Annotated in this window: 41 protein-coding genes (1 of these 41 running past the window's edge); 18 read left to right on the top strand and 23 right to left on the bottom strand. The window is 40.0% G+C overall.

Annotated features, from left to right (window positions below; translation table 11 throughout):
- Positions 1–758, top strand: partial view of a S9 family peptidase gene (locus I6F45_RS15825; RefSeq protein ID WP_165729343.1) — the 3' end only. It extends 1,417 nt beyond the left edge of the window; 758 of the gene's 2,175 nt are visible here — the last part of the coding sequence; its start codon lies beyond the left edge, outside the window; its stop codon occupies positions 756–758.
- Between the two features lie 43 nt (positions 759–801).
- Here the strand turns inward: I6F45_RS15825 and I6F45_RS15830 are convergent, their stop codons facing one another.
- The 4 genes from I6F45_RS15830 to I6F45_RS15845 form a co-directional block, all read right to left on the bottom strand.
- The gene (locus tag I6F45_RS15830) at positions 802–2,289 is read right to left on the bottom strand and encodes a sensor histidine kinase (protein WP_007580487.1); all 1,488 of its coding nucleotides are present in this window, start codon (positions 2,287–2,289) and stop codon (positions 802–804) included.
- Between the two features lie 10 nt (positions 2,290–2,299).
- A complete protein-coding gene (locus tag I6F45_RS15835; protein WP_007580488.1) occupies positions 2,300–3,025 on the bottom strand; it encodes a response regulator transcription factor in 726 nt (241 codons plus the stop codon).
- Positions 3,026–3,087: 62 nt separating this feature from the next.
- A complete protein-coding gene (locus I6F45_RS15840) occupies positions 3,088–3,822 on the bottom strand; it encodes a spondin domain-containing protein (protein WP_024607274.1) in 735 nt (244 codons plus the stop codon).
- A 10-nt stretch (positions 3,823–3,832) separates the two neighbouring features.
- Positions 3,833–4,534: a spondin domain-containing protein gene (locus tag I6F45_RS15845; RefSeq protein ID WP_165729342.1), complete on the bottom strand. Its 702-nt coding sequence runs from the start codon at positions 4,532–4,534 to the stop codon at positions 3,833–3,835.
- A 184-nt stretch (positions 4,535–4,718) separates the two neighbouring features.
- On the opposite strand from I6F45_RS15845, the gene I6F45_RS15850 reads away from it, so the two are divergent.
- Both I6F45_RS15850 and I6F45_RS15855 read left to right on the top strand, forming a co-directional pair.
- Complete coding sequence (locus tag I6F45_RS15850; RefSeq protein WP_165729341.1) at positions 4,719–5,084, top strand: DUF4870 domain-containing protein; 366 nt, start codon at positions 4,719–4,721, stop codon at positions 5,082–5,084.
- A 66-nt stretch (positions 5,085–5,150) separates the two neighbouring features.
- Positions 5,151–5,585: a YqaA family protein gene (locus I6F45_RS15855; protein WP_010554546.1), complete on the top strand. Its 435-nt coding sequence runs from the start codon at positions 5,151–5,153 to the stop codon at positions 5,583–5,585.
- A gap of 17 nt (positions 5,586–5,602) precedes the next feature.
- Here the strand turns inward: I6F45_RS15855 and folX are convergent, their stop codons facing one another.
- The 7 genes from folX to ycaO form a co-directional block, all read right to left on the bottom strand.
- Complete coding sequence (gene folX / locus I6F45_RS15860) at positions 5,603–5,959, bottom strand: dihydroneopterin triphosphate 2'-epimerase (RefSeq protein WP_007377309.1); 357 nt, start codon at positions 5,957–5,959, stop codon at positions 5,603–5,605.
- Positions 5,960–5,963: 4 nt separating this feature from the next.
- Complete coding sequence (gene folE, locus I6F45_RS15865) at positions 5,964–6,518, bottom strand: GTP cyclohydrolase I FolE (protein ID WP_002962341.1); 555 nt, start codon at positions 6,516–6,518, stop codon at positions 5,964–5,966.
- 22 nt (positions 6,519–6,540) lie between these two features.
- A complete protein-coding gene (gene folM / locus I6F45_RS15870) occupies positions 6,541–7,260 on the bottom strand; it encodes a dihydromonapterin reductase (protein ID WP_010554547.1) in 720 nt (239 codons plus the stop codon).
- 220 nt (positions 7,261–7,480) lie between these two features.
- Positions 7,481–8,311 (bottom strand): ammonia-dependent NAD(+) synthetase, encoded by an 831-nt coding sequence (gene nadE / locus I6F45_RS15875; RefSeq protein WP_165729340.1) that lies wholly within the window; start codon positions 8,309–8,311, stop codon positions 7,481–7,483.
- A gap of 68 nt (positions 8,312–8,379) precedes the next feature.
- The gene (locus I6F45_RS15880; protein ID WP_197119559.1) at positions 8,380–9,009 is read right to left on the bottom strand and encodes a YceH family protein; all 630 of its coding nucleotides are present in this window, start codon (positions 9,007–9,009) and stop codon (positions 8,380–8,382) included.
- A 43-nt stretch (positions 9,010–9,052) separates the two neighbouring features.
- Entirely contained in the window at positions 9,053–12,415 is a 3,363-nt protein-coding gene (locus I6F45_RS15885; RefSeq protein ID WP_197119560.1) for an ATP-binding protein, read from the bottom strand.
- Positions 12,416–12,530: 115 nt separating this feature from the next.
- Entirely contained in the window at positions 12,531–14,291 is a 1,761-nt protein-coding gene (gene ycaO / locus I6F45_RS15890) for a 30S ribosomal protein S12 methylthiotransferase accessory factor YcaO (RefSeq protein WP_024589636.1), read from the bottom strand.
- A gap of 156 nt (positions 14,292–14,447) precedes the next feature.
- Here ycaO and I6F45_RS15895 point away from each other — a divergent pair, with 156 nt between their 5' ends.
- The 4 genes from I6F45_RS15895 to I6F45_RS15910 all read left to right on the top strand — a co-directional run bounded on the left by I6F45_RS15895 (position 14,448) and on the right by I6F45_RS15910 (position 19,610).
- On the top strand, positions 14,448–16,733 hold the full coding sequence (locus tag I6F45_RS15895; protein ID WP_197119561.1) for a penicillin acylase family protein: 2,286 nt from the start codon (positions 14,448–14,450) through the stop codon (positions 16,731–16,733).
- Positions 16,734–16,812: 79 nt separating this feature from the next.
- Positions 16,813–17,661, top strand: coding sequence for an MBL fold metallo-hydrolase (locus tag I6F45_RS15900; protein WP_197119562.1), 849 nt, complete (start codon positions 16,813–16,815; stop codon positions 17,659–17,661).
- A 99-nt stretch (positions 17,662–17,760) separates the two neighbouring features.
- Positions 17,761–19,293 carry a bifunctional GNAT family N-acetyltransferase/carbon-nitrogen hydrolase family protein gene (locus I6F45_RS15905; protein ID WP_010554553.1) on the top strand — a complete coding sequence of 511 codons (1,533 nt, stop codon included), beginning with the start codon at positions 17,761–17,763 and terminating at the stop codon, positions 19,291–19,293.
- A complete protein-coding gene (locus I6F45_RS15910) occupies positions 19,293–19,610 on the top strand; it encodes a DMT family transporter (protein WP_007580521.1) in 318 nt (105 codons plus the stop codon). Before I6F45_RS15905 ends, I6F45_RS15910 begins: the two co-directional genes overlap by 1 nt.
- Before the next feature lie 70 nt (positions 19,611–19,680).
- Here the strand turns inward: I6F45_RS15910 and I6F45_RS15915 are convergent, their stop codons facing one another.
- Positions 19,681–20,559 carry a DMT family transporter gene (locus I6F45_RS15915; RefSeq protein WP_197161097.1) on the bottom strand — a complete coding sequence of 293 codons (879 nt, stop codon included), beginning with the start codon at positions 20,557–20,559 and terminating at the stop codon, positions 19,681–19,683.
- A 239-nt stretch (positions 20,560–20,798) separates the two neighbouring features.
- On the opposite strand from I6F45_RS15915, the gene I6F45_RS15920 reads away from it, so the two are divergent.
- A complete protein-coding gene (locus I6F45_RS15920; RefSeq protein ID WP_010554555.1) occupies positions 20,799–21,182 on the top strand; it encodes an MAPEG family protein in 384 nt (127 codons plus the stop codon).
- A gap of 74 nt (positions 21,183–21,256) precedes the next feature.
- On the opposite strand, the gene I6F45_RS15925 is transcribed toward I6F45_RS15920, so the two are convergent.
- The 3 genes from I6F45_RS15925 to I6F45_RS15935 all read right to left on the bottom strand — a co-directional run bounded on the left by I6F45_RS15925 (position 21,257) and on the right by I6F45_RS15935 (position 23,643).
- Positions 21,257–22,465 (bottom strand): M56 family metallopeptidase, encoded by a 1,209-nt coding sequence (locus I6F45_RS15925; protein WP_165740961.1) that lies wholly within the window; start codon positions 22,463–22,465, stop codon positions 21,257–21,259.
- Positions 22,466–22,474: 9 nt separating this feature from the next.
- Entirely contained in the window at positions 22,475–22,849 is a 375-nt protein-coding gene (locus tag I6F45_RS15930; RefSeq protein ID WP_007580531.1) for a BlaI/MecI/CopY family transcriptional regulator, read from the bottom strand.
- Positions 22,850–22,950: 101 nt separating this feature from the next.
- Positions 22,951–23,643 carry a pseudouridine synthase gene (locus I6F45_RS15935; protein WP_197161100.1) on the bottom strand — a complete coding sequence of 231 codons (693 nt, stop codon included), beginning with the start codon at positions 23,641–23,643 and terminating at the stop codon, positions 22,951–22,953.
- A 109-nt stretch (positions 23,644–23,752) separates the two neighbouring features.
- Between I6F45_RS15935 and I6F45_RS15940 the strand changes: the two genes are divergently transcribed.
- A complete protein-coding gene (locus tag I6F45_RS15940) occupies positions 23,753–24,058 on the top strand; it encodes a DUF6482 family protein (protein WP_024589642.1) in 306 nt (101 codons plus the stop codon).
- 40 nt (positions 24,059–24,098) lie between these two features.
- Positions 24,099–24,506, top strand: a complete 408-nt coding sequence (locus I6F45_RS15945; RefSeq protein WP_197103195.1) for a GNAT family N-acetyltransferase — start codon at positions 24,099–24,101, stop codon at positions 24,504–24,506.
- Between the two features lie 10 nt (positions 24,507–24,516).
- On the opposite strand, the gene I6F45_RS15950 is transcribed toward I6F45_RS15945, so the two are convergent.
- From I6F45_RS15950 to lptM, 8 genes are all read right to left on the bottom strand, one after another.
- A complete protein-coding gene (locus I6F45_RS15950) occupies positions 24,517–24,873 on the bottom strand; it encodes a HopJ type III effector protein (RefSeq protein WP_197141719.1) in 357 nt (118 codons plus the stop codon).
- Between the two features lie 21 nt (positions 24,874–24,894).
- Positions 24,895–25,998, bottom strand: a complete 1,104-nt coding sequence (locus I6F45_RS15955) for a retroviral-like aspartic protease family protein (protein WP_165729331.1) — start codon at positions 25,996–25,998, stop codon at positions 24,895–24,897.
- A 187-nt stretch (positions 25,999–26,185) separates the two neighbouring features.
- A complete protein-coding gene (locus tag I6F45_RS15960) occupies positions 26,186–26,893 on the bottom strand; it encodes an HAD-IA family hydrolase (RefSeq protein ID WP_197161102.1) in 708 nt (235 codons plus the stop codon).
- Between the two features lie 10 nt (positions 26,894–26,903).
- Positions 26,904–27,848, bottom strand: a complete 945-nt coding sequence (locus I6F45_RS15965) for a tyrosine recombinase XerC (RefSeq protein ID WP_197161105.1) — start codon at positions 27,846–27,848, stop codon at positions 26,904–26,906.
- On the bottom strand, positions 27,845–28,456 hold the full coding sequence (locus tag I6F45_RS15970; RefSeq protein WP_166419562.1) for a DUF484 family protein: 612 nt from the start codon (positions 28,454–28,456) through the stop codon (positions 27,845–27,847). The genes I6F45_RS15965 and I6F45_RS15970 overlap by 4 nt, the downstream gene beginning before the upstream one ends.
- The gene (gene dapF / locus I6F45_RS15975; RefSeq protein ID WP_024589649.1) at positions 28,453–29,283 is read right to left on the bottom strand and encodes a diaminopimelate epimerase; all 831 of its coding nucleotides are present in this window, start codon (positions 29,281–29,283) and stop codon (positions 28,453–28,455) included. Before dapF ends, I6F45_RS15970 begins: the two co-directional genes overlap by 4 nt.
- 64 nt (positions 29,284–29,347) lie before the next feature.
- Positions 29,348–30,601 carry a diaminopimelate decarboxylase gene (lysA, locus tag I6F45_RS15980; protein WP_197161107.1) on the bottom strand — a complete coding sequence of 418 codons (1,254 nt, stop codon included), beginning with the start codon at positions 30,599–30,601 and terminating at the stop codon, positions 29,348–29,350.
- Complete coding sequence (gene lptM, locus I6F45_RS15985; RefSeq protein ID WP_166419563.1) at positions 30,602–30,796, bottom strand: LPS translocon maturation chaperone LptM; 195 nt, start codon at positions 30,794–30,796, stop codon at positions 30,602–30,604.
- 157 nt (positions 30,797–30,953) lie between these two features.
- Here lptM and cyaY point away from each other — a divergent pair, with 157 nt between their 5' ends.
- From cyaY to add, 8 genes are all read left to right on the top strand, one after another.
- Positions 30,954–31,277, top strand: a complete 324-nt coding sequence (gene cyaY / locus I6F45_RS15990) for an iron donor protein CyaY (RefSeq protein ID WP_007377335.1) — start codon at positions 30,954–30,956, stop codon at positions 31,275–31,277.
- Complete coding sequence (locus tag I6F45_RS15995; RefSeq protein ID WP_197161117.1) at positions 31,274–31,930, top strand: alpha/beta hydrolase; 657 nt, start codon at positions 31,274–31,276, stop codon at positions 31,928–31,930. Before cyaY ends, I6F45_RS15995 begins: the two co-directional genes overlap by 4 nt.
- A gap of 22 nt (positions 31,931–31,952) precedes the next feature.
- Complete coding sequence (locus I6F45_RS16000) at positions 31,953–32,930, top strand: DUF2914 domain-containing protein (RefSeq protein ID WP_165729327.1); 978 nt, start codon at positions 31,953–31,955, stop codon at positions 32,928–32,930.
- 35 nt (positions 32,931–32,965) lie between these two features.
- Entirely contained in the window at positions 32,966–33,904 is a 939-nt protein-coding gene (hemC, locus tag I6F45_RS16005; RefSeq protein ID WP_165729326.1) for a hydroxymethylbilane synthase, read from the top strand.
- Positions 33,905–35,752 (top strand): uroporphyrinogen-III synthase, encoded by a 1,848-nt coding sequence (locus I6F45_RS16010; RefSeq protein ID WP_197161109.1) that lies wholly within the window; start codon positions 33,905–33,907, stop codon positions 35,750–35,752. It begins immediately after the preceding gene.
- Positions 35,749–36,858 carry a heme biosynthesis HemY N-terminal domain-containing protein gene (locus tag I6F45_RS16015; protein WP_165729324.1) on the top strand — a complete coding sequence of 370 codons (1,110 nt, stop codon included), beginning with the start codon at positions 35,749–35,751 and terminating at the stop codon, positions 36,856–36,858. Before I6F45_RS16010 ends, I6F45_RS16015 begins: the two co-directional genes overlap by 4 nt.
- A gap of 51 nt (positions 36,859–36,909) precedes the next feature.
- Positions 36,910–39,597, top strand: coding sequence for a CHASE domain-containing protein (locus I6F45_RS16020; RefSeq protein WP_197161111.1), 2,688 nt, complete (start codon positions 36,910–36,912; stop codon positions 39,595–39,597).
- 126 nt (positions 39,598–39,723) lie between these two features.
- Positions 39,724–40,725, top strand: coding sequence for an adenosine deaminase (add, locus tag I6F45_RS16025; protein WP_024592609.1), 1,002 nt, complete (start codon positions 39,724–39,726; stop codon positions 40,723–40,725).
- Positions 40,726–40,879 lie beyond the last annotated feature (154 nt).

Here is a 40,879-nt window from a genome sequence, read left to right on the forward strand (position 1 = left end):
CGGTAAGTTTAGTTTACCGTAAAGATACGTTTAAAAAAGATGGCACTAACCCGCTACTGCAATATGGTTATGGGTCGTATGGTGCAACCATGGATCCAACGTTCTCAAGCTCACGTTTGAGCTTGTTAGACCGTGGTTTTGTATTTGCAATTGCCCATGTACGTGGCTCGCAAATGCTAGGTCGCCCTTGGTACGAAGACGGCAAGCTACTAACTAAAAAGAATACATTTAACGACTTTGTTGACGTAACTAAAGCATTGGTTTCTCAAAAGTATGGCGCAAAAGATGAAATATTTGCGTTAGGCGGCAGTGCTGGTGGCTTATTAATGGGCGCAGTAGCAAATCAAGCGCCTGAGCTTTATAAAGGCATGGTTGCTGCGGTACCGTTTGTGGATGTAGTCACAACGATGCTTGATGCGAGCATTCCGCTTACAACAAATGAATACGGCGAATGGGGTAATCCGAACGAAAAAGCGTATTACGATTACATGCTGTCTTACTCGCCATACGACCAAGTATCTAAGCAAGCGTATCCTAATATGTTGGTAACGACTGGTTTGCACGATTCACAAGTTCAATACTTTGAACCTGCAAAATGGGTTGCTAAGCTGCGTGACTATAAAACTGATGACAATAAGTTACTGTTTAAAATAGATATGGAAGCAGGGCACGGCGGCGCATCGGGTCGCTTTAAACGTTTAGAAGATACCGCGTTAAACTATGCATTTATGCTTGATTTAGCGGGTATTAAAAAGTAATTAATTTATATATTTAAAATAAACAAAAAATGTAAGGTGCTTTTTAAGAAAGCACCTTTTTTTGTGGCAAATTAAAGCTAAACATCGTGCCTTTACCAATTTCACTTTGTACGTAAATTTCACTATCCATCAGTTTTAATAATCCCCTACAAATAGCCAGTCCTAACCCACCTTGCTGACGACCTTCTTTATTGGAGTTACTTGCCTGATAATGTGGATCAAAAATAGCATTCAGCTCATCTTCTTTTATGCCTACGCCCGTGTCTGATACATGCACAAATAGTTGATTATCGTCACTGCGTTTTACATGTACTGCAATGCTGCCGCCGCGAGGGGTATGCCTAATTGCATTATCAATTAAGTTACTTAACACGCGCTCTAATTTAGCTATATCGGCAACCACAGGAAAATCACAAATCGCAGGTTCTACCGACAAACTAATGCCTTTTTTGTCAACGGCTAAACTAAATTTTGCCATGCAATCGTAAATGAGTTCACCTAAATTAAAGGTTTCTTTATTTATACTTATTTCGCCATTTTCTAAGTGAGCAAGCTCAAATATTTGCTCTATGAGTAGCTTTAATTGCCCGCAATTATTAAGCGATACCTGCAAGTATTCTTGCTGCTCTTTTTTACTTAGCTGCTCGCCTGACTGATTTAATACTTCTAAAAATCCCTGCAGTGAAGCAAGTGGTGTACGTAGGTCGTGCGATAAGTGAGTTAGTAACTCTTTGCGTTGTTTATCGCCTTGTTCAAGCGCTTTAAACTGCTCATTAATACGCGTTAACATGGCTTGAATACTTCGCCCTAAACTATGCACTTCGTTACTTTTTTGCGTTGAATAGTTACTTAGCTTGGTGTCGGTAAGGCTGTAGTTAGCGGCTTCAATATTACTAACATCGCGTGCTAAGCGCTGAATTGGGTTGGTAAAAAAACGTAGTAAAATTAGCATCGCAATAAATAAAAATGCGAGTGCAGAGCCAAGCCATAAAGCAGCTAGCCATAACTTATCATTATTTTTTACAGTGCTTAGTGAGGTATCGTAAGCCTCACCACCAATAATTACATATAAATAACCTTGTAGCTTATCTTGATTAAATACTGGCGCGGCTGAAAATATTTTTTGTTGCTCTTTATTACGAGGATTATCACCATAAATAGGTGCAGCGCTTGGGTCGTTAATCAGCCTTTTTAAAGGCGTTAAACTAATATGCGTGCGTTTAACTTTACCCGGCTTTGCTGAGTAAGTAAGAATTTTTCCGGTTTCGTCTACAAAATAAAATTCAAACGCAGGGCCTAATAACATTAAGGTATGGAAGAGGTTTTCAAGCGCTTTATAGTCGTAAACCCCTTCTTTTATTAATGGGTTATCTTGTACTAAATGTTCCGCTAACGCTAAGTGCAGATTTTGTTCGGCGTGGTGTTTTGAAGTCAGTTCTAATTGCTTGCTCCAGCCGTAAACTAGGGCGCAAATAAAACAAAAAATCACGACTAGCGATATAGCTAATTTTTGATACAAAGATAATTTCATAATAGGTGTCTTAATTGAGTTGGCTAGGGTTTAGTTTGTAACCAACACCCCAAACTGTTTCGATGATAGGCGCTTGTTGGTGTTCTTCTAGCTTGGCACGTAAGCGGTTTATATGTGAATTAACCGTGTGCTCGTAACCACTGTGTTGGTAACCCCATACTTTATCGAGTAACTGCTGGCGGCTAAAAACATGATTAGGATGGCGTGCAAAGTAAACGAGTAAATCAAATTCGGTGGCGGTAAGGTTAAGGGCTTGCTTGCCTAAATACACTTGGTGCGAACTAAATTCTATATTGAGTGAGCCTACATTTAGTGTTTGTTCGCTATCAACGGGGGAGTTGTCGTTATTTTGGCTAGCGAGTAGTTGTGCTCTGTGGCGTAATTGGGTTTTTACTCTGGCTTGTAATTCGCGTGCAAAAAAGGGTTTACAAATATAATCATCGGCGCCCATTTCAAGGCCAATAACTCTGTCCATATCGCTACTAAGCGCGGTGAGTAAAATTACGGAGGTAGTTGGGTAATGCTCTTTTATTTTTCGGCATAAGCTTAAACCATCCATTTGGGGTAAGTTTATATCGAGTAAAATAAGTCCGTAGGGATGCTTAGCTATTTTTTTTAAGGCAAGTTCTGCGCTCACAACATGATCAACATGTAAGTTAAGCGACGTTAGCTGCGTGGTAATTAACTTACCTATTTCTCTGTCATCTTCTACTACTAATATTTTTTCGTGACGCATGTATTACCTCGTAAAAAGGGGGGCATCCGTGCTCCCTTACTTCCCCATTACAAGCTGGAACGTTACTGCGTGCGCGTAATTACTATTTTCGATACTGGGTTATCAAACTTATGTTCAACACCAAGTGCTGATGTAGATAATCCATCTTGATTTGAAACAATGCCTGGATGCATCGTTATTATATCGGCTGTATCGTCACGTATTTCGTTAAACCCTTCACCGCTAGCGGCAGGACCTGGCACAGTTTCAGCTGTTTCTGTATTTGCTTCCGTACCCGCATCATAAGCTGTCGTAGTGCGTGATAACGAGCCGCCAACTTCTAATGTTGATACATCTAAAGAACTAAGACCGGTAAAAGCATCATTTGTATTCCCAAGCATGGCAGCAAATGACAAATTAAGCGTTTCTTGCTCTTCAACAGTAATGATTACTGTGGTGGTTTCACCAGGGCCAATAGCGCCTTCAGCTGAAACTGCAGCAAGTGCACTTTCGTAGCTGAGGTATTCTTCATTTGCACCGCTTTCTGCAAGCATTTCTAAACCAACAGAAGCTGTTGTACCGAATGTCCAAGGTGCTTCATCTTCAAAAGCAATGACAGAGAGTGGTGACAAAGGCTGTCCTGCAGTTAAGTTACTAAAAGTAATAGTAAACTCACTGATCACAGGTTCTACAACAATTGGCTCAACAACGACCGGCTCTTCAACAACTGGGTCGTTATCATTATCGCTACACGCTGCAAGTGTGGTTGCAAGTGCAAGCACTAGTAGACTTTTTTTAAGGTTGTTAGCAGATGACATAATCATGCTCCTACTTAACTGTAACGGTTAATTGCGCTACTGGGTTTAACCATCTGTGTACTGTATTACTTAAATCGCTATTACCCGCTTCTAAATCGTCATCGCCTAAGCTACCTGGGTGAATATGGATGCTTGTATTTGTATCACCACTTAATATACCTGTACCGCCAGTGCCAGCGTCGCCACCTGGAGCCGCAGGAATCCCCGGAGTACCTGGAGCGCCAGAGCCTTCAACTACAAGCTCATTGTTTTGTTCTGTGCCTGCATCGTAAGCATTTAAATTAATTGTGTAAGTACCCGCTTCTGTTGGGATTTTCCAGCTGTTTAAGCCTACAAAGCCATCATTAGTTGGTAGCATCATTGCAGTTAAAGATAGGTACTCGTTACCGTCAGTAGTTGTTAGTGTTGCCGTTGTAGATGCGGCTGGTGCAAGTAAACCTTCAGCTGGATTTGCAGCCATATCACTGCCCGCTGCAGTTGCTTGTGCAACTAGCTCTGCAATATTGCCGCCTTCAGCCATTGTTTGTAATGCTGTAGATGCCTCTGTTGCTACTTCAAATAGTGTGTCTTCGCTGTTGTGTGCTGTAATTAACAGTGGAGTGAAGTGAATACCCTTGGTTAGGTTAGTAACTTTTAGGTCTAATTCTGCGGCCATAGTCGATTGGCTAGCTGCCGCTAAAAGAATTGCAATTGTTAATGTAGAAGTTTTCATTATTATTCCTGTAAGTGATGATTCGAGTTAAGTATTGAATAATCGTCTCCAGAAACTCTCACAAACTTATCACTTTTTTATCACAAGATTTCACGCTGTGATTTTTAAATACAAATACGTTGGTTGATTTGTAGACATTTGTTTAGTTAAGAGGCAACATACATAAAACAAAAAGGAGAGTGTTATGGAAGAAAATCAACAGGTTGAACCAGTTAACAAAGATGACCGTATGTGGGCTATGTTATGCCATTTGAGTGCGCTTGCCGGATTTATTGTGCCGTTTGGCTCAATAATTGGGCCATTAATTGTGTGGTTAATTAAAAAAGATGAGATGCCAGTTGTTGACGTGCACGGTAAAAAGGCGCTTAACTTTCAAATAACGATGGCAATTGCATATGTAGTTTGTTTTTTACTGATGTTTGTAGCAGTAGGCTTAATATTACTACCTATAGTGGCAATTTTTGGGTTTGTAATGGTTGTAATGGCGAGTATTAAAGCTAACGAAGGTAAAGAGTTTAATTACCCGTTTAGTTTAAATTTGATAAAATAAAACCTCAGTCATTATATTGTAAACCCAGCTATAGGCTGGGTTTTTACGTTTAGCCATAAGGGCATTATGCTTTATCTCACGTTATTTATTAGCGCATTTATATCTGCCACATTACTGCCTAGCTCTTCTGAGGTGATAATGGTGGGGATGATTGCCCAAGGTAAAGTTAATTTATGGCTTATGTGGTGCGTAGCAACACTTGGAAATGTATTGGGAAGCTGCGTTAATTACTGGTTAGGCACGCAGGTACTGCGTTTTAAAGATAAAAAATGGTTTCCTGTATCGCAAAAAGGGCTTGATAGCGCACAAAAGCAATTTAATAAATACGGTGTGTATAGTTTGTTGTTTGCTTGGCTGCCAGTAGTAGGCGATCCGCTAACTGTAATTGGGGGGATATTTAAAGTACGCTTTAGTATGTTTTTATTACTAGTAACACTAGGCAAAGGCGCGCGCTATTTAGCGGTTATCGCCCTTGCCGTAGGATTCGAAAAGCTTTTTTAAATAAATTTTTTAAGGCCTTATTTAGCCCAATCAAGCGTTAACGACACCGAGTCGGCAAAACGCAGTGCATGCGGTTTATCAACACGTGCTTTAGCGTAATGAACACTTGGGTGTGAGTGACAAACCGCAAGAATTTCAGCCACTAATTTTTCGAGCAGTAAAAAGTGGCCTTGCTCTACTAAGCTAATTACTTCTTTGGTGATCACTTTATAATTAAGTGCTTGGTCAACTTCATCCGTTTTACACGCGTCATCAGCAGGGTAGTGAATCTCTAGGTTGATCACTACATCTTGCTTTTTTTCACGCTCATCGGGGTTAAAGCCAATAAACGTACGCAGGCGCAAATTAGTAACGTTAATAATTGCATTAGCCATAGGGTTAACCTTTTATAAGCTGCAAAAATTCGTTGCGTGTTTTAGGGTCGCTTCTAAAGTTACCTAACATTACTGATGTACGCATGCTTGAATTTTGCTTTTCTACACCACGCATCATCATACACATGTGTTTTGCTTCAACAATAACGCCCACACCTTTAGCGCCAGTAACTTCTTCAACTGCTTTAGCGATTTGATGCGTTAGCTGTTCTTGAATTTGAAAGCGGCGTGAAAACATATCAACAATACGTGCAAATTTAGACAAGCCCAATACTTTACCGTTTGGAATATAAGCAATATGGCAACGGCCAATAAAAGGTAGTAAATGATGCTCACACATAGAGTAAAGCTCTATGTCTTGCACTAACACCATGTCGTCAGCGTCAGATGTAAATACCGCTTTATTAGTTATTTCATCAAGCGTTTGACGATACCCTTGCGTTAAATATTCCATTGCTTTTGCAGCACGTTTTGGCGTATCAAGTAAGCCTTCGCGGTTAGCATCTTCGCCTACTGCGGTGATGATTTTTTCGTAACTTTCTTTTAATTCATTGTGCATAAATATCTCAGTTTATTTATATTTACTTTAAATGACGGCCGCCATCAACAGGCAAAGAGCGCCCTGTGATGTAGTGGCTTTGTAATAGTAAATCAATGCTATTGATAATTTCTTGGCATCCGGGTTCAATGCCCATTAATGATTTTTTAAGGGTTTTAGCTCGATATTGCTCATCGTCATGTTCATTAAAAATAATGAGTGATGGAGCAACCGAGTTCACTTTTATGTTTGGCGCATATTTAGCGCTAAACGATTTAGTTAAGTTATCGAGAGCTGCTTTACTTGCTGCATAAGCTAAGTGTTTAGGGCTGCCTGTTTCAACTACATAATCAGTAAGGTGAATTATATCAGCAGGTACTTTTTCACTTTGCTGATAGTTTATAAGCAGCTCAGCGCACATTAAATTAATTAAATACGGTGTTTTGGCGTGTATACGCATCATATTATCGAACAGTACTGCAAAGTCAGGATTGTTAGCTTCGCAGTCCCAGCTTGATGCATTGTGAACAACAGCGCGCAGCGATGTTGTATGCTCTTTAAGCGTATTTATAAATGCACTTATACCGTCATCGGTACTAAAATCGGCATAAATACATACAGCGCCTAGTTGCTCTAATTTATCAACAGCGTTGTGGCGAGTACGATACGTAATAATAACAGCCTGCCCTTGGGCTATATAATGCTGAGCGAGCGCTAAACCAATACGTTGGCCTGCGCCGGTAATTAAGATGGGCGATGTCATATAAGGCAGTGTTCTCTTTGGCGGGTAACTTATACCAATATTGTTAAAACATGATCGATCTATCGCTATTTTCTTAGGGCTATAATAGATCACTAATTTAACGCAATTGGTTTATAAAATTTAAAGCGTTAATTTACTAAAATATACGCAGTTTCTTAATTTGTCGATCAAAAAAGCAATTAATCCTCAAAGGCGTTAATTGCTTTATTTTACTAAAACATTAATCGTAAATTGTCGGAATTGGTTGGCGCTTATGTTGTGTACGCATGTAAATACTTACAAGCTTTTGTTCAACGTCTTTAGAAACAGATTTACCTTCTAAAAAGTCATCAATTTGCTCATAGCTCAAACCAAGTGCTTCTTCATCGGTTAAGCCTGGGCGATCGCTTTCTAAATCAGCTGTAGGTGCTTTTTCTACTAATAAAGCTGGGGCACCGAGCGCAGTAGCAAGTGCACGCACTTGGCGTTTTGATAAACCAAATAGCGGAGCTAAATCGCACGCGCCGTCACCAAATTTAGTATAAAAACCAGTAATATTTTCAGCACTATGGTCGGTACCCACTACTAAGCCTTGGCAAAAGCCTGCAATTTCGTACTGAGCAACCATACGTTGGCGTGCTTTAACATTACCTTTAACAAAATCTATCTGAGCTTGCTCAGGCAGTGCTTCACCACAGCCAACTACAGCAGCTATCGCTTGCTCATGCAATGCATCAGCCGCAGGTTGTACGTTTACGGTCATACGTTTACTTGGCTGGATAAAATCAACCGCCATTTGCGCTTCGTCTTCATCGGCTTGTACGCCATAAGGTAAGCGCACAGCAATAAATTGGTATTTGTCAGTATCGTGTTCTTTATTTAGCTCGTTTACGGCAAGTTGACATAAGCGGCCGCAAGTTGATGAGTCAACACCACCACTAATACCCAATATTAGTGATCGTGAGTGAGCTGCTACTAAACGTGCTTTAATAAAAGCAACCCGGCGAGTTATCTCAGCATTTACATCAATAGTTGGCTTAACCTTCATTTCAGCCATAATTTCGGCGCGCATTGCCAGCTCCTTATAAAATTTAATATGTGATACGCAATAAACTTATTATGTGATTTAGTCTTAATTAATTAAAGTTTTAAATGAGCTTTTATTTTGCGAAGCTCTACTTTTAATTCTTCCACTTCTGCCAGTAAATCACTTAATTCTTTATCTTTAATTACTTCGCTTGGTAGAGCAACAAAGGCATCGGCGGGATTATTTTGTTGTTCGCCAAATAAATGAATGTATCGGCTGTCGCGTTTACCTGCTTCTCGTTCTAATTTACGGGCGTAATCGCTTTCAATCAGTTTATTGAGCGCTGTTTCTACTTCATTTACGTTATTAAAATCAGCAAGCCTAGCACTGCGAGTTCTTAATTCACCTGGAGTTTGGGCACCACGTAAAAGTAATAAACAAACAATGGCACGTTGCTGAGCAGAAAATTGCAGATTACTAAACTCAGTGTTGCAAAAGCGGTGGTCGTATTTATTTACGCGACCAGTAAGCCCTTCATCTATAGTTACCAAACGCATGTCTATTAGTTCATCAAGTGCGTTTTGCACGTCACTATCTGTAAGATTTAACACAGGATCGCGATTAGACTTTTGATTACATGCGTTCACTAGAGCGTTTAACGATAGCGGATAATGTTCTGGCGTTGTGCTTTGTTTTTCTAGTAAGCAACCAAGAATACGTTGTTGATTTGCTGATAACTGCATAAATAATCTCAAATTAGTAAGCGTATTTTATTAGCTTACACCTTTATTGGATACCAAGCCATTGCTGGAGTTTAGGTTTTAGGGCGGCTAAATCGAGCGGCTTACTTAAATAATCGTTCATGCCTGCTGCTAGGCATTTTTCTTTATCGCCCTGCATGGCATTGGCTGTAAGTGCAATAATAGTAATATTTTCATTACCCTTACCTGCATCGCCTTCTCTAATGGCTTTAGTAGCTTGGTAGCCATCCATTTCAGGCATTTGGCAATCCATTAAAACTAGCTTATATGGCTTACCTTGTTTTGCATTGAGTTTTACAATTGCCTCAAGCCCATTTTCAGCAATATCAAAAGTCACACCTGCTTGCTTTAATAGCGCCGAGGCAACTACTTGGTTTATTTTATTGTCTTCAACGAGCAGTAGTTGTGGTTCTGATGAATCGAGTACTGGTGCTTTAGTTAGTTTATTTTGTAGTTGTGCTTGTTGCTGCTGTTGTTCAATGTATTTATCGTTAGTGAGTGAGTCAAACAAATCAGAAGGTGTGAGTGGTTTGAAAATCATACAGTCGACTTCCATACCTACTTTAGACTCCTCAGGTGAATAACTCATTGGCGCCATAAGAACTAACTTGCAACTATGCATATTTATAAAGTTTTTAAGCCCAGTTATATGCGTTTGCGGCGCTTTTTCAAAAAAGTAGTAATCAACTAAAATAGCTTCAGGGTGGGTGGTTACATTATTTAAATAATCATCAACCTCAAGATAGTCATGTATGCAATTAACCTTTGCACCCCATACCGTGAGTTGTTTGCTGGCTGTATTTGCATTTAACGAGCACTCATCAATAATTAAAATATGTTTGTTTTTAATTAAATGACTCGGTAAATCTTGTTCTTTACTTAAGCGAGGCTGTATTTGTATTGTGAAAGAAAATGTACTTCCTTCACCTTGCATGCTGTTTACACTTACTTCACCGTTCATCAGCTCACACAGTTGTTTTACTATGGCAAGGCCAAGCCCTGTGCCCCCAAACTGGCGTGTAGTTGAGGTATCTGCTTGTGTAAACGAATCAAATAACGACGCTTGTTTTTTAGGGTCAATACCAATGCCAGTATCAATAATCGAACATTGTAGGAACGAGCCATCCGTTGTTTCATCCACTTTGGCGGTAATAACTACTTCACCATCAATAGTAAATTTAACGGCGTTGCCAATTAAGTTATTCAAAATTTGGCGTAAGCGGTTCGGATCACTAATTATTTCGCTAACTGTAATTTGAGTGGCATCTAAAATAAGTTTTGTATTGTTTTGCTCTACTTTTAAAGCAAACGATTCAACCACTTCTCCTAATAACCGAGGTAGGTTAAATTGCACGTTTTCAATATCGAGCTTACCTGCTTCAATTTTAGAAAAGTCTAATATGTCGTTAATTATATTAAGTAAAGATTGAGCTGATGACTGAGCAAGTTCGATATGATGCTTTTGCTGCAGGTCTAGTTGCGTTTGCTTAATTATATTAAGCATGCCTAAAACACCATTCATTGGGGTGCGAATTTCGTGGCTCATACTCGCTAAAAATTCACTTTTAGCTTCAACAGCTTGTTCTGCAGTTTCTTTGGCGGCAACCAGCTTTTGTTCAGTTTCAATACGTTTTTGGCTTGAGTACAAACTGCCAATAAGTGCTGCGACGGCAATTAAAAAGCTCTCTTCGTTACGAGACCAATTTCTAGGTGACTGACATTGCTCTGCGCATACAACACCCAAAGCTCCACTACCGGCTGGGATAACCACGCATAACATGGCTTGAATTTCTAAAGGGTTTAAATAGTGTGCTTTTAGAGGCGTTAAAACCGGGTGATTTAGTGCATCTGGAGCATTAAATACAGCTTGATGATCAATGGTATTAAAAAAGTCTTTAGCATTTCTTCTTAGCCAAATAGGGTCTACGGTGTCGCTTGATAATTGATTGCTGTGAACTGCAAACGGATTTAGTTGACTCTTATCTTCATTAAAAAACCAAATGCTGGCACGTTTAACGTCAAATGCTTGGCAAATCGATTGTGTGATTACGTCTTTAGATTGGCTTAGTTGTCCGTTTAATATGAGTTTATTAACGGTTAGCGATGCGAGTATTTCATTGTGCAGTGCAACTTTATTGCTTTCTAATTCAATTTTTTTACGGGTATCAATATTCTGTAGTGAGCCAAAAATGCGTGTGCATCGTCCATTCTTTCGTTCTGCTTCACCATGTACGAGTACCCAAACAGATTCACCTTCTGCATCCATTACTTCTAATTCAACTTCGTAGCTTTCACCATATTTTATGGCTCGTTCAATTAAAGGTTTAATTGTTTCTCGGCTAGTGCCTTTTTTAAAGTAGTTTAAATCTTTAGGCCATTCTGGTTGGTTATTTAATGGGTATTTAAATAGTTTTTTGGTCATGTCAGACCAATACACTTGTTTAGTTTCTAAGTTAAATGACCATGCGCCTATTTGAGCTAGATCACTCATTGCTTCAAGCATTTTTTCGTTTTGTTGCTGACGATTAAGCATTTTCAAAAAGAATAAAAAGGCCCAAATTAATAATCCGCAAATAATAATAATCGATAACCGAAGTGGCCATATTGATGAAATAGGAGGGCTCCAACCGATTTTTGGCGCTACATATAACTGCCAGCTGCCGCCTTGAAAATTTAGAGTGAACTCAAGAGGATCTTGCTGAATAATATTTTGATTGCCGAAAAAAAACTCGCCTTTTTTACCTAAGCCATTACGCCCTTGAATGGCAACGTTGTACTGTTTTTCTAATTCATAAACGCCAGAATTGATATAAACTTTGTCAATATCGAGTACAACCGACAACAACCCCCAAAACTCATTATTAGGAGGGGTATACACCGGAACCCTGGCGATTAATGCTTCCCCCCCCTGAACTAATGTTAGCGGTCCTGCCATAATAATTGTGTTGGTATCGCGGGCTCTAAGTGCATCAGTACGCTGATTTTTATTATCTAAAAAATTAAGGCCAATTGCTTTTTCGTTCCCTTTTAAAGGATAGGTCATTTGAATGACCATATTGGGAGCGCCACCAATATTACGAAGTTCATTTGATGTATCAAAAAGAGGGGCTGCGATTTGTTCAAAGCGTTCTTGTTCTAAACCCGGTTCTGCGGCAACGGCAACACCTAAACCCCGTACTAGTTGAATATTAGAAACTAAGGTTGATTCGAGTTGAGCTCTATAAGTACTTACTTCTGAAAGAATTTGTAGGCGGTGAGCATCTTTTACACGATTATAGTTAATACGATCAAGAACAACACCAACTAGTACAGTTAGCGTAAGCGATAACCAAAAGGTCAGCTTAAAGTTATGAACATTCGTTTTTTTGTTATTACTAGACGGTGGCATTAGCTACATCGTGGCGTTAATTTAGGCAAATTAACTATAGCTAATTTATGACATAAATGAAAACGGCGCATTAACAAATGCGCCGTTTATTTTTTATAATTAGTAGTTTAGCGAGTTACGAATCGCTAACTTCACGTGCCCAATGATTTTGCTTTGCTACGTGTAGCTTGCGGTAACCATCAAGTAATGCTGCATGCTTTTTAAAGCCTTCAAGCGATAAACCTGGAAAAGTTAAACCGTTAAACTGCTTTTTACCTTCGGCAATTTCAATAGCCAGCGCTACATTATTAGCACCAAACATTAAGCCTAATGCATCTTGGTAATCAGCGTATTCGCGCTCGTCATCGTATTTAATTTCAAGAATCGCTTTTAAACAGCGGAAGTGGCGCATTGCATCTTCGTTTACTTGGCCTGTATGAAGTATCCAGTCAACCCAATCAATGGCTTCTTCGCTGCCTGCGGCTAAACATAGGTGCGCTTTAAGTTCACCTATACGCAGTGTGTGCCATGGTGTGTCGGCATCGGTTGCTAAACCAATAAATTCTGCGGCGCGGATAATATCGCTATGACCTGCTTCTTCTAGGCTGTCGTAAATTTCCATCCATTGCTCTGCATCGTACTGATCAAGCGATAGGAATGCTTCGCGAAATTTTGCGCCTTCGTTGTTGTTGCGCCAAATAAGCTCATCAACTGGATAAATATCTGACATGCCCGGTACTAAAATACGACATGCGTATACGTTTAGGTGCGTATAATCCATGATGTATATATCGTGATCCATGCTGTGAATCAGGTCAGTACAGAAGTTATATTCTTGCTCTGTTGTGCCGCTAAAGTCCCAGTGTACAAATTCAAAGTCAGGTTTTGCACGGAAGAAATCATGCGAAATCAAACCGCTTGAATCAATAAAGTGCAGTTCAATGTTCTCTGGTGTTGCTACTTCATCGTTATCAAATGTTGCAGGTTGGAATACATCTAGTTGATCTAAACGACGACCTTGTAGTAACTCTGTAACTGTACGCTCAAGTGCAACTTCAAATGATGGGTGAGCACCAAAAGAAGCAAATACAGAGCCATCAGTTGGGTTAATAAGCGTTACGCTCATTACTGGGTAAATTCCCCCAAGTGATGCATCGGCAATACGTAAATGAAAGCCATGGCTGCGAAGCTCTTCACACGCTTCGTGAATTTTAGGATATTGCTTAACAACGTCTTCAGGCACGATTGGTAAACAAATGCCTTCGGCGATGATGCGGTTTTTAATCGCGCGCTCAAATACTTCTGATAAACCTTGTACGCGCGCTTCAAACTTCGTGTTACCTGCGCTCATACCGTTAGATACAAAAATATTACCGATAACGTTTACCGGAATGTATACGTCTTGGTTATCGCGTTGGCGAGTGTAGGGCAGGGTACAAATGCCACGATCAATATTGCCTGAGTTAAAATCAAAGAGATGTGATGCGTTAAGTTCGCGCTCTGGGTCAAAGTAATCCCATAAGCTTTCATCCATAATACCTTGTGGTACTTCGTCGCCTTCAACTTTAAACCATTTTTCGGTTGGGTAATGAGTAAACTCGCCATTGGCAAATTCTTCACCTAGATAAAAGTCTGCAAAAAAGTAGTTACAGCTTAAACGCTCAAAGTATTCACCGAGTGCTGAGGCAATAGATGCTTTGTCGGTTGCGCCTTTACCATTGGTAAACATAACACCGCAGTCACTGTCTTTTATATGAACCGAATAACAGTTAGCTACAGGGTTAAGCCAAAGCGCTTCTTCAACATTAATGTGTAGGGCTTCAAGCTTGTTTTGCATGGTAGAGATTGACGATTCTAGGTCGCGGTCTTTACCTTTGATAAATGTTTTTTCAGTCATATTGATCTCAACTAGTTCTGCACGATGTGTGGAGCTGACATTATCGTGGATTTTGATGTTTATTTCACCCTTTGCGAGCAAGAACATTATTATTTAATAAAACTGTGGTTATTATATGTCCTTAACGCTTGGTCAAAACGTGCAAAGGAAAGGTTGATGTTTAAAGTAATCAAACGCTTGTTATTATTAATTGTGATTTTAGGGCTGGCAAGTACCGCCGTTGTTTATGGTGTACTTAGTTTAAGTTTACCTGCCCTTGATGGAAACGGACGTAGTAACGCGGTAGTAGAGCCCGTAAAAATTTCGCGCGATGCACTAGGGCAAGCAGTGATAAATGCAAATAGCCGAAACGACGTTGCCTATGGTTTAGGTTATGCGCATGGGCAAGACCGATTTTTTCAAATGGATTTACTAAGACGTAATGCCGCAGGCGAGCTAAGTGAGTTATTTGGCGAAGCCGCGTTGGGGCTCGATAAAAAGATGCGTTTTCATCAATTGCGCAAACGCAGCCAAATTATTTTACAAACGCTGCCTGAGACCGATAAGCAATTACTTAAAAGTTACGCTCAAGGTGTAAATGAAGGTTTAGCGCAAGTAGGGTATTCAAGCTTTGAATACTTACTAACAGGCGCAGCACAAAAGCCATGGCAAAGTGAAGACAGCTTACTTGTGATATTTAGCATGTACCTTGATTTACAAAGCGCGACATTTGAACGTGACCAAGCACTCATTCAAATTGAGCAAGCGTACACAAAGCAAATGGTTGATTTTTTAACGCAACCAAGTAAGTACCAAGCCGCGCTTGATGGCAGCAAATTAGCGCCTTATAGCGGCGGCATACCTACTTTTCCCACTCAAACAGAGCATACAGTTAAAAGTATTGAAGCCAACCAAGAGCGCGGCAGTAATAACTGGGCAGTTACAGGAACGTTGACTAAAACAGGCGCTGGAATGGTGTCTGATGATATGCATTTATCGATGGCAGTGCCTGTAATTTGGTACAGGGCTCAGCTAAATTATATACAAAATGGAAAACCCGCTCAGGTAACCGGTGTATCGCTGCCCGGAGCGCCGGCAATTGTTGTTGGCACTAACAACAATGTTGCATGGGGATTTACTAATGGTTATTTAGATACAGCCGATTGGATTGCATTAAACGATGATAGTAAAACATGGCAAGTAGATGAACCTATTGTATTACCCGATGGGGAGGTTGAAAACTATTCATTAATACTTAGCGAATATGGCCCTGTAAAATATATTAACGAAAAACCTTATGCATTGAGCTGGGCTGCACATCAGCCTTACGCCGTTAATATGCAACTATTAAAGTTAGAACAAGCCAAAACAGTAGATGATGCACTTGCTGTCGCAAGCGATGTAGGAATACCTGTGCAAAACCTAATGGTGGTAGATAGCCAAGGTAACGCAGCGTGGAAAAATATGGGCGGTATACCGGCTCGTAAAACGCCAAGTGAGCTCGGTGTAAATGCCGGTGACTACTCAGCGCTTTGGCAGCAAACCGAATTAGAACGCCCCTTTATTAAAAACCCACAAAACGGTCGATTATGGACTGGTAATTCTCGCGTGGTATCGGCTGAAGATAACGCCCGCTTTGGCAATGGTGGCTATGCACTCGGTGCACGTTCGAGCCAAATCCGCGATAGATTATTTGAAAAACAAACATTTGCAGAGAGCGACTTTTACGCACTACAGCTCGATAACCAAGCTCGCTTTTTAATGCCTTGGCATGCTTTGCTATTAAAGCAATTAAAAACAGATCAAACCAAAAATCAGCAATATATAACAGCGCTCGAAAATTGGCAGCAATGTGCGTGTTCAACCTCCATAGGGTATACCTTAGTTAAGCGCTACCGCGATGAAGTGATTAATATTCTATTTAGTAGTATTGAAGACGAATTAAATAAACAGCAAGGCACACTTAAATACGTAAAACGAGATTTAGAGCCCGCAGTTTGGCAGCTTATTAATAACAAACCCGATACGTGGATAAACCCGCAATTTAAAAGCTGGGATGCACAATTACACGGTGCATTTAACCAAACTATCACTAAGCTTAATGAGCAATTTGGTAATAATGTACAAAGCTGGCAGTGGGGCAAGGTCAATGAGTTAGTGATAGAGCATCCGTTTGCAAAGCAAATGCCGTTACTTGCTAAGTTATTAAATATGCCTACAGCAGCGGGTTTTGGTGGTAGCTACATGCCCGCCGTACAAGGGCGTAGTTTTGGCGCATCGCAGCGCTTTATTGCTCAACCTGGGCATTTAGAACATGCAATTTTAGCTATTCCCGGTGGGCAATCGGGGCATCCTCTTTCTGAATTTTATAGAGCGGGGTTTAGTGATTACGTAGAGGGTAAACATACACCTTTATTGCCGCAAACACTTATGCATCAAATAGTCATAAGTCCTATTAAATAACGTTTAAGTGATAAGTGAGTGAGCTTAAATAGTGATAAAAACGTTCTATATTAATTACTTCATACAACAGAGAACTAAAATGAAAAAAATACTACCCGCATTAATAACAGGTTTATTACTAAGTACAGCAGCGCAAGCAGATGAAGGTCCAGTAACAGCACAAAAGCTAAGTGAGCATATATACGTACTATTTGGGCAAGGCGGTAATATTGCAGCAAGTGTAGGCGATGATGGCATTTATATTATTGATGATCAGTTTGCCAAACTCTCAGACGATATTAAAAAAACGATTAGCGATCTAAAACCAGGCAGTGCAGAGTTTGTTATTAATACGCATCATCATGGCGATCATACCGGTGGCAACGAGAACTTTGCTAAAGCGGGTGCGCACGTTATAGCACACGACAATGTACACAAACGTTTAGAAGAGCAGCATGGAGAAGGGTCAGACTTTTTACCGCGCATTAGTTTTGGTCACGATTTAAAACTGCATTTTAATAATGAACACGCCCATGTAGTGCATTACGAACATGCACATACCGATGGTGACTCGGTTGTTTTTTTTAGTAACGACAACATAGTGCACATGGGCGATATTTACTTTAATTTTGGCAGCTTACCGTTTGTTGATGTAGATAGCGGCGGCAGCGTTGATGGTATTTTAGCGGCAGTAGACGATGTAGTTAAACAAATTGACGACAACACTAAAGTAATACCAGGACACGGTAAGGTAAGTGACCGTTCAGGACTGATAGCGTATGGTAAGCTAGTTCAAAACGCGAAAGACGTAATGCTAAAAGCAATGCAAAATAATGCAAGCTTAGAGCAAGTACTTAAAGCCGATCCATTGGCAGGACTTGGTCTTGAATACGCAGGCTGGTTACCAAAAGAGAAAGTAACCACACTCTTTTATCGCAGTTTAAAGTAGTACATCTAAAGTAAAAAACATGATACAAAGCTGAGTGTATTCTTGATTTAATCGAGCGTACATTCGGCTTTTATTTTCTTATGCCTAAAGGAGTTGTGTATGTCGGCAGAAAAAACCCATCTTGAAATTTGTAACTTAACCAGAGAGCAATATCCGCAAATTAAAACCTTGATGGATCAAGCGTATCCCGACTTAGGTGGTGCGTGGCCAAGTCATACCATTTTTAGATTAATAGACCAATTTCCTGAAGGGCAAATCGGTATTGTAGATGACGGCGTGCTGGTGGGCTTAGCGCTGAGCGTACAAGTTGATTACACACGTTTTTCAAACCCGCATACCTACGAAGACATTGCAGATGGTCATGACCGTGTATTTAGCGATACCGACGGCGATGCGCTATACGGCTTAGATGTAGCAATAAGCGAAACTCACAGAGGCATGCGTTTAGGTCGTCGCCTTTATGATGCCCGTAAAGAACTGTGCCGCCAATATAACCTACGTGCTATTTTAGCGGGTGGGCGTATTCCGCGTTATTACAATCACAGCAGTGAAATGACGCCAATGGAATACATTGCAAAAGTAGATCAGAGGGAGCTGTACGATCCGATTTTGAGCTTTCAGCTATCTAACGATTTTCAGGTAAAGCGTTTACTTAAAAAGTATTTACCAGAGGATCAAGAGTCAGTTGGTTACGCCACTTTACTTGAGTGGAATAACATCATGTACGAGCCAACCGACACGGTACTCGAGTCAACTAAATCAATCGTGCGCGTGGGTGCTGTGCAATGGCAAATGCGTTGTGTTGAATCGGTTGAAGAAATGCTAAAGCAGGTTGAATACTTTGTAGATACCGTATCTGACTACAAAAGTGACTTTATACTATTCCCTGAGTTTTTTAACGCGCCATTAATGGGTTTAGGAAATCAAAGCAACCAAACGGAAGCGATTCGTTATTTAGCCGAATATACCGAAACGTTTAAAAACGCGATGTCGCGTATGGCAATAGAATACAACGCCAATATTATTACCGGCTCTATGCCGCTTGCCGAAGATGATAAAATTTATAACGTGAGTTATTTATGTCACCGCAGCGGTAAAATAGATGAGCAGCGTAAAATACACATTACCCCGCATGAGCAAAACGATTGGGTTATTCAAGGCGGCGACAAAATTGCTGTATTTGAAACCGATGCCGGGCGTGTAGGTATTCAAATTTGTTACGACGTAGAGTTTCCTGAGCTTTCACGCATATTAGCTAAGCAAGGGTTAGATATTTTGTTTGTCCCATTTTGGACCGACACTAAAAACAGCTACTTACGTGTGCGCCATTGTGCACAAGCGCGTGCAATAGAAAACGAATGTTATGTGGTTATTGCAGGCTCGGTAGGTAACTTACCACAAGTAGAAAGCCTTGATGTGCAGTACTCACAATCGGCTGTGTTAACGCCATCGGACTTTTCGTTCCCGCACGATGCAACACTTAACGAAGCCACACCTAATACAGAAATGCTGTTATTTAGTGACCTTGATATGGATAAGTTAAAAATTCTTCACAGCGAAGGCACAGTGCGTAACTTAAAAGATCGCCGCGAAGATTTATATGAAGTTATATTGAAAAAGAGAGATGTTTAATGGCGTGGATTTATTTGGTTATTGCCGGTTTACTTGAAATTGGCTGGCCGATAGGTTTAAAAATTTCGCAAAACTCAGATACTCGCTGGCAGGGCATCGCAATAGCGGTGGCATTTTTAGTCGCTAGTGGTTTTATGTTGTGGCTTGCTCAAAGGCAAATATCAATGGGCACCTCATACGCGGTGTGGACAGGTATTGGCGCTGCGGGTACGTTTTTAGTAGGTATATTGTTTTATAACGATGCAGCTACATTTGGTCGTATTGCGGGAGTATTAATGATTATTAGCGGTGTGATAACACTTAAAATAAGCTCTTAATTGGTAATTTGAATAAACGCTTAATTATGAATAGCGCAGGTATAAAAGCCTGCGCTTTTTTATGTTGCCATTAATTCGGCAACATAACCAAAACAGCGGCAATGGCTATGAGTATTAAGCCTGCAGTATCTTGTTTTTTAAGTGGCTGTTTTAACCAAAGTACAGCAATTAGCATGGTAAAAAATACTTCAACCTGTCCAAGTGTTTTAACGTAAGCAACATGTTGTAAGCTCATTGCACTAAACCAGCCAATAGAGCCGATACAACTAAAAACACTAATTGCGGCTGTAGTGCCTTTGTATTGCCACAGTTTACTGAGTGTTTGCGGCTCTTTTAATAATAAATAGCTCAGTAGTATTAGTGTTTGTAAGCTAATTACAAACAGCAAAACCCAAGCGGCTGAGTGTGGAAATAATAATCCTGAGTTTAAGCTCGCTTCACGTACCCACAGTGATGTAAGTGCAAAGCAAGTACCACAAGAAAGTCCTAGTAATGCCGTTTTAGCATTAAAGTGTTTAACGCTTGTTATGCCGCTGAGTAGCAATACGGCAATAGCGCCAAAAAACACACCAAGCCAACCGAGTAAAGAAAGTGCCGAGCCAAAAAATAATACACCTAAAATAGCAGCCACTAACGCCTCACTTTTGGCAAGCCCAGCACCTACGGCGTAATTATTCATTTTAAATAACTTAACCATTAAACCAGTGGCAAGTATTTGCATCACACTTGCGCCTATAATAAATCCCCAAAAGGCATTATTAAACGTAGGCATGGCGGTATCTTGGTATTGATACAAACCATATAAATACACGGCAGCAATAGGGCCTGCAATAATAAAGCGGGAGAGAGTTACGCCAGCAACACTCACATCGTTACTTAATTTACTTTGCAGGGCATTACGCCATGCTTGCATGAAGGCGGCTAAAAAAGTGAAAAAGATCCAGGTCATGGTCGTCATCGTTAAAATGTAAGGCAGTAAAGTTAACAAGCTTTGTGAAGTAAAGCGATGCATTAACTATGATGTTGAATATTCATCATCTGCGACATTATGTCGCATGGGTTTGAGGATATATTTAGCTATAGTAAGCCTGATGTTATTGTTAGCCGCCAGCGTTTGTCATAAAACGTATCTGGCGGCTTTTTTATTGCGCTTATGCTAAATTATCCGAAACATCAAAAGGATAAATTATGACAACATTAGTTGTATGTGCATTACTTGCGGTATTAATGCCTTACTTTGCAAAAGTGCCGGTTGCTATAGCAATGGCAAAATTAGGTCGATACGACAATAAACATCCAAGGGCGCAACAAAAAAAATTAACCGGCTTTGGTGCACGGGCGCTCGCTGCTCATCAAAACTGTTTTGAATCGCTTGCTGTTTTTGCTGTCGCTATTGCAGTTGTACTGGGCACTAACTCTGTAGGTGCAGTGACCGAAATGTTAGCGGTTACGCATATTGTGTCGCGTATTTTGTATTGCGTTTTTTACTATATGAACCTAGATATAATTCGCTCATTAGTGTGGTTTATTGGCTTGGGTACAGCCATTGCCATGATTGTGGTGAGTTTGTAGGTTTATACTTTAAAACCACAAAGCAAGCAGCCTAAAAGGGCGCTTGCTTTGTAGTCTTGAAAAATCTAATAAAGTTAGTGCGATACTTTAATTCGCTCTATTAAATCGGTATTAGCAACTTCATTGTTTATTGCAAAATCGAGCTGTACAAGTACGTTTTGATAACCCATTGATGAGGGTTTGTATTGCCACTGTCTTAGCGCCTTTTTAGCTTCACGGTCAAATATGGCTTCAGGCTTTGCACTAACAACAGAAACATTAGCGGTTTCACCATTGGGAGTTATATCGTACTTTAATACCACTGAGCCGCTGATGCCTTGTTGAGCTGCTTGTATTGGATAAAGGGGTTCAATACGCATTGTCGGTGAAATGTGATCCTCTTTAGTCATTGCCTCTGGTTGCTTTGCAATCGCTAATCCACTTAGCATACTTGCGGCTACAAGTAATAAGCCACCTTTAGCAAGCTTTGAACGCTCCCCACTGTGTTTTATATTAGTTAGTCGTTGTAACATGGTTTTTTTATCTCCGTAGTGTGAATAAGCCATAAGTCCTGTGGGCGCATTTGCCGCGCAGTTTATTAAGGCTTTGCTATATAAAATATGTTGTTGTGTGGTTTTATTGCTAAGTACCCGTTCATCACAAGTCAGCTCTTGTAGTCGGCGCATGCTTGCGTAACAAAACCAAGCTAGTGGGTTAAACCAAAGTAAAATAGTAGGTAGTAACATAAGTGCGTTTGTTAGGTTGTCTTTGCGTTTTATGTGTACGTTTTCGTGCTCTAAAATAAGCGCTAATGTGGCTTTATCAAACTGGGTATTGTAGTTACTCGGTAACACCAGCTTGCTGTTTAAAATACCGACCACCATTGGCGTGGCTACATGTTGGCTGGTATAAGTTTTAACATCAGCGGTAAGAGTGCCTTCAAATTGTGTTAACTCAGTTAACTGCAGGCTTTTAACAAAACGGGTATGTGTAATAAAACTAGCTATTAATAACCCTGCGGTAATAAGTACATACATGAGCGCCCAGCTAATACCCATTTCATGTGTAAAAGGCTGGTTAGGGGTGATTAAGTAATGGCTAATATTGCTATTTTGCAGTGGTTTAATCGCATTTGGTAAATTAGCAATCACCAATGCCGCAGGTAATAGCCATGCTAATTTATATACAAACCGCGAGCCAAGGGCTTTTAAACCAAATCGCTCGAGTAAAATAAATCCACAAAACAAAATGCTTAATAGTAATTGCTGCTCAATCAACCAATTAAAACCAGTTTGAATAACCATGTTAATCCCTTACTTTTGGTTTTTTTCCCAGTCATCTATAACTTTTTTAAGCTCGTTTATATCTTGCTGAGAAAGCTGCTCCGATTTAGCAAAACCGCTTACAAGTGGCGCAATACGTCCACTAAAAAAGCGCTCAATAAAGTTTTGGCTTTCTTTTAAGGTGTAGTCGGCGCGCTCCATACACGGCATATAAATATACTGACGACCTTCTTTTTCAAATGTAAGTGCGCCTTTTTTTACTAGTCGACCTAGTAGGGTTTTAATGGTTTTTTCGTGCCATTGCTTATCGTCGCTTAAGCGCTCAATTATTTGGCTCGCGGTGGCGGGGTAGTTAATCCAAAGTGCATCGAGCACGTCAAACTCTGCTTTTGATAACTCAATCATGCTATTGCCTACAAATGTAATCTTTAATTAAAGACTACACCTGTAATCTGTAATTGCAAGTTTATTTTTAACTTTTTGAGATGTAATTAAGTGACTTGGTATTAGATTTTTGAAATATCGTTTTTATTAATTTGTATATATTGGTTTTCAGGTAGGTTTAGTTTTGAAAGGGTGAGGTCACTAAATTGCACTCTAAATAAATCAATTACTTTATATCCGCAATAATGCGCCATTTTACGTATTTGTCTGTTTAGCCCTTGTTTTAAAACAATACTAAACTGATTGCTGGCTATTTTATTTACTTCACAAGGCAGGGTTATGTGTTTATCAACGGGTACGCCTGCTGCCATTTTTTTACAAAAAGCATCGTCTAAAGGCTTATTTACGGTGACTAAATAATGTTTAGACTGGTGGAAGTCAGGATGTATTAGTTGATTACAAAAATCCCCATCGTTGGTCAAAATAAGCAAACCGCGAGAGTCTTTATCTAATCGACCAATAGGGTAAACGCGGGTGAGTGTGGGCAAATGGTGAATAAGGCTGGCAGGGTCATCAATATTTAATTTGCAGTCAATACCTACTGGTTTGTGGTACGCAAAATAAACTAAATCGGCAGCATCTTTAATTTCTTTTTCGTTCACTATTACAATGTCTTGCTCATCAACGTGATCTATATGATTCGCTGGGCGATTATTTACAGTCACAACACCTTCATCAATTAAACGCGATGCCTGTTTACGAGAACAAATACCTGCATGGGCAATATATTTAGCGAGTCGGATTTTTGTGCTCATAACGTGTGACGCCAGCGGCTAATAAAAATTTGATCGTGATTATAGCAAAGCTGCGTATCGATAATGTTAAATAACCAGAACTCAGGTTAAATATAAAAAGGTAGCCAAGATGGGTATTAAATTTTCACAGTTAAAAAAGCACGAGCCGCTACAAAAAGTCATTGTTCACTCGTTAGATATGGCGCTTTATCAAGTATCAGTAATGATTAATAACGTTGAATACTATGTAACAGAAGACAGCGGTGAGTTTTTAAGAGCGCTAAGCCCACTGCATGTTCAAAAGCGTTTTGACAAAATAGCGTATGCCGAAATGGTACTGCGCCAAACAAGCGCTTACGACGAAATGTGCGGTCAGCCAGAAAAAACCGGCAGCAATATGCTTGAAGTACCTTACGGTAAAAATAATCTTTATTGATTGAGCTAATTTGCTAGTATCTGCTTTTTAAGGGCGATAAATGTATCAATTAAAAGTAGATAATACCGATGCGTTAAACTCAGCGCTTCGCGCACAAATGGTTGAATTTAACGCCCAGCATTTTGATGCGCAAAGAGTGCCATTAGGTTATAAATTTACTGATGAGCAGGGCGAGCTTGTTGCCGGTATTAGTGGGTGTGTGTTTGGAAATTGGCTGATGATTAGTTGGCTTTGGTGTAGCGATAGTGCACGAGGTAAAGGGCTTGCAGATAAACTGCTAACGGAACTTGAACAAGCTGCTGTTGAGCTAGGAGCAACAACTGCTCAGCTTGATACACTTGATTTTCAAGCAAAACCTTTTTACGAAAAGCGCGGTTATAGTGTTAAGTATCAACTTAATAATTACCCACGCTCAGGTACGCGTTACTTTATGGAAAAGCCACTTTAATTTTTGCTGGCTATTTTTCTTTTAGTGGCTCGCCTTCAAAGGTAATACCTAAAAAAGGTGTTGCCTCTGGTGCTAACATAAAAGTGCGAATATTTAGGTGATCATTGCCTTTTGGGTTTTGCAGCACGTCTTCTCGGTAAAACTTACCAAAACAATCCAACGTATTTTGTTTACTTAAATCGTTTAATTTAGCAAACGCAAAAATTTTACATGAGCCGTTGTTCTCACTCGCAGCGCTAAGTAATCCATGGTTATTAAAGCCACATGCAGTAAAGTCGTAATTTGCTTCAATCACCGCCATTGTATCGGTAAATTGAATGCTTTTTGGATTTTCAGCAAGTGCTTTTAAATAGTTATTTAGTGTCATGTGTTACCTTTGGATTTTTAATTATTTAGCGCTTAACTCTAGCTCATCTGTTTGCTGATTTATATTGAATTTAAATCGCGATAAAAAGTTCATCCCTAGCAAACCTTGTCCGCGTGTGTTTTCAATGCTCAACACTTCAAAACCATAAATAATTTGCGAGCCCACTTTAAACGATTCAATTTGATAACGCTTTACAACAATTTGACCATTCGCTGTATTTACCGTTACATCGCCTAAATACAAAGGCTGTGGCGAAATTTGCTCAATTATACTTGTAGGTAGTGAGGTTACGCTTGCGCCTGTATCAATCATTAATTCGGTCGATAGATTGTTATTTATTTCGGTGTTTATTAAGTAATGCGCGCCGTAAGGCGTTAAAGCAACAAAGTCGTCTTGCGATTGTGCTTTATTGATCATAGCTTGCAGTGTTTGCACTTGGCTTTTTAGATTGTGCTGGTTTGGCATTCGATCAAGGGTTGCTTGTGCACTAATTAAATCGCCTTGCTGAAAGTAGGCGTACGCAAGCGGATATAAAAACTGCGCGTTATCGCTTTTATAATCAAGCCAAATTTGTGTTTGCTCAATAATAGCTTGCCAATTTTGTTGCTCAGTTAATGTGTGTAATTCGTTTTGAGTGAGCGTATTTAAACGTGTATTTTCGTTACTTTGCTGATCAGCAGGTTGTAATGAATTAAGCTCAAATAAAGCAATAATGGCGTTTTGTGTTTGCTCGCTATTTATTAAATACTCAACCTGTAAGTTAAGTAATTCTACGTTATAAGGGCTGTTATTTAATAGCGCATTGAGAAATGACTCGCTGAGTAATAAATTGCTATTTAGCCATGTTTTAAGCTGTATCAGCCACGATGAATAAAGTTTTTTTGCACTTTCTGGGTAGCTATTTTTGAGTTGTTGATAGCTACTAAGTGCGGCTTCAAATTGGTGTTGTTTAAATTGCTGCTTTGCCGTATTTAGTAACGTATTTTGTTGTTTAGGCGATATGCTTTGCTGGGCACTTTGCGTTTTTTGTGGTGTAGTTAACGCAGGCTGCGGCCATAATAAATAAGCGTTAAGGCTAAGCGAGCCAATTAATAGCAAGGTGATTAGCTTGGTATAGTGGCTCATTGTGACCTCTTATTTTTAAACGAGTTTATACCAATTTTATTAAAACATGATCATTTTATCGCATTAAATAACTCACTAACTGCGTTAAAAATTATTTATATAGAACAACTATATGTCACAATTTTCGCCTTGTTATTGTGCTATTTTCTTAGCGCTATAATAGAACACTTATTTAATGCAATTGGTATTATTTAATAAAGTGCGTTAAAGCATGGATGTTGACTATTTCAATATCAGCCAGCCCTTTATAGGCATAGTTAGCGCCTTGACCGTTTAACCATACCGATTGGCAGCCGGCATTATTTGCGCCTTGTACGTCGGTGTCTAGGCTATCGCCAATATGTAAAATATCGCTTTTAGCAACGTTTAAATGTGTGGCTGCTTTATCAAATAAAGTGGTGTGGGGTTTTGCTTTACCGTGCATACCTGCTTGTAATACTAGCTCAAATTTGTTGTGTAAATTAAAGCGTTCAATTTCAACGTTACCGTTAGTAATTGCAACAAGCGTAAAATGTTTGGCTAGATTATCTAGTAAGTTTAGTACGTCATCGCTTACGACTATGTTGCTGCGCGCATCGGCAAAGGCGTTATAGGCGGCATTTGCATGGCGCTCTACATCATCTGCGGTAAACCCAAGTTTAGAAAGCGCTAAACGTAGGGTGTGTTTGCGCCATTTAGTTACATCATCTGCGAGATCTGGGTTTTGTATTACGGCAAGTTCGCGACATAGTTGCCAGTACTTTGGACCTTGCTCTTGATAGCCCGGTAGCGCGTTTAAATAATTTTGTTGGGCTTTAACGGCTGCTTTTATAATAGGGTGATTGCTGTATAGCGTGTCGTCTAAATCAAAGCTCATGACAGAAAATGGCTTAATAGCACGATTAAATCGGATCATATTTATTTTCCTAATCAGTTCGTTTTTTTGCGCGAGGGTGAGTGTTGTCGTACACCTTGGCTAAATGTTGAAAATCTAAATGCGTATACACTTGTGTAGCCGACAAACTGCTGTGCCCTAGTAATTCTTGCACGGCGCGTAAATCACCAGATGATTCTAAAATATGTGACGCAAACGAGTGGCGCAGCTTATGCGGGTGAACCTGCGAGCTAATGCCTTGTTTTATTCCCCACTCTTGCATGCGTAGGCGCACTTGGCGAATCGAAATACGATTTTTTTGGCTACTTAAAAATACTGCTATTTCATCGGGCTTTGTAAATTGAGGGCGTATTGTGAGCCATTTTTTTAATGCGTCTAACGCTTTTTTACCCACCGGAATTAATCGCTCTTTATTGCCTTTACCACGCACTAAAATTTCGCCATTAGCAGCGCTAATATCTTGCATGTTAGCGCCAACTAATTCGCTTATACGCAGCCCTGATGAATACATAAGCTCCATCATTGCCTTATCTCTAATTGCGAGAGGCTCGTCGTCGGGTATTTCGAGTAAGCGCGCCATTTGATCTACGTCGAGATTTTTAGGTAGGGGCTTTGCAAACTTAGGACCTTTTATACCCACCGCCGGATTATGGTAATGCAATTGCTCGGCAATATTTTTTGCTTTTAAAAACTTATATAAGCTGCGAATACAACTGAGCTTTAAGCTAATTGTACGGCCACTTAATTGTTTTGATCGCAGTGCCATGCTGTAGCGGCGAATATGCTCGCCTTGTACGCCAAACCAGTCATCACATAGTTTGCTAAAATAAAGGGCTGCAAAGCCAAGTTGGCTTACGTATTGGTTTACGGTGTGCGCTGAATATTGTTTTTCAAACTTTAAATAATCGCTAAATAGCGTTATAGGTGTACGCCAATTGTCGCTTAACTGGGTAGTATTAGGCGCATCGTCACTCATGCTAGTTTTTGCAACCGCAGGTGTAATGCGTTTATAAAGTCGAGTACAAACAGGTTATCTTGAGCGGGCTCAAAATGGTTTACGTTACTGCTACCAAACGCCAAAATAGCGATAGGGTGTGTAGTGTCGCCAATTAAATAAATGGCGACAGATTGTGTATCTTCACTAAATAATTGTTCGCGTTCTTGCTGATTAATACGCCCTAAATAATGCCCAGAATGGGTAAGGCGATGTGCAATAAGTTCGTCGTATTCGGGATTATATTTTACTAATTTGCAGTCGTTAACATCTTCACTTGAGCAAATTATATTGCGCAGGTTATTTGCTAGCGTATCAAAGTCGTCATGATTCCAAAGCTGGCGATGGCACTGGCTAAACAAACGATATACAAGCTCGTTTTGCGTTGCATGCTTGCTCATCGCGTCTATTTGGCTTTTTAAAAGCGTGTTGTGCTCGCGTAATTGGCGTTGCTGAATATGTACCAGCGACGTTGCACCTTGAGCTTGTTGGTGCAGCTCAAGTTGTGCGAGTAGCTCCGGGTGTTGAACCAAAAAATCAGGATGTTGATGTAAGTAATCAATAACCTGTTCTTTACTTAGCTCGCTCATAGCGCTACTTGTCCGTCGAATACGTGCTCTGCGGGGCCTGTCATGCGTACAGGGTGACCTTCGCCACTCCAACGTACTTGCAAGCTACCGCCTGGTAAATCTACTTGAACGGTTGTTGATAACTTATTTTGCATATGACCAATAACCATTGCTGCACATGCGCCTGTGCCACAGGCTAGGGTTTCGTTAACGCCTCGCTCCCATACCCTTAATTTAATGTGTTCTTGCGATACAACCTGCATAAAACCAATATTCGCTTTTTGCGGAAAGCGTTCGTGGTTTTCAAGTAATGGCCCCAATATATCAACTTGCGCGGTGGTTACGTCGTCAACTTCTAGTACGCAATGCGGGTTACCCATAGATACCGCGCCACTAAATACAGTGTGTTCTTCGGTTCTAATAATATAAGTAAGCTCACGCTTGCTCGCTTTTAAAGGGATTTTACTTGGCTCAAAATTTGGATGACCCATGTTAACCGTTACTTGACCGTCTTTTTCTATGTAGAGCGTTAAGTTGCCCGACTTGGTCGACACAGTAATTTTATGCTTGTTAGTAAGGCCCTTCATACGTACAAAGCGGGCAAAACAGCGTGCGCCGTTACCGCATTGTTCTACTTCGGTACCATCGGCATTAAATATTCGATAATGAAAGTCGAGATCAGGAGAGTATGGCGCTTCAACCATTAGCAATTGGTCAAAGCCAATGCCAAAATGGCGATCTGCCAGTTTTTTGATTTGATCTCGCGACAAAAAAACATTTTGTGTAATGTTATCAATCACAACAAAGTCGTTGCCTAAGCCGTGCATTTTGGAAAAATTAACTAACATAGCGCTCTAATTCGGTTTTGCTCTGTGCTAATCATGCCACAGAGCAGCTAGTAGACAAAAACGTTTATGGTAAAACTTTCTCACCTTGATAAAGGCTTTCAATAGTTTCGCGTTCACGAATAAGATGGTGCTGCTCACCATCTACCATTATTTCTGCAACACGCGGGCGCGAGTTGTAGTTTGAACTCATGGTAAAGCCATATGCACCAGCACTTCGTTGCGCGAGTAAATCGCCTTGTTTAAGCGCAAGCTCACGATCTTTTCCTAAAAAGTCGCCGGTTTCGCACACCGGGCCCACAATATCAAAGTTGTGAGTAGGTGTTTCGTCGTCGCGAACGGATACCGGAATAATTTTTTGCCACGCTTGATAAAGCGCAGGGCGAAGCATGTCGTTCATACCTGCATCTACAATGGCAAAAAACTTGTCTTGGTTTTGCTTAATAAATTCAACTTGAGTAACTAAAATACCTGCGTTGGCTGCTATAGCGCGCCCTGGTTCAAAAATCAGTTCAAGGTGTTTATAGTTAGCTAAGCGCTCGGTAACTTGCGCGGCATACTCACTTGGGTGCGGTGGTTGCTCGTTGTTATATGGCACGCCTAAACCGCCACCAATATCTAAGTGAGTTAGCTCAATGCCGTTAGTTTTTAGCTCATCAATAAGCGCCATGAGTTTATCAAGGGCTTCTAAAAAGGGTCTTACTTCGGTTAATTGAGAGCCAATATGGCAATCAACACCAATTATTTTTAAACCAGGTAAAGCCGCCGCTTGTTGATAAACACTCACCGCCGTTTGTATATCAATACCAAATTTATTCTCTTTTAAGCCGGTAGAAATATACGGATGTGTTTTTGCATCTATGTCGGGGTTTACGCGAATAGAAATAGGCGCTTCTAGATTTAGCTCACAAGCAACTTCTGAAATTCGCTCAAGCTCAGAGGCTGATTCAACGTTAAAGCATTTAATGCCTAACTTTAATGCGTACGCTATTTCGTCAGACGTTTTAGCCACGCCCGAAAAAACCACTTTAGAGGCATCGCCTCCTGCTTTAATTACACGTGCAAGTTCACCCTTCGACACAATATCGAAACCCGATCCTAAGCGCGCTAATATATTAAGTACGGCTATATTTGAGTTTGCTTTAACGGCGTAACACACCAAGCTTTTATGATTTTTAGTGGCGTTAGCAAACGCTAGGTAATGGCGCTCAAACGTAGCACGCGAGTATACATAACAAGGTGTGCCGTATTGCTGCGCTATGCTTGCCACACTTACGTCTTCGGCAAATAATTGGTTGTTTTTGTAGTTAAAATAATCCATTTATTGCTCCTGACTTTGCTGTGTTTTTGCTTGCTCAGCGGTAGTGGCTGGCTTAGCTGTATTTTGAGGTTGGTTTTGCTCTGTTTGTTGTTCTGGTAAATATAGCGGACCGCTCTGCCCACAGCCAGCTAAGGCGCTTAACAGTACAGTGCTTATTAATAGTTTTTTTAATTGTAAGGTATGCGTCGCTTTCATTAGATTAATATGGTTGCTGGCTTTATAATCGCAGAGTAACAGAATATCTAAAAAATGCAGCTATTCGCGGATGATTTTATTCCTGTTACACTAACAGTACACTTTTAAAGCTAAAACGTACCCAATATTAGGCGGCTCGCCTGCAAAGGAAATAACAATGACTGAACACGAATATCACCAATTAGCCGAAGCTCTTATGTTCACTATTGAAGAGCAAGTTGATGATTGCGAAGCTGATTTAGATTACGAATCGGCACAAGGTATTTTAGAAATTATTTTTCCTGATAAAAGTAAAATAGTAATCAATAAACAAGCGCCTCTTCATCAAGTATGGGTTGCGACTAAGTTTAACGGTCATCATTTTGAAATGCGCGATGGGTTATGGATTGATAACCGTTCGGGTGCAGAATTTTGGGCGTTTATAAATGAAGCATCAACTCGCCAAGCAGGCCAAGAAGTTAAGTGGCAATCAACACTATGAGTTTAGAGTTTGTAGAATTTCCAGCTCAAAGCGAGCATAAAGCAACGGTTATTTGGTTACATGGCTTAGGCGATTCTGGGGATGGTTTTGCACCAGTGGCTCCGCAGCTTAATTTACCAAGTGAACTGGGTATACGGTTTGTTTTTCCGCATGCACCAGTGCAACCGGTCACCATAAATGGTGGTATGGAAATGCGCTCTTGGTACGATATTAAATCTATAGAATTAGATAAGCGTGCCGATGAACAAGGCGTAAGAGATTCGGCTGCTAAAGTAGAAGAACTAATCAACAAAGAAATTGCTAATGGCATACCCGCTAATAAAATTATTTTAGCTGGTTTTTCTCAAGGTGGTGTTGTGTCGCTGCATTTAGCGCCGCGCTTTGAGCAAAAGCTTGGGGGTGTTATGGCGCTTTCTACTTATATGTGTGTGCCGCAAAAATTTGCTGATGAAGCAAAACATACCGATTTAAATGTATTTATGGCGCATGGTAGTCAAGACAACGTAGTACCGCATAGTGCGGGAAAAAGTGCGTTTGAAGTATTAACAGCACATAACATGGATGTAAGCTGGCAAGAATACCCAATGGCTCATCAAGTTTGCGCAGAAGAATTGCAAGCTATTCGCCAATGGTTAATTGCTCGTTTAAGCTAATTTTGGAACCGCTGAGGTCAATATGAGTCAAAAAATAGTTATTAAAGCAAATGTTAAACGCGAACTACAAGAGAGTGTACCAACGGTAAGCTACGAGTGGAATTGGCGTCGTATTGTGAGTATTGCTATGTTGGTATTAATGACCTCTGCAGCAGTTGTATATGGCTTAACAACCTCAGCCAGTGCAGAGCAAGGTGAGCATCCAAATGAGCAGGAACAATTTTTAAGCTTTAGCAGTAACGCTCAAAACCAGACAAACGTTGAAGTAACGGATGTTGAGCCTGAATCATCAATAAACAACATTCCTAACGAGTCCGCAGAGATAACGCAAACGAGCATTGAACCGTTATTAGCTGCGCAGAATGAAGTTGAGCAAAGCATATCAAATAATGCACCTGATAAAGTGAATCCAGTAAATAATGATACAGTTTTATTAGCTAGCAACGATATTGTGATTGATCAAAGTGAGAGTATTAATACAGAGTTAAACTCAAACCTTGATAATGATGCGCAGGAAGAAACCGAAGAAGCTGAAAATATAGCTGAGTATGCTGATCAGAGTGACTTACTTTTAGATCAAAAAAGCGATGATGGTGCATTGAGTGGTACTGAAGGTTTTTCGCCTACAGCACAAGTGGCAAGTGTGGCATTAGGCGCGCAAATAGACACAGATAAAATTAGCCGTGCGGTACTTACTCGTAAAGTAAGTAAGCGTGAGCCTACTAATGTGTTTGCGGCAGATATTAGGTTAAGTCAGTTTGATGAAGGGTTATCGTTTTTTAGCGAGATTAAAAACCTTCAAGGGCAGCAAGTTAAACATGTTTGGACGTTTGAAGATGAAACTATGGCTGAAATTACACTCAATGTTACTTCGCCTCGCTACAGAACCTACTCAACAAAAAATATTATGGACACACAAACAGGCCACTGGCGTGTTGATGTTGTAGATGAGCAAGGTAATTTAATTGCCCAAAAAGAATTTAGAATTTTAGCTGACTAAAACTAGCTAAACGCAGTAATTAATTGGATACCCTTATGACAGAAAAAACAAAATTAGTACGCATCGCAACTCGTAAAAGTGCTTTAGCACTTTGGCAGGCCGAATTTGTAAAAGCTGAACTTGAGCGTTTTCATGCAGATGTACGCGTAGAATTAGTCCCAATGTCGACGCAAGGGGATATAATTTTAGATACGCCTTTGGCCAAAATTGGCGGTAAGGGTTTATTTGTTAAAGAGCTTGAGCAAGCCATGTTAGATGGCCGAGCTGATATTGCCGTACATTCTATGAAAGACGTACCAGTAGAGTTCCCAGAAGGATTAGAGCTGTATACTATTTGTGAGCGTGAGGATCCGCGAGATGCGTTTGTATCAAACAATTTTGCTAATTTAAACGCTCTACCACAGGGCGCTATTGTGGGCACTTCGAGTTTGCGCCGTCAGTGCCAAATTAAAGCACTTCGTCCTGATTTAGATATTCGTGATTTACGCGGTAATGTAAATACGCGTTTAGGTAAGTTAGATGATGGCCAATACGATGCTATTATTTTGGCTGCAGCAGGGCTTATTCGTTTAGAAATGGAGTCGCGTATTGCCGACTATATTGAGCCAGAAGTATCATTACCGGCAAATGGTCAAGGCGCTGTAGGTATTGAGTGCCGTATTGATGATGAAGTAACAAAAGCATTACTTGCACCACTTGAGCATACTCAAACACGTATTCGCGTAAATGCAGAGCGTGCGATGAATCGCCATTTAGAAGGTGGTTGCCAAGTGCCTATTGGTGCTTATGCATTAGTTGATGGCGAGCAGGTACATTTGCGTGGTTTAGTGGGTGCTGTTGATGGCAGCGAAATTTTACGCGACGAAGTAACTGGTCATGTAAATGATGCAGAAAAACTAGGCATTGAGCTTGCTAAAAAATTACTAGCTCAAGGCGCAGACAAAATATTAGCTGAAGTTTATAGAGACGCATAAATGACACATATTCTGATAACTCGGCCCGAAGGAAAAGGCGCAGCCCTTGCACAGCAATTAGAGCAAGCGGGTTATCAGGCGTCTTTGTTTCCGGTATTAAAAATAACGCATTTAACACCCTCTAGCACTGAGCTGAGTCCGCTGTTAAATGCGGACAAAATAATATTTATATCGCAAGATGCAGTCAGTGCGCTTGCGCAACTAAAACCAGATATAAATACAAAAGCGCAGTTTTATGCGGTAGGCCAACAAACAGCCGACACAATATATGAACAATTTGGTGTGCGTGCTGCATTGCCTAAATCTAAGCAATATGATTCAGAGGGGTTACTGGCTCTAAAATCACTTGCTCAGGTTGATGGTAGTAATATAGTTTTGGTTAAAGGACAAGGCGGTCGCCCAGATATAGCAAAAGTGCTTAAAGAGCGCGGTGCTTTTTTAAATAATTGCGTAGTGTACAAACGTGAACCGATAAGTGAATTAGGTGGTAACTGGACTGACCACTGGAAAAGCAATAATGTACACGGTATAGTCATAACAAGTAATGCAGCAGTCGATGCCATTTTTACTCCCCTTGCTGCACCACAACTACAATGGTTACAACAGTGCCAATTTTATGTTGCCAGCGAGCGCATTGCCGCATATTTACAGCAACAACAAGTAAGTTTGGCTAATATACATATTGCAGCAGGAGCTAGCGATGACGCTATGTTTACCTGTATTAATCAGCAAGGTAGCAACATGAGCGAACAGTCAAAGTCAGTTACGGCAGAAAAAGCCACTCCAACAACAGCTAATACGGCCTCGGTTAAATCAGCTAAACAAGAGCCTGTAGCCGCTAAAAACACCGCAAATAAAAATAAACAAAAGGTTAGCAAAGTCGCAGTGCTTGCACTTCTTATTTCGCTAATTGTGGCCTCAGGTGTGGGTTATGAGTTTTATCAAAAATTAAATGCGGGTAAGGCGCAAAACCTGGCCGCGAATGAGTTGAGTGAGCAAAATAAGTTACTCGCTCAAGAGCTGCAAGCACTTAAGTCAGCACAATCTAATTTGCAGCAAGCGCTATTTAATAGTGAGAAAAAAGTAGCCGCAACCCTAAGTGAAAGTGCAGCTCAAAATCAGCAAGAGCTAAAAGCAGCCCTGCAAAAAGCGCAGCAACAAGGCTCGTCTTTAAACCCACAAGAAGTAACCAGCTTACAGCGTATGGCTGAGTTTAAGTTATGGGCTGAAAAAGATTACCAAGGCACTAGTGCTGTTTTAAAGCGCTTAGATGCATTACTTAGCGAACACCCTGGAACAGTTGAAGTTCGCCAAGCTATTATGCAAGACATACAAACACTTGATAGCCTTAAACCTGTTGCAACAGAGGCTATTTATTTACAGCTAAACAGTGTACTAAGCAGTATTGACGACTTAGTTTTTAATGCAGTTAATTTGCCAGAAGAAGTTACCGAAGTAGATGAAAATGAATTAAGTGAAGATATAAATGATTGGCAGCAGAATTTAAATAACAGCTGGGGTCGCTTTTTAGACAGCTTTTTAACACTTCACCACCGAGAAGGGGGAGTAGTTGCTCCATTTCTTGATGAGCAAGAGCGTCACCTCGTTAATCAACGTATTAAGCTTTATATTACTCAGGCACAAGATGCGTTACTTAGTAAACAAGCTAGCATCTACTTTAGTACTTTAAGTGAAGCAAAGCGCTTAGTTGATGAGTATTTTAAGAAAGACGATAACGCTACACAAATGGTTTTAAAATCAATAGCTAACCTTGAGAAAGAATCACTTAACTTTAACCCTAAAGTAACACTTCAAAGTACACAGCAGGTTAAGGAGTGGGTGCAATGATAGGGCTAATAATACTGGTTATTGCGTTAGTACTTGTTATTGGTGTAGCTCCTTACGTTATAAATGAGAAAGGTTATGTCCTTTTCTCATTTAATAACTATACAGTTGAGGGCACTATGATTGCTTTTTGCGGTACAGTGATTGTTATTACTGCGATCGTATTTATTACATATAAGCTAATCCGCTACTTATTATCGATTTATCATAATACTAAACATGGCTTTTTTGCACGTAGCCAAGAGCGTAAACAAGCAGCGATTGAACAGGCGTTGTGGAGTGCTATTAACGATGATTATGAGCATGTAGAGCAGGCTCTATCGGGTAATAGCGTACCAGATAAGTTTGAAGATATTCGCTTAGCATTACTTGCAAAAGCAGCGCTTGCTAATAATCAAACAGATAAAGCACTTGAGCGTTTATTTGAAATAAGCCCAGAGCATCAATTAAAAGTAGCAAAGCTATGGTTGGCAAGTGGCGACAGTAGCGCGATTGAATCACAAATGCGTATTAGCGCAGAAGCTAAAAAAGCCACCGCACTTGAGTTAAAACTTTATGCAGAAGTATTAGTACAGCAACAACACTTTAGTGCGCTGGAAGATTTTTTGCCGCGTTTATTACGCAAAAAAGCACTTACTGATGCACAGTGGACGCAGTTATTTAGTGCCTACTTTAATGCGTTAGATGCAGACAAACTGAGTGAAAAATATAAACAGTTACCGAAAAAGCTGCAAGCTCATGCCCACACCGCATATTTAATGCAAATGGCGCAAGCAGGTCAATTGGCTGTTATCGAAAGTGACTTAATTAAAATGGTTAAGCATAATGAGCAACACTTAGAGCTTGCCAATATATTAAGTAAAGCAACAGCAGCCGACGCGCCTAAGTTGCAAATAAACATACAAGAACGCCTTAAAAAGGATGATTCAAATAATTCACTATTACTTGCGCTGGCTTGCCTTGCTAATGCTAAAGGTGATTATGACTTAGCAGCTAGAATTTTTGATAAAGCACTGAATAGTGACAATAAAAAACAGTTCTCTGAACAAGCTGTTTTAAGTTATAAAAATAGTGCACAAGCAGAAAAGGCGCTCGTTTTATATCAATAAATGACTACACTATAACTACTTAGCATTTTTTGTAGTTCAGGAGCACAAGCATTGAGAAAGTTTTTAATATTAACCCTTAGCTTGGCTTGTGCTTACTTCTTTACTGGGTATTTTAGCAACTCACTTCTTTCTGTTGATGGCTATGCGGTCGCCTCTTGGCCGCCCTCAGGAATTGCTTTAGCGAGCTTTTTAATTTGGGGACGTAAGTCATTTATTGGCCTTATTCTTGGTGCTTTCTGTACTAACTTAATTCATCTTGATAACACCGTAGATATTCTTCATTTTAATGTGCTTTTACAAGCTATTTGCGTCACTTTAGCCTCTGTTTTACAGGCTTGGATTGGTCGTCAAATCATAGTAAATGTTATAAAGGCTCCACTAGATTTATCTTCTTTAAAACACAGTGTGCAGAGCCTAATAGTAGCAGGGCCAATATGCTGTGTTATTGCTGCAGGTGTGGGAACTAGCTTATTAGCATTGAATAATGTGATCCCTACGCATGCTATTTTTGATAGCTTTATAGCATGGTGGATTGGTGACAGTATCGGTGTACTTATATTTACTCCACTCATGCTCGCAGCCTTTAATTACACGCAAGTACGCCACCGTATGTTGGTAATTTTACCTTCACTATTAATTTATATACTGATCAGCGTTAGTTTTTATGGCGCTGCCAGTGTTAAAAAAGAAAAAGACATTCAAAAGCAAGAAGCCAAAATACTTACTGTGCAAAATGCTATAAGCCAGAAGCTCGATGGTATTACTGCTCACTTAGGATTACTAGCGGCATATTTTGCTAGTAGTGATGACGTGAACTTTAAAGAGTTTAAACAATTTACTTCAAAGCAGTTGGACTATAGCCAAGAAATTTTAGCATTTGAATGGATACCTTATGTACCAGCAAATAAACTCGCAGATTTTGAAACACATGAAAATACAGCCACAGGCAAAACTTTATACATAAAAGAAAAGTCACTTGATGGAGGTTGGCAACCTGCAGGTACTCGTAGTAATTACTTTCCTGTAAAATATGTATATCCCTTAAAAGATAATGAAGGTGTTTTAGGGTTTGATTTAGCTTCTAGTAAAGTAAGAGGTGCAGCGCTTAGCAAAGCGAAAGAGCTTAATGAACTTGCACTAAGTGAGCCAATTAATTTAGTCCAAAATACAGCTGAAGACGGTGTGCTTTTTTTATATCCTGTTTTTGGAGAGTCGTCTACCGAAGATGATTTTCAAGGTTTTGTGGCAGCGATTGTCAGTCTGAAACGCTTATCGCAAACACTATTATTTGATCACAACAACTCAATTTCAGTCAGTTTTTTTGATACAACGATACCAGGGAAAAAGCAGGCAATTTATATTGCCGATACCGATAACTCGCAAACGCTGTTTAAAGAATATCAATTGTTGATTGGCAAACGCATGTGGCAGGTCGAGTTATATGAACCAATAGTTAGAACGTCTTGGTTAATGTATTGGCTTGCACAAATAGTAGGTATGTTGTTTGTGTGGTTACTGATTACATTTTTGATTTCAGTTACAGGTACAAACATACAAATTCGCGAACAAGTGGCTAAGCAAACGCATACATTACGCAAAGAAAAACAAAAAGCAGATGAAGCGAGTCATATTAAAGGACAGTTTTTAGCAAACATGAGTCACGAAGTCCGTACCCCTATTAACGGTATAAAAGGGCTGCATTATTTAGCGCTGCAACAGAATGATTGGCAACAAGCAAGAAGTTACATTGAACAAGCAGATGGAGCACTGGGTGTTTTACTGCGGGTATTAAACGATGTGCTCGACTTTTCAAAAATGGAAGCAGGCAAGCTAGACTTAATGCAAGAGCCTATTAATGTAGCGAGTTTAGCGGATGAAATGCTTAATTTACTTCAGTTTGAAGCTGACATTAAATCAATAAAGTTAAGTCTAGATTTTGATAAAACATCAAATTTGGTCATTAATACCGATCCAATCCGCTTAAAACAAGTGCTGCTGAATCTGCTCAATAATGCGGTTAAATTTACAGGGGAAGGTGAGATCACTCTGAAAATTTGGCAGTCGAAAAAAATGACTTACTTTAGTATTAACGATACGGGTATTGGTATTAGTAGCGAAGCACAAAAACAATTGTTTAAACCGTTTGCGCAAGCCGATAGCTCAACCTCACGTCAATATGGTGGTACAGGCTTAGGGTTAAGTATTTGCAGAAAGCTGGTTGAGTTAATGGGTGGTGCAATTGATTTAGTCAGTTATGAAGGTAAAGGTTCTACATTTACATTTAGTTTGCCGCTTATATCGCCTTTACCAAAGGCAGAGCAAATTCAACAGCAATACGACGAAATAGATGTAAGTACCTTATCATTCGCAAACTATAAGTTACTTTTAGTCGAAGATAACCCACTTAACCAGCATGTTGCCAGTGCCATTTTAAAAACAAAAGGGTGTATTGCCGACATTGCTAATGATGGTTTTGAAGCCATAGAAAAGCTAACCGAAAATAGCTACGACATTGTTCTTATGGATATTCAGATGCCAAAAATGGATGGACTCCAAGCAACAAAAGTAATTCGTTGTGATTTAGGGTTAATTGATTTACCCATAATTGGCTTGTCGGCGAATGCCCATGACGATGACGTTAAAAAGGCATTAGCCTCTGGAATGAATAGTTATATTACCAAACCTATTGATGCAAATACGCTTTTTAAAACTCTTTGGCATTATTTATCAAATAAATAAGTAACGTTATTTTTTGCACAAAAAGCAGACATATGACCGCTTAAACTTAACGCAAACCATATAGACTTGAAAAATAACTATATCTGCGTATCATGCGCGCAAATTTAACTAAACTGGGTTGCTATTATGATCAATAGAAAATTACCTTTGCTAGATATTCACCGTCATTTAGATGGTAATGTACGTGCGCAAACCATATTAGAACTTGGTCGTCAGTTTAATATAGAGTTACCTGCAGATAACGTTGAGGCATTAATTCCTCATGTTCAAGTTATTGACCCTGAGCCAAACCTTATGGCTTTTTTACAAAAGTTAGATTGGGGTGTCACTGTACTTGGCGACTACGATGCGTGTAGACGCATAGCGATTGAAAACATTGAAGATGCACAAGCACAAGGCCTTGATTATGTAGAGCTTCGATTTAGCCCTTACTACATGGCACAAAGCCAAGGTTTACACCCAGAAGGGGTTGTAGAGGCGGTTGTTGATGGTATTAAATCAGCAACAAAGGATGCAAATATAAAAGCTAACTTGATTGGTATTTTATCGCGTACTTATGGCGTAAAAACATGTCAAAAAGAGCTTGATGCTTTACTCGCATTTAAAAATGATTTAGTCGCTGTTGATTTAGCCGGTGACGAAATTGGCTTTCCTGGTGAGTTGTTTGTAGAGCACTTTAAACAAGTACGAAATGCTTATTTAGCTTCGACTATTCATGCTGGAGAGGCACTCGGTGCTCCAAGTATTTGGCAAGCAATTAATGAGTTAGGTGCAAGCCGAATAGGGCATGGCGTTAAAGCTATTGAAGATCCAAAACTAATGGATTACTTACGCGATAACCGTATTGGTATTGAGTCGTGCTTAACAAGTAATATTCAAACCAGTACAGTAAACGATTTAGCTAAGCACCCACTTAAACAGTTTTTAGATCACGGTATTTTAGCGTGTATTAATACTGATGACCCTGCGGTTGAAGGCATTGAAATTGAGTACGAATATACCGTTGCAGCACCTAAAGCGGGCTTATCTCAAGCTGATATGGAAAAAGCCCAAAAAAATGCATTAGAAATAGCATTTTTAAGCGATGGCGATAAAAAAGAACTTTCAGCAATCGTTAGCGCACGTTAACTCTATTTAATACACATTAAAAATGCCGCTTTATAAGCTAACACCATTCAGTTAAGCATGCTTTGACTTAATGGTGTACCGAGTTTTTGAAATTCGAACGGTCCTACTTTTGGGCCGTTTTCTTTTTTCTGGAAGAATATAACGTTTCACTCGT

This window comes from Pseudoalteromonas sp. SWYJZ19 (genome assembly GCF_015864375.1).
GTDB lineage: Bacteria > Pseudomonadota > Gammaproteobacteria > Enterobacterales > Alteromonadaceae > Pseudoalteromonas > Pseudoalteromonas arctica.

Bases quoted from the DNA above. Each gene is read 5' to 3' on its own strand.
- I6F45_RS15830 (WP_007580487.1), bottom strand. From the start codon at position 2,289: ATGAAATTATCTTTGTATCAAAAATTAGCTATATCGCTAGTCGTGATT.
- I6F45_RS15835 (WP_007580488.1), bottom strand. From the start codon at position 3,025: ATGCGTCACGAAAAAATATTAGTAGTAGAAGATGACAGAGAAATAGGT.
- I6F45_RS15840 (WP_024607274.1), bottom strand. From the start codon at position 3,822: ATGTCATCTGCTAACAACCTTAAAAAAAGTCTACTAGTGCTTGCACTT.
- I6F45_RS15845 (WP_165729342.1), bottom strand. From the start codon at position 4,534: ATGAAAACTTCTACATTAACAATTGCAATTCTTTTAGCGGCAGCTAGC.
- I6F45_RS15850 (WP_165729341.1), top strand. From the start codon at position 4,719: ATGGAAGAAAATCAACAGGTTGAACCAGTTAACAAAGATGACCGTATG.
- I6F45_RS15855 (WP_010554546.1), top strand. From the start codon at position 5,151: ATGCTTTATCTCACGTTATTTATTAGCGCATTTATATCTGCCACATTA.
- folX (WP_007377309.1), bottom strand. From the start codon at position 5,959: ATGGCTAATGCAATTATTAACGTTACTAATTTGCGCCTGCGTACGTTT.
- folE (WP_002962341.1), bottom strand. From the start codon at position 6,518: ATGCACAATGAATTAAAAGAAAGTTACGAAAAAATCATCACCGCAGTA.
- folM (WP_010554547.1), bottom strand. From the start codon at position 7,260: ATGACATCGCCCATCTTAATTACCGGCGCAGGCCAACGTATTGGTTTA.
- nadE (WP_165729340.1), bottom strand. From the start codon at position 8,311: ATGCGCGCCGAAATTATGGCTGAAATGAAGGTTAAGCCAACTATTGAT.
- I6F45_RS15880 (WP_197119559.1), bottom strand. From the start codon at position 9,009: ATGCAGTTATCAGCAAATCAACAACGTATTCTTGGTTGCTTACTAGAA.
- I6F45_RS15885 (WP_197119560.1), bottom strand. From the start codon at position 12,415: ATGCCACCGTCTAGTAATAACAAAAAAACGAATGTTCATAACTTTAAG.
- ycaO (WP_024589636.1), bottom strand. From the start codon at position 14,291: ATGACTGAAAAAACATTTATCAAAGGTAAAGACCGCGACCTAGAATCG.
- I6F45_RS15895 (WP_197119561.1), top strand. From the start codon at position 14,448: ATGTTTAAAGTAATCAAACGCTTGTTATTATTAATTGTGATTTTAGGG.
- I6F45_RS15900 (WP_197119562.1), top strand. From the start codon at position 16,813: ATGAAAAAAATACTACCCGCATTAATAACAGGTTTATTACTAAGTACA.
- I6F45_RS15905 (WP_010554553.1), top strand. From the start codon at position 17,761: ATGTCGGCAGAAAAAACCCATCTTGAAATTTGTAACTTAACCAGAGAG.
- I6F45_RS15910 (WP_007580521.1), top strand. From the start codon at position 19,293: ATGGCGTGGATTTATTTGGTTATTGCCGGTTTACTTGAAATTGGCTGG.
- I6F45_RS15915 (WP_197161097.1), bottom strand. From the start codon at position 20,559: ATGACCTGGATCTTTTTCACTTTTTTAGCCGCCTTCATGCAAGCATGG.
- I6F45_RS15920 (WP_010554555.1), top strand. From the start codon at position 20,799: ATGACAACATTAGTTGTATGTGCATTACTTGCGGTATTAATGCCTTAC.
- I6F45_RS15925 (WP_165740961.1), bottom strand. From the start codon at position 22,465: ATGGTTATTCAAACTGGTTTTAATTGGTTGATTGAGCAGCAATTACTA.
- I6F45_RS15930 (WP_007580531.1), bottom strand. From the start codon at position 22,849: ATGATTGAGTTATCAAAAGCAGAGTTTGACGTGCTCGATGCACTTTGG.
- I6F45_RS15935 (WP_197161100.1), bottom strand. From the start codon at position 23,643: ATGAGCACAAAAATCCGACTCGCTAAATATATTGCCCATGCAGGTATT.
- I6F45_RS15940 (WP_024589642.1), top strand. From the start codon at position 23,753: ATGGGTATTAAATTTTCACAGTTAAAAAAGCACGAGCCGCTACAAAAA.
- I6F45_RS15945 (WP_197103195.1), top strand. From the start codon at position 24,099: ATGTATCAATTAAAAGTAGATAATACCGATGCGTTAAACTCAGCGCTT.
- I6F45_RS15950 (WP_197141719.1), bottom strand. From the start codon at position 24,873: ATGACACTAAATAACTATTTAAAAGCACTTGCTGAAAATCCAAAAAGC.
- I6F45_RS15955 (WP_165729331.1), bottom strand. From the start codon at position 25,998: ATGAGCCACTATACCAAGCTAATCACCTTGCTATTAATTGGCTCGCTT.
- I6F45_RS15960 (WP_197161102.1), bottom strand. From the start codon at position 26,893: ATGATCCGATTTAATCGTGCTATTAAGCCATTTTCTGTCATGAGCTTT.
- I6F45_RS15965 (WP_197161105.1), bottom strand. From the start codon at position 27,848: ATGAGTGACGATGCGCCTAATACTACCCAGTTAAGCGACAATTGGCGT.
- I6F45_RS15970 (WP_166419562.1), bottom strand. From the start codon at position 28,456: ATGAGCGAGCTAAGTAAAGAACAGGTTATTGATTACTTACATCAACAT.
- dapF (WP_024589649.1), bottom strand. From the start codon at position 29,283: ATGTTAGTTAATTTTTCCAAAATGCACGGCTTAGGCAACGACTTTGTT.
- lysA (WP_197161107.1), bottom strand. From the start codon at position 30,601: ATGGATTATTTTAACTACAAAAACAACCAATTATTTGCCGAAGACGTA.
- lptM (WP_166419563.1), bottom strand. From the start codon at position 30,796: ATGAAAGCGACGCATACCTTACAATTAAAAAAACTATTAATAAGCACT.
- cyaY (WP_007377335.1), top strand. From the start codon at position 30,954: ATGACTGAACACGAATATCACCAATTAGCCGAAGCTCTTATGTTCACT.
- I6F45_RS15995 (WP_197161117.1), top strand. From the start codon at position 31,274: ATGAGTTTAGAGTTTGTAGAATTTCCAGCTCAAAGCGAGCATAAAGCA.
- I6F45_RS16000 (WP_165729327.1), top strand. From the start codon at position 31,953: ATGAGTCAAAAAATAGTTATTAAAGCAAATGTTAAACGCGAACTACAA.
- hemC (WP_165729326.1), top strand. From the start codon at position 32,966: ATGACAGAAAAAACAAAATTAGTACGCATCGCAACTCGTAAAAGTGCT.
- I6F45_RS16010 (WP_197161109.1), top strand. From the start codon at position 33,905: ATGACACATATTCTGATAACTCGGCCCGAAGGAAAAGGCGCAGCCCTT.
- I6F45_RS16015 (WP_165729324.1), top strand. From the start codon at position 35,749: ATGATAGGGCTAATAATACTGGTTATTGCGTTAGTACTTGTTATTGGT.
- add (WP_024592609.1), top strand. From the start codon at position 39,724: ATGATCAATAGAAAATTACCTTTGCTAGATATTCACCGTCATTTAGAT.